We start from the raw sequence: 55,270 nt of genomic DNA, 5'->3' as shown, positions 1-55,270 counted from the left end.
CCAGGTTCTTGCCGTCCAGGCGCTGCGCCATCACCAGCTTGGAGCCCGGCGTTGGCGTGGTGAAATCGACCCAGGCTTGCTGCGGATCCGCCGGTGGAACGGGGGTAATCGTGCAGGCACTGAGGAACAAAGCGGCGACGGGAAACAAGAGCTGACGCATGGCAGGCACTCGACGGAAGGAGAGAATGGAGCCCGGCGCCGACGGCAGCAGGCTCCCTATGAGTATAAACACGTCATGCCATGGAAAAATTCCGCACAGGCACGATAGTCTGGCGAGCAAATTACCCAGGAGTGGTCGGTGCATGGTCAGGCGTTTTCTTCCAGGGTTGATGGTTGTGCTGCTCAGCGGCTGCTCCAGTGTCAGTTACTACGGTCAATTGGCCAGCGGTCAGTGGCAGTTGCTGCGGGCCAGGGAGCCGGTGGCTCAGGTGATTGCCGACCCCTCCCGCCCTGCCTTATTGCGCGAGCACCTGGTGCAATCGCAAAAGGCGCGCACGTTCGCCAGTGAACACCTGCACCTGCCTGACAACCAGAGTTACAGGTTGTACGCCGACATCGGCCGGCCCTATGTGGTCTGGAACGTATTTGCCACGCAGGAATTTTCCCTGTCCCCCGAAACCCATTGCTTCCCCATCGCCGGCTGTGTGGCCTATCGCGGCTACTACAACCAGGGCGCGGCGCGTGGCGAGGCTGCGTTGTTGAAGCAGCAGGGCATGGACGTCTCGATAGGCGGCGTCGAGGCGTATTCCACCTTGGGTTGGTTCAACGACCCGATCATGAATTCAATGATGAACTGGGGCGATGAACGCCTGGCCACGCTGATCTTCCATGAGCTGGCGCACCAGCGTTTCTATGTGAAGGACGACACCGAGTTCAATGAGTCGTTTGCCAATTTCGTCGAGCAGGAAGGTACACGCCAATGGCGCGCTGCACGGGGGCTGGCGCCTGATAGCTTGTCCACGTCCAAACAGCGTGACCAGTTTATCCAGTTGGTCCTCGATACCCGTCAACGCTTGCAAAAACTCTACGCCCAACCCTTGGCTGAGGATGCGATGCGTCAAGCCAAGGCGGCGCAATTCGAGCGTTTGCGCAGCGATTACCGGCGACTGCGCGATAGCCAATGGGGCGGCGATAAACGTTATGACGCCTGGATCAGCCAGCCCATGAACAATGCGCGGCTGTTGCCATTTGGGCTGTACGACCAGTGGGTGCCGGCGTTTGCGGCGTTGTTTGCGCGGGAAGGTGGGGATTGGGTGGGGTTTTATAAGGCGGTGGAGCGATTGGGAGGGTTGTCGGTGGAGCAGCGCAAGGCGGCGTTGAGGCAGTTGGAGGGTGTTGGTCGTTAGGGACCTATCGCCAGCAAGCCGGCTCCTACAGGATTTCGCGATCTTTGTAGGAGCCGGCTTGCCGGCGATAGCAGTCTCAAGGCCGCTGCAAAAACGCCTGGTGCATCTCATCCAACGTCTCAAAATGCCAGGTCGGCGCCTCGGCATTCAATTCTTCAAAGCTGCCAAACCCATACCCCACCGCTGCCGAATCCAGCCCATTGCTGCGCGCACCGATCAGGTCGTGCTTGCGGTCACCAATCATCAGGGTGGTGGCCGGGTCCAGATGTTCTTCGCTGATCAAATGGGCAATCAGCTCGACCTTATTGGTGCGTGTGCCATCCAATTCGCTGCCGTAGATCACCTTGAAGTGCTTGGCGAAATCGAAATGCCGGGCGATCTCGCGGGCAAATACCCACGGCTTGGACGTCGCCACGTACAGCTGGCGACCTTGGCCGCCCAGGTCTTCCAACAGCGGCATCACGCCGTCGAACACACGGTTTTCATACAGGCCGGTGACCTTGAAACGCTCGCGATAGAAATTCACCGCTTCCCAGGCCTTGGCCTCGTCAAAGCCGTAGAACTGCATGAAGGCTTGCAGCAAGGGTGGGCCGATGAAGTGTTCCAGCTTGGTCAGGTCCGGCTCATCAATGCCGAGTTTGCCGAGGGCGTACTGGATCGAGCGGGTGATGCCTTCGCGCGGGTCGGTGAGGGTGCCATCCAGGTCGAACAGCACGGTTTGGTAGTGCAGGGTCATCGGTCAAATCCTTCAGCCAGGTGCAGGTCTTTGAGCTTCACGTAGTTCGCGGCGCTGTAGGTGAAAAAGGCGCGTTCCTTGTCAGTCAGCGGGCGGATTTGTTTAACCGGGCTGCCCACGTACAAAAAGCCGCTTTCGAGTTTCTTGCCTGGCGGCACCAGGCTGCCAGCGCCGATGATCACGTCGTCTTCCACCACCGCGCCGTCCATCACGATGCTGCCCATGCCGATCAGGATGCGGTTGCCCACCGTGCAGCCATGCAGCATGACTTTGTGGGCGATGGTCACATCGTCGCCAATCAACAGCGGGAAGCCGTCCGGGTTAAAGGGACCGGCGTGGGTGATGTGCAGCACGCAGCCGTCCTGCACGCTGGTGCGCACACCGATGCGGATGCGGTGCATGTCGCCGCGGATCACGGTCAGCGGCCAGACCGAGCTGTCGGCGCCGATTTCAACATCGCCGATCACCACCGCCGAAATATCGACAAAAGCCCCGGCGCCCAGGGCTGGCGTGTGGTTCTGATAGGTGCGAAGGGTCACGATAGCCTCTCTCTCTTCTGCTGATAGCTGCGGTGGACGTTGATTGTAATTAAGATGGCCCCATCTTTGTTCTTACATGTTTCTTCAGCCAAGGTGCCAACCGTGAGCGCGAACAACCCTCTTCTGCAGTCCTACGACCTGCCGCCGTTCTCGGCGATCCGTGCCGAGCACGTCCAGCCGGCCATCGAACAGATCCTCGCCGACAACCGTGTCGCCATCGAAGGCATCCTGCAAAGCCAGGGGAAAAATCCGACGTGGGCCGGCCTGGTCCTGGCCATGGACGAACTGAATGACCGCCTCGGTGCTGCCTGGAGCCCGGTCAGCCATCTCAATGCCGTGTGCAACAGCGCCGAACTGCGCGAAGCCTATGAAGGCTGCCTGCCGGCGTTGAGCGCCTACTCCACCGAGATGGGCCAGAACCGCGCCCTGTTCCAAGCCTTCGAAGCCTTGGCCAACAGCCCGGAAGCCGCCGGTTTCGATGTGGCGCAAAAAACTATCCTGGAACACTCGCTGCGTGACTTCCGCCTGTCGGGTATCGATCTGCCGCCGGAGCAGCAGAAACGCTACGCCGAAGTGCAGAGCAAACTGTCCGAGTTGGGCAGCAAATTTTCCAACCAGTTGCTGGACGCCACCCAGGCCTGGACCAAACACGTGACTGATGAGGCCACCCTCGCCGGCCTGACCGACTCGGCCAAGGCGCAGATGGCCGCCGCCGCCCAGGCCAAAGGCCTCGACGGCTGGCTGATCACCCTGGAATTCCCAAGCTACTACGCGGTGATGACCTACGCCCAGGACCGCGCCCTGCGTGAAGAGGTCTACGCGGCCTACTGTACCCGAGCGTCGGACCAAGGCCCGAATGCCGGTCAGAATGATAACGGCCCGGTGATGGAACAGATTCTCGACCTGCGTCAGGAGCTGGCCCAGTTGCTCGGTTACGCGTCGTTCTCCGAACTGAGCCTGGCGACCAAGATGGCCGAGTCCAGTGACCAGGTGCTGAGCTTCCTGCGCGACTTGGCCAAGCGCAGCAAGCCGTTTGCCGCCCAGGACCTGCAACAGCTCAAGGCCTACGCCGCCGAACAAGGCTGCGCCGACCTGCAAAGCTGGGACAGCGGTTTCTACGGCGAAAAACTCCGTGAGCAGCGCTACAGCGTGTCCCAGGAAGCCCTGCGCGCGTACTTCCCGATCGACAAAGTGCTGGGCGGCCTGTTTGCCATCGTGCAACGCCTGTACGGCATAGAAATCGCCGAGCAGAAAGGCTTCGACACCTGGCACCCGGATGTCCGCCTGTTTGAAATCAAGGAAAACGGCCAGCATGTCGGTCGCTTCTTCTTCGACCTCTACGCCCGCGCCAACAAACGTGGCGGAGCCTGGATGGACGGCGCCCGCGACCGTCGCCGCACGATCGACGGTGTACTGCAAAGCCCGGTGGCCAACCTGGTGTGCAACTTCACCCCGGCTGACAGCGGCAAGCCTGCCCTGCTGACCCACGATGAAGTCACCACGCTGTTCCACGAATTCGGCCACGGCCTGCATCACCTGCTGACCCGCGTTGAACACGCCGGGGTGTCCGGCATCAACGGCGTGGCCTGGGATGCGGTGGAGCTGCCGAGCCAGTTCATGGAGAACTGGTGCTGGGAGCCCGAAGGCCTGGCGCTGATCTCCGGTCACTATGAAACCGGCGAGCCATTGCCCCAGGACCTGCTGGAAAAAATGCTCGCGGCCAAAAACTTCCAGTCCGGCCTGATGATGGTGCGCCAGTTGGAGTTCTCGCTGTTCGACTTCGAACTGCACGCAACCCACGGTGATGGCCGTAGCGTGGCGCAAGTGCTGGAAGGCGTGCGCGATGAGGTGTCGGTGATGCGTCCGCCGGCCTACAACCGCTTCCCCAACAGCTTTGCGCACATCTTTGCGGGTGGTTACGCCGCGGGTTACTACAGCTACAAGTGGGCCGAAGTGCTGTCGGCGGATGCCTTTTCCAAGTTTGAGGAAGACGGCGTGCTCAATGCCGAAACCGGCCGCGCCTTCCGCGAAGCCATCCTCGCGCGTGGCGGTTCCCAGGCACCGATGGTGCTGTTCGTCGACTTCCGCGGACGTGCGCCGTCGATTGACGCACTCTTGCGTCACAGCGGCCTGAGTGAGGACGCGGCAGCATGAGTGAAGGGCCTGTGATCACCAAAAAGCAATTTATCGCCGGGGCGGTCTGCCCGGCGTGCAGTGAGCCGGACAAGCTGAAGATGTGGACCGAAGACAACGTGCCACACCGTGAATGCGTAGCCTGCGGCTATACCGATACGCTCAATGACCAGGGACTGTCGGTGCCCAAGGAATTGGGTACGCGGGTGAACACTTCGGCGTTGAAAGCGCCCGCAGACCCCAAGGTGCAGGCGGTGCAGTTCTTTCCTAATCCGAAGCTGAAAAAAGACTGATAAGTTTCATGTTCTTCGCCCTGAAACAATAGTTTCAGGGCGAGGTGCGTTACGCATTTACACCCCTCTCTTCCATGGCGTGCTCCAGGATGACAACTCCCTGTTGTTGTTTCCAAGGAGGCACCATGCCCGATCCCAATCCCCTGTTGCAGGACTATTACCTGCCGCCCTTCTCGGCTATTCGTGCCGAGCATCTCGTGCCTGCTATCAATGTGATCGTGCTGCACAGTCGCACCGAAGTCGTCCGAATTACCTCCAGCCAGCGGCACAACCCCAACTGGGATGATCTGGTGCTTGCGATGGAGGCCGTTACCTCTCGTATCGACGAGGTGTTAGTAGTGATTTCCATCCTTGACGGCGTAAACACCGATCAGGAGTGGATGGACGCCAGCGCGCAAGCCACTTTTCGGGCTGTAGAGTTCGTGAGAGAACTGACGAGTAACCGTGAGCTGTTCGACTGCTACAAAACGTTGGTTGAGAGTTCACCAGCAGCACTGTTCGATGCGTCCCGTCAGCGCTTGCTTAGGCGCACGCTGAGAAAATTTCGGCTGGCTGGTATCGAGTTGGCGCCTGCTACGCAAAAAAGACTAACGACGCTCGACCGTGAAATTGCAGGTCTCCAGCAGTTGTTCCTGGCCCAGTTGGAGGCGGCGAACAGCGCCTGGAGCAAACACATCAACGACGAATCACAGTTGCAAGGGCTCTCTGCGGCACTCAAGGCCCGTATGGCGCACAAGGCCCGTGCGGTTAACCTGCAAGGTTGGCTGATGACACTGAATGAAGAGATTTACCGGGAATGCATGGCTTACGCGCAGAATCGACTATTACGAGAGGAAATTTTCACTGCCTACAACACACGTGCTTCTGACCTGGGCCCGCACGCCGGGCACTTCGACAATGGTCCGTTACTGCAAATGCTGATGGTCCGGCGCAATCAAAAAGCCAAGCTATTGGGTTACGCCAACTTTGTTCAATTGGCACTCGAACTCCAAGTTTTGGATACCGATGCTCAAGTGCTGGCTTTTATTCGTCACCAAAGCAGGGCATTGCGCTCAGACTTTACCCATGACAAGCAAGCGATCACGACATTGGGTCGTGAGCTTGGGCTGACAGACCTGCAACCCTGGGATTGCGCCTTTCTGGCGCAGATCATTCGGCAGAGAACCAGTGGCATTACTGAAGAGGAACTGCGCGTCTATTTTCCCCTCGATACCACCTTACCTCGGCTGTTTGCGCTAGTAGGGCGTCTGTTCGACATTGAAATTATCGAAATACATGGCTTCGACTCTTGGGCGCCCTCGGTTCGCCTCTTTCAGGTACGGGGGCATGGTGAAGTGTTGGGGCAGATCTATTTCGTGCCGTATTGGCAAAATGCAGGAGATTTTCCCTACGCATTATCGTTAAGAAACCGCTGGACCACGGCTGAAAGCCGCAGAGTGCAACCAATGGTCGTGCTTTTTAGCCAGTTTGAAGGGACCCCTGACGAACCTTGTTTGCTCGGGCATCGACAGCTCAAGATCCTTTTTCATGAGTTGGGTCACTGCTTACAGCAAATGATGATGGGCTTAGGTTATCGCACCAAAATGGGCGTCGATGATTTGGGTATGGACAGTGCGGAGTTCTGCGGCCAGTTCTTTGAGCGTTGGTGTTATTCCCCTGAATGTCTTGTCTGGCTGTCCAACCACTACAAAACGGGTGCGCAACTGCCTGAGACGCTGGCTCGGCAGCAAGTGGTGTATGCCAATACCCAAGCTTCCTGGGAGCGCGCTGAGTCATTGACCATGGCGTTGTTTGATATCGAAGTACACCGCACCCAAGGCGATGGCCGCAGTATTGAGCAGGTATTTTCGAGTGCCAACGGTGAGATCGGGCACCTGCCCGCGCTGGACGTTGTGCGTTATGCCAACGGTTTCAGCCATATGGTGTCGGGATACGAGTGCGGATTTTATGCCTACCAATGGTCTGAAGTGCTGGCACGTGCAGCTTTCAAAAGGTTTGAGCAAGAAGGTATCTTCAACCCGGAGACCGGTCGCGCGTTTCGCGAATCAGTGCTCGCTCCCGGTATTTCTCGACCGTTGCTTGAGTTGGTGAATTTATTTTCAGGTGTTCCACCCGGCGACTCGGTCTGAATTCAGGAGCCAGTGTTGGCAGTGTTCATCCAACTCTTCATCGAACACAAGGCGAAGGCACTGGTGCTACATTCTCCATTGAGCAACGCCTTGCGCAACTTGGCGACATCAGCCCTCATCATGTAGCGAACACCGTTCTTGAAGCCATTGCCGTTGCCGAAGCCGCCCAGAGTCATCTCGTTCAGCGCATCCTCCTTGCTCCACCCCTGGATCACCACCCGGTACATCGCCGCCATCAGGCCGGTACGGTCAGAGCCATGCTTGCAATGCATCAGCACCGGGCCGTCGGCTTCGGCGCCGCGGATCGTTCTCAGTGCGGCCAATACGTCGGAATCGTCCACATGATCGGTGCGATAACTCAGCTGAATCTGTCGGATGCCTGGGGATTTGAGCCATTCGTTATCGGGCTCCGGCAGGAAATTAATCACGGTACCAATCTTTAGTTTTTCCAGCAGGCGCCCTGCGTTGCGATCCGGTAACTCGCTGCGATAGAGCGTCGGTGTCATTTGATAAAGGTTGTACTGCTCGCCCACAGGCTGCGCCCATTCGGCAGAACGAATAAACGTGGGCTCGTCAGCCTGTGTGTAGGCGCTGGCGAGCAGCGCTATGAGCGCCAGGCCGAGGACCGACCTCCATTGATTCTTGAGCATCTGTGACATGACCGGGCAGAGGGCTGGAGAGGGTGCTCAGCTTCGTGTGCAGGGGGTCAATGGGGCGTGAGGGGCTCGTCAAAGAATCGTTATTCGTCAGTCTTTAGTCGCTGAATCGATTCTCTACATCCTTAGCCTGCTATCATTTGTAACTATTGATTGCCGCTGCGTTCTATCTCCTTGGGTCGGTTGGATCCAATTCGCTGCTGAAAAAATCAGAAGCCGCTCCCAGAAGCCGCTCCCAGAAGCGGCTGATAAACCCGTGACCACATGATGAGGTGCCACCATGTCTGATCAAGATCAAGACAACCCCCGGCGTGACTTTTTGCGCAAATCCTTGACCTTGATCCCGGTGGTCACGGTTGCCAGCACAGGCCTTGGCGGTTCGATGCTGATGGCTACGCCCGAGCCGGCCCAGGCGGCGCCCGCCAAGCCTGTGGCGAGCGAAAAGGCCTACGAGCCCGCGTATTTCACCGCCGAGGAATGGGCGTTTATCAACGCCGCCGTCGAGCGCTTGATCCCCGCCGATGCCCAAGGCCCGGGTGCCCTGGAAGCGGGTGCGCCGGAATACATCGACCGCCAAATGAACACCCCTTACGCCAGCGGTGCGCTGTGGTTCATGCAGGGCCCGTTCAACGCCGATGCGCCGCCGGAAATGGGCTGGCAAAGCAAACTGGTGCCCAAGGACATCTATCGCCTGGGCATTGCCGCGACGGATGCCTGGTCGAAGGCGTTCAACGGTAAGGTTTTTGCTGCGCAAGACAGCGCTACCCGAGACGATATGTTGCACCGTCTCGAAGCCGGCGGCAGTGAAGTGACCGCGCATTTTGACGCGGTGCCCCCGAAGATTTTCTTCAACCTGTTGCTGCAAAACACCAAGGAAGGGTTCTTCTGCGACCCGATACACGGCGGCAACAAAGGCATGGTCGGCTGGACCATGATCGGCTTCCCCGGCGCCCGCGCCGATTTCATGGACTGGGTGGAACGCAACGAGCAGTACCCCTTCCCGGCCGTTTCAATCCGCGGCGAGAGGGCATAAGCGTGGCGACCATCATGAAGAAAGTGGATGCAGTGATCGTAGGCTTCGGCTGGACCGGCGCGATCATGGCCAAGGAACTGACGGAAGCGGGCCTCAACGTGGTTGCGCTGGAGCGCGGCCCGATGCAGGACACGTACCCGGACGGCAACTATCCCCAGGTCATCGACGAATTGACCTACAGCGTGCGTAAGAAGCTCTTTCAGGACATCTCCAAGGAGACGGTGACCATTCGTCATAGCGTGAATGATGTTGCCCTGCCTAACCGTCAGTTGGGTGCATTCTTGCCGGGTAACGGCGTGGGCGGCGCGGGCCTGCACTGGTCGGGGGTGCATTTCCGTGTCGATCCGATAGAACTGCGTATGCGCAGCCACTACGAGGAACGCTACGGTAAAAACTTCATTCCCAAGGACATGACCATCCAGGACTTCGGCGTGAGCTATGAAGAGCTGGAGCCGTTTTTCGACTATGCGGAAAAAGTCTTCGGTACGTCCGGCCAAGCCTGGACCGTGAAGGGCCAGTTGGTCGGCGAAGGCCGTGGCGGCAACCCTTATGCACCGGATCGCTCCAACCCGTTCCCATTGGAAGCGCAGAAGAACACCGTCTCCGCACAGCTGTTTCAGAAAGCGGCGGCCAGCGTCGGGTATAAGCCTTACAACCTGCCGTCAGCCAATACCTCGGGCCCCTACACCAACCCTTATGGTGCGCAGATGGGCCCGTGCAATTTCTGCGGCTTCTGCAGTGGCTACGTGTGCTACATGTATTCCAAGGCCTCGCCGAACGTGAATATCCTGCCGGCGCTGCGCCAGGTGCCGAACTTTGAGCTGCGGCCCAATTCCCACGTGCTCAAGGTCAACCTCGACAGCACGAAGAGCAAAGCCACCGGTGTGACCTACATCGACGCCCAGGGCCGCGAATGCGAGCAACCGGCGGACTTGGTGATCCTAGGCGCGTTCCAGTTCCATAACGTGCGTTTGATGCTGCTCTCCGGTATCGGCAAGCCGTACGACCCGATTACCAATGAAGGCGTGGTGGGCAGGAACTTCGCCTACCAGAACATGGCAACCATCAAGGCGTTCTTCGACAAGGACACCCACACCAATAACTTCATCGGTGCGGGCGGCAATGGCGTGGCCATCGATGACTTCAACGCTGACAACTTCGACCACGGGCCCCACGGCTTTGTGGGCGGTTCGCCGATGTGGGTCAACCAGGCTGGCAGCCGACCCATTGCCGGCACCTCGAACCCGCCGGGTACTCCGGCCTGGGGCAGCGCCTGGAAGCGCGCCACCGCCGATTACTACACCCACCAAGTGTCGATGGATGCCCATGGCGCCCATCAATCCTACCGGGGCAACTACCTGGATCTGGACCCGGTTTACCGCGACGCCTACGGCCTACCGTTGCTGCGCATGACGTTCGACTGGCAGGAAAACGACATCAAGATGAACCGCTTCATGGTCGAGAAAATGGGCAAGGTCGCCGAGGCGATGAACCCCAAGGCGATTGCGGTGTTGGGCAAAAAGGTCGGTGAGCACTTCAACACGGCGTCCTACCAGACCACCCACCTCAACGGCGGCGCGATCATGGGCACAGACCCGAAAACCAGCGCGCTGAACCGTTATCTGCAGTGCTGGGATGTGCACAACGTGTTTGTCCCAGGCGCATCCGCTTTCCCACAAGGTTTGGGCTATAACCCTACCGGCCTGGTGGCGGCGCTGACCTACTGGTCGGCCCGGGCAATCCGCGAGCAGTACCTGAAAAACCCCGGCCCACTGGTTCAGGCATAAGGAGCGATGACCATGAGAGCACTTGTTATCGCCACCTTCGCCCTTTTCAGCAGTTGCTCAGTGAGCGCCGCAGAAACCGACGTGATCAAGCAAGGCGAATACCTGGCACGCGCCGGTGACTGCGTGGCCTGCCACACTGCCAAGGGTGGCAAGCCCTTCGCCGGTGGCCTGCCAATGGAAACCCCCATTGGCGTGATCTATTCCACCAACATCACGCCGGACAAGACCGGCCTGGGCGACTACAGCTTCGAAGACTTCGACAAGGCCGTGCGCCATGGCGTCGCCAAGAGCGGTAGTACCCTTTACCCAGCGATGCCCTACCCGTCTTATGCTCGCGTCAGCGACAGCGACATGAAGGCGTTGTACGCGTACTTCATGAAGGGCGTTGAGCCCGTTGCCCAGGAGAACAAGGACAGCGATATTCCCTGGCCCTTGAGCATGCGTTGGCCGCTGGCGGCGTGGCGCTGGATGTTCGCGCCGGCTGTCGAGGAGCCCCCGGCGCTAGCCACTGCCGACCCGGTGATCAGCCGCGGCGCCTATTTGGTGGAGGGCCTCGGCCACTGCGGCGCTTGCCATACGCCACGGGCGTTGACCATGCAGGAAAAAGCCCTGAGCGCCACTGACGGCAACGCTTTCCTGTCCGGCAGCGCGCCGCTGGAAGGCTGGATTGCCAAGAGCCTGCGCGGTGACCACAAGGACGGCCTCGGCAGTTGGAGCGAGGAGCAACTGGTGCAATTCCTCAAGACCGGTCGCAGTGATCGCAGCGCGGTGTTTGGCGGCATGAGCGATGTTGTCGTCCATAGCATGCAGTACATGTCGGAAAATGACCTGACGGCTATCGCCCGTTACCTCAAGAGCCTGCCGGCGGCGGACCCCAAGGATCAGCCGCACCAGTACGACAAGCAGGCAGCTGATGCCCTGTGGAAAGGCGACGACAGTCAGCGCGGCGCCTCGGTGTACATCGACAACTGCGCCGCCTGCCACCGTACCGATGGCCATGGTTATACACGTGTGTTCCCGGCGTTGGCGGGCAACCCTGTGCTGCAGACGGCGGATGCCACGTCATTGATCAACATCGTGTTGAACGGCGGCACTTTGCCGGCGACCCACACGGCGCCATCCACCTTCACCATGCCGGCGTTCGCCTGGCGCCTGTCGGATCAGGAAGTGGCCGATGTGGTCAGTTTCATTCGTGGCAGTTGGGGCAACAAGGGCGCGCCAGTCAACGCCAGCGAAGTGGCGGACCTGCGCAAGAACGATATGCGCACCACCTCCGGCGATGACTTGGGGCAGGTGACACAAAAGCACTGATCCTTCCCTGGCCGCCAAACGGCACTGGTCAGAAACCTTGCGCCTCGATACTGTATATAAAAACAGTATCGAGGCGCTTTCATGTCTACTCCGCTGCCACCCCGAGGCCGGGGCACGGCCACCAACCTGCATAACCGCTTTGCGCCCACGGTCAGCGTGGTCGAGGATGACGGCTGGTTCCAGGAAGTGCCGCCGACCCAGGGCACCGAAGTGCGCATAGAGACGGCCAAGACCATCATCACCCGCAACAACTCGCCGGACTTGCCGTTTGATCGCTCGATCAACCCCTACCGTGGCTGCGAGCACGGCTGTATCTACTGCTATGCACGGCCCAGCCATGCTTATTGGGACATGTCGCCGGGGTTGGATTTCGAGACCCGGTTGATCGCCAAGACCAACGCCGCCAATGTGCTGGAACAGCAACTCTCGAAGCCGGGCTACGTGTGTGCGCCGATCAACCTGGGATCCAATACCGACCCGTACCAGCCGATCGAGCGCGAGTACAAGATCACCCGGCAAACCCTGGAAGTCCTGCTGCGCTATCGCCACCCGATAACGATCATTACAAAAGGATCGCTGATTTTGCGCGATCTGGACCTGCTCACCGAACTGGCCCGCCAGCGACTGGTGGCCGTGATGATCAGCCTTACCAGCCTGGACGACGAACTCAAGCGCATCCTGGAGCCACGTACCGCGGCGCCCAAGGCGCGGTTGCGGGCGATCCGGGTGATGCGCGACGCGGGGATCCCGGTGGGTGTGCTGTGTTCGCCGATGATTCCAATGATCAACGACAGTGAGCTGGAGAGCCTGTTGACCGAAGCCCACGCGGCGGGCGCGCAAAGTGCGGCGTACATGATGCTGCGCCTGCCCCTGGAGGTGGCGCCATTGTTCGAGGAGTGGCTGGCGGCCCATTACCCGCAACGCGCGGCCCATGTCATGAGCCTGGTGCGCCAGGTGCGCGGTGGTGAGGTGTATGACAGCCGCTTTGGTGTGCGCATGCGTGGTGAAGGCCCGTTTGCCGATCTGCTCGCCCAGCGCTTCAGCAAGGCGATCAAACGCCTGGGGCTCAACCGGCGAGAAGGCTTCAACCTGGATTGCAGCGCCTTTTGTCCACCCGGCAGACAGATGGCTTTGTTGTAGACTGAACAGGTGGAATGCCCTGTTCTTGTAGGAATAGTCGCGTTTTGACATCACTGAAACCCGCGTCCTAGAGCGGTTCATTCAGTTTGAGTTAAGTTTCGACGGTTACCTTGTTCAGCGAGTGACTGATGAGTCGGCACTCTGGCCCCTGGCGTTTTACAACTTTTCCACTGGCCAAGCGTCGAACTGACCTGAAAACTCCCCTGCATTAATCAAGAGGATGAATCATGAGTGACAAGGATAAACAGCCGTTGGCTGCGTCGGCTTCTGCCTCTCCAGTGGCGGAAACCGCCGATGCAGCGCTAAAGCATATCGTTGACGGCTTTTTGCATTTCCATCACGACGTCTTCCCTCAGCAGGAAGAACTTTTCAAGAAACTCGCCACGGCCCAGAGCCCACGGGCGATGTTCATTACCTGCGCCGACTCGCGCATCGTGCCTGAGCTGATCACCCAAAGCTCGCCGGGCGATCTGTTCGTGACGCGTAACGTCGGCAACGTCGTACCGCCTTATGGGCAGATGAACGGCGGTGTTTCCACGGCCATCGAGTACGCCGTCCTTGCCCTGGGCGTGCAGCACATCATCGTTTGCGGGCACTCCGATTGCGGCGCTATGCGTGCGGTCCTCAACCCCGCCAGCCTGGAGAAGATGCCAACCGTCAGGGCCTGGCTGCGACACGCTGAAGTTGCCAAGTCCATGGTCGAGGACAACTGCGACTGCGCCAATGAAGGCGAGAGCATGAAGGTGCTGACCGAAGAAAACGTCATCGCCCAACTGCAGCATTTGCGGACCCACCCTTCCGTGGCTTCGCGCATGGCCAATGGTCAGCTGTATATCCATGGTTGGATCTACAACATCGAGACCAGCGAAATCCGCGCCTACGATGCCGACCAGTCGGCGTTCCGACCGTTGGGCGGCGACGGGCCGATCCCTTGCGCGACGCCTAAAGCGCGCTTCTAACACACTTCCCTGCCGGGTAAAGCGGTGGCTGCCATGGACGCAGCCAGGCTTTACCGCGCCCGGCGAATGCCTCGGGAGAGTCATCATGCGTGCTGCTCAATTGAAAGCTGTATTGCCACGGGAGCTGCTCGCTTCCGTGGTTGTGTTTCTGGTTGCCCTGCCCTTGTGCATGGGCATCGCGATTGCCTCGGGCATGCCGCCCGCCAAGGGCCTGATCACGGGGATCATCGGCGGCCTTGTGGTGGGTTGGCTGGCGGGCTCGCCCTTGCAGGTCAGTGGTCCGGCGGCCGGTTTGGCTGTGTTGGTATTCGAACTGGTGCGCCAGCACGGCATGCTGATGCTCGGGCCGATCCTGTTGCTGGCGGGCTTTCTGCAGCTGGTAGCCGGGCGCCTGCGCCTGGGCTGCTGGTTTCGCGTCACGGCCCCGGCGGTGGTGTACGGCATGCTGGCAGGGATTGGCGTGCTGATTGTGCTATCCCAGATTCACGTGATGCTCGACGGTGCGCCCAAACCCTCGGGGCTGGACAACCTGGCAGGCTTCCCGGCGGCGTTGGCCGAGGCGATCCCGACCCTGGGCGGTGGCCTGGGGTGGCAGGCGGGATTGCTCGGGTTGTCGACGATGCTGGTGATGTACGCCTGGGATAAATTTCGCCCACAGAAGCTGCGATTTGTACCCGGCGCCTTGTTGGGTGTGGGCCTGACCACCGTGGTCAGCCTGATGCTGGCGTTGCAGGTCAAGCGCGTGGAAGTCCCGGAGAATCTCGCCGATGCCATCGATTGGCTGCGCCCCAGCGATCTGTTGAATCTTGCAGATCCTCAACTGTTGATTGCCGCCTTTGCGGTGGCGTTTATTGCGAGTGCCGAAACCCTGCTCTCCGCTGCGGCGGTCGATCGCATGCACAGCGGTCAGCGTTCTGATTTTGACAAGGAATTGTCTGCTCAAGGTGTAGGCAACATGCTCTGCGGCCTGGTGGGTGCCTTGCCGATGACCGGCGTGATCGTGCGCAGCTCGGCCAACGTACAGGCCGGTGCTACCACGCGCCTGTCGGCGATGTTCCATGGCCTGTGGCTGCTGGCGTTCGTGCTGTTGCTGTCGAGTGTGCTGCAGAGCATCCCGGTGGCGAGCCTGGCGGGCGTGCTGGTGTACACCGGTATCAAGCTGGTGGACGTCAAGGCATTCAAGGCATTGGGACGCTATGGGCGGATGCCGATGTTCACCTATGCGGCCACGGCGCTGGCGATCATCTTTACCGACCTGCTGACCGGCGTGCTGGTGGGCTTCGGCTTGACCTTGGTCAAGCTGGCGTTCAAGGCGTCACGCCTGAAAGTGAGCCTGATCGATTTGCCCCAGGAGGGTGAAATGGAGCTGCGTCTGACGGGCGCGGCTACTTTCCTGAAAGTGCCGGCGCTGACCCAGGTGCTGTCGACGGTGCCTGCGGGGACCACCGTGCATGTGCCGTTGAGCAACTTGAGTTACATCGACCATTCCTGCCTGGAGTTGCTGGAAGAATGGGGGCGAGCCAATGCGGCCAAGGGCTCGACGCTGGTGATCGAGGCGCGTGGGTTGAAGCGAAGGCTGGAAGGTCGGGTCAGGATGACGACGGGGATAGGTTCCGCGCCAGCCTAACCACCAAGCAACCCTGTGGGAGCCGGGCAAACCCGGCTCCCACATTTGATCGTTTGCGACCCAGGAAATTAAGCCGGCTGATCCAACGCCAACTCAACCCCCAGCTGTCGCGACAGGCACGGCCAGCGCTTCCACGCGGCTTCTGTGTCCGGGCTCTTGAGCTGTTCGCGATAGGTCTCGACCGACTCCAGCGCAAAGCTGTCTTCGTTGAGCATTTCATCCACCGCGTGATGCACCGCTTCATCCAGTTGGTTGGCGAAGGTTTCGCCGATCAGCTGGTGGGCGATGACATTGGCCACGGTGGTGTCGGCCGGAATCAACGGCTGGCCAAAATGCTTGATATACAGGTCGTTGACCTCTTCGACTAGGCGATGAGCCAGGTAGGCCTCATCCAGCAGGCCGTCGAGCCCTTCGTGGCCGGCGAGGATGGCAGGCGGTTGCAGGAAGAAGTGCTCGGCAATTTTCAGCACCGGCTTGATCTGGCTTTCGATACCCGCCTCGCGGGCCACGTCGTTGGCGGCGTCCAGCAAGTCCGGGACCAGGTCGATGTAGGCGGTGACAAAGCGAGTCATGACAATGTTGCGATCACCGTCAGCCAGGGAGATGGCCGAATGCAGGTGCGGCAATTGTTTTTCCAGTTGCTGGGCAAGCTGGCCCGTGCTGGCTTCGTGTTGATGGGCACGGGAAATCTGCTCGCGCAATGCGGCGGTGTTCATGAAAGCTCCAGTGATGCAGGCGTAGGAAAAGGGAGAGGATAAGGTAGCTCGTTTATACGAGAGCCTAAGACGCATTTGTCATAATTATTTCATGGTTATGCGCCTGCGTTATATCGAATTGCCATCGTTCGTCGGATAAACGATTCCGCCCCCGGTTTTATTAGCCCCGACCGGTCATTTTTGCTCATTTGCCCCTACACATTGCGGGGTTGCAGAGCCTGTCTATACTCGGATTTGTACGCGATTAGCTGATGACGCCAGACTGCATAAGCAGGCAAGGCTAAGCGGTTGTAAGCAGTATGGAAGCCGCTCCCTTCGACGCAGGTGCAAACCGGCGGGATAACAAGAACGATAAGGGGAACCCGCAATGATGCGACATCCACACGTTTGGATGGGCCTCCTGTTGTGGTCAGTATTCGGCCAGGCACATGCCGCCTGGACAACGAATATGGCGCCAGGGGCGACAGAAGTCAGTCACGCTGTGTTCGACCTCCACATGACCATATTCTGGATCTGTGTGGTGATCGGCATCATCGTGTTTGGCGCGATGTTCTGGTCGATGATCGTTCATCGCCGGTCCACGGGCCAGGTCGCGGCCAAGTTCCACGAGAGCACTACCGTGGAGATCCTCTGGACCGTCGTGCCCTTGCTGATCCTGGTCGCGATGGCCATTCCGGCGACCAAGACCCTGATCAATATCTACGACAGCAGTGAATCGGATATCGATATCCAGGTCACCGGCTACCAGTGGAAGTGGCATTACAAATACCTGGGCCAGGACGTGGAGTTCTTCAGCAACCTGGCCACGCCCGCCGAGCAGATCCACAACCAGGCCACCAAGGGCGAACACTACCTGCTGGAAGTCGACCAGCCACTGGTGTTGCCGGTGGGCGCCAAGGTGCGCTTTTTGGTGACGGCTGCCGACGTGATCCATTCCTGGTGGGTGCCGGCGTTTGCCGTCAAGCGCGACGCCATCCCCGGCTTCGTCAACGAGGCCTGGACCCGTATCGAGAAGCCGGGCATCTACCGTGGGCAGTGCGCCGAACTGTGCGGCAAGGACCACGGTTTCATGCCCATCGTGGTCGAGGTCAAGTCCAAGGCCGACTACGACACTTGGCTCGGCGAGCGTAAGGAAGAGGCCGCCAAGCTCAAGGAACTGACCTCCAAAGAGTGGACGCTGGAAGAGCTGGTGTCCCGTGGCGACAAGGTCTACCACACCACCTGCGTGGCCTGTCACCAGGCTGAGGGCCAGGGCTTGCCGCCGATGTTCCCGGCGCTCAAGGGTTCGAAAATCGCGACAGGGCCAAAAGAAGGCCACCTGAGCCTCGTCTACCACGGCAAGCCGGGCACTGCGATGGCGGCCTTCGGCAAGCAGCTTTCGGAAGTGGATATCGCCGCCGTGGTGACCTACGAGCGCAACGCGTGGGGCAACAACAAAGGTGACATGGTCACGCCTAAAGACGTGCTGGCCATCAAGCAGGCGGAAAGCAAATGACCTACCTCAAGGCGTTTACCTCGACCCGCCCCGCCCACTCGCTTGCAGGAGAACGGCCATGAGCGCTGTGATCGATGACCATGGTCACGCCGACCATGCCCACGGCCCCGCCAAGGGGTTGATGCGCTGGGTGCTGACCACCAACCACAAAGACATCGGCACCCTGTACCTGTGGTTCGCCTTCACCATGTTTTTGCTCGGTGGCTCGTTCGCCATGGTGATCCGCGCCGAGCTGTTCCAGCCCGGCCTGCAGATTGTCGAGCCGGCGTTCTTCAACCAGATGACCACCATGCACGGCCTGATCATGGTGTTCGGCGCGGTGATGCCGGCGTTCGTCGGCCTGGCCAACTGGATGATCCCGCTGATGATCGGTGCGCCGGACATGGCCCTGCCGCGCATGAACAACTTCAGCTTCTGGCTGTTGCCGGCAGCGTTCCTGCTGCTGGTCTCGACCCTGTTCACCCCCGGCGGCGGGCCGAACTTCGGCTGGACCTTCTACGCCCCGCTCTCTACCACCTATGCGCCGGAAAGCGTGACGTTCTTCATCTTCGCCATCCACCTCATGGGCATCAGTTCGATCATGGGCGCGATCAACGTGGTCGCGACCATCCTCAACCTGCGCGCACCCGGCATGACGTTGATGAAAATGCCGTTGTTTGTCTGGACCTGGCTGATCACCGCGTTCCTGCTGATCGCGGTAATGCCGGTGCTGGCCGGTTGCGTGACCATGATGCTGATGGATATCCACTTCGGCACCAGCTTCTTCAGTGCGGCTGGCGGTGGTGACCCGGTGCTGTTCCAGCACGTGTTCTGGTTCTTCGGCCATCCCGAGGTGTACATCATGATCCTGCCGGCCTTCGGCGCCGTCAGCTCAATCATCCCGACCTTCTCGCGCAAGCCGCTGTTCGGCTACACCTCAATGGTCTACGCCACGGCGAGCATCGCGTTCCTGTCGTTCATCGTGTGGGCGCACCACATGTTCGTGGTGGGCATTCCGTTGGTGGGCGAGTTGTTCTTCATGTACGCCACCCTGCTGATCGCCGTGCCCACGGGGGTGAAGGTGTTCAACTGGGTCAGCACCATGTGGCAAGGTTCGCTGACCTTCGAGACGCCGATGCTGTTTGCCGTGGCGTTCGTGATCCTGTTCACCATCGGTGGCTTCTCCGGGCTGATGTTGGCGATTGCGCCGGCGGACTTCCAGTACCACGACACCTACTTCGTGGTAGCGCATTTCCATTACGTACTGGTGCCCGGCGCGATCTTCGGCATCTTCGCCTCGGCCTACTACTGGCTGCCGAAATGGACCGGCCACATGTACGACGAAACCCTGGGCAAGCTGCACTTTTGGCTGTCTTTCGTGGGCATGAACATGGCGTTCTTCCCCATGCACTTCGTCGGGCTGGCGGGCATGCCGCGCCGGGTGCCGGACTACAACCTGCAGTTCGCCGACTTCAACATGGTCTCGTCGATCGGCGCCTTCATGTTTGGCGCCACGCAGATCTTCTTCCTGTTTATCGTGATCAAGTGCATCCGTGGCGGCCCGCCAGCGCCGGCCAAGCCGTGGGATGGCGCCGAAGGGCTGGAATGGAGCATTCCTTCGCCTGCGCCGTACCACACGTTCACGACGCCGCCGGAGGTGAAATGAACACCTTGGTGCAGGCCGACACGGTCTCCTGTGGGAGCTGGCTTGCCTGCGATGAGAGTGTGGCAGTGGGTGGATTCGGTGCCTGGCACACTGCTATCGCAGGCAAGCCAGCTCCCACAGAAAATCAACAGCGGGGTAGTCGCCATGGCTGAGTCCGTGCCTATCAAGCGCCTGGTTACTCGGCTGCTCATCCTGGTGGTGGCGATGTTCGCCTTCGGCTTTGCCCTCGTGCCGATCTACGACGTGATGTGCAAAGCGTTCGGTATTAATGGCAAGACGGCCGGGCAGTACGAGGGTGAACAGGTTGTCGATGCTTCACGCCAGGTGCGGGTGCAGTTCCTGTCTACCAACGCCATCGATATGGTCTGGGATTTCTACGCCAAGGCTGACGAAGTGGTGGTCAACCCGGGCGCAGTGACGGAGATGCTGTTCGTGGCCCACAACCCCACCGACAAACCCATGACCGCCCAGGCCGTACCGAGTATTTCTCCGGCCGAAGCGGCGATGTACTTCCACAAGACCGAATGCTTTTGCTTCACCCAGCAAGTACTGCAGCCGGGCCAGCGCATCGAAATGCCGGTGCGCTTCATTGTCGACCGCGACATGCCCAAGGATGTGAAGCATCTGACCCTGGCGTACACGCTGTTTGATATCACTGCGCGCCAACCGCCCGTCGCTGCTCATACCGGCGGCTAGCTACTGTTTGGGGCTCAATCAGGAGAGCGAATACATGTCGACTCATGATACGTACTACGTACCAGCGCAAAGCAAATGGCCAATAATTGCCACGATTGGCATGCTGGTCACCGTGTACGGCCTGGCCGTGTGGTTCAACGACCTGAAGGCGGCGCGCCCGGAATCCCACGGCCCGTGGATCTTCTTTGTCGGCGGCCTGCTGGTGGCCTACATGCTGTTCGGCTGGTTTGGGGCGGTGATCAAGGAAAGCCGCGCCGGGTTGTACAGCGCGCAGATGGACCGGTCGTTTCGCTGGGGCATGAGCTGGTTCATTTTTTCCGAAGTGATGTTCTTTATCGCGTTCTTCGGAGCACTGTTTTACGTGCGGCACATGTCCGGCCCGTGGCTAGGGGGTGAAGGGCACAAGGGCATTGCGCACATGCTGTGGCCGAACTTCGAGTTTGCCTGGCCGTTGCTCAACAACCCCGACCCCAAGATGTATCCCGCGCCGGAGGGCACCATCAGCCCCTGGGGCCTGCCATTGGTCAACACCATCTTGCTGGTGAGTTCCAGCGTGACCATCACCATCGCCCACCATGCGCTGCGCAAAGGCCATCGCGGTGCGCTGAAGATCTGGCTGGCGATCACGGTGTTGCTGGGCCTGGCATTCCTGGGGTTCCAGGCTGAGGAGTACATCCACGCCTATAAAGAGCTGGGCCTGACCCTGGGCTCGGGCGTGTATGGCGCGACGTTCTTCATGCTCACCGGCTTTCACGGCGCCCACGTCACCATCGGCACGATCATTCTGTTCGTGATGTTGATGCGCATCCTCAAGGGGCATTTCAATGCCGAGCACCAGTTCGGTTTCGAGGCGGCCAGTTGGTATTGGCACTTTGTGGATTTGGTGTGGATCGGGCTGTTTTTCTTCGTCTATGTGCTGTGAGCCGACTTACCACGGCGCATGAGACACCAATTGGCCGCTGAAGAACCCCCAGGTGATCAAACCCAGGGTAATCACGGCCAGTATCACACGCACAGTCAGGGCGTTGACGAGGCGATCGGAGTTGCCCTCGTCCTTGACCAAGAAGAACAAGCCACTGAACAGACTCACAACGGTCGCGATCAGCATCAGGGCAATGGCGGCTTTGAGCATGGTCTGGCTCCAATGGGATGGGCGGGCAATGAAAACAAGTATAGCCAGCGCCGCAAAACGCTTTCGTCCAGGGATCGCACCTACCTTAGTGGTGCTGGTACTGCTGCCGTTGATGGTCGGCCTGGGGCTCTGGCAACTGTCTCGTGGCCATGAAAAGCAGCTGCTGGTGGACAGTTATACCGAGCGGCGCGCGGCGGATCCGATCAGCAGTGTGCAACTCAACGACATGGCTGACCCGGCCTTTCGCCGTGTGCGTTTGCGCGGGCAATTCGATGCCGAACACAGCGTTTTTCTCGACAACCGCATGCGCGACGGCAAGGCCGGCGTTGAGTTGCTGCAACCTTTCCATGACCAGGCGAGCGGCCTGTGGCTGTTGCTCAATCGCGGTTGGTTGCCCTGGCCGGACCGGCGCACGCCACCCGTTTTCAGCACGCCTGAGCAACCCTTGAACCTGGATGCCTGGGTGTATGTCGCCCCCGGCGAAACCTTCCAGTTGCACGCCGACCCGGCGGGTGCGCAATGGCCGCGCTTGCTGACAGCGCTGCACCCTGCCGCGTTGTGGGCAGAGCTGGGGCGCAGCGGGTTTGCCTACGAGCTGCGGGCCGAAGCCGGCCCGGGCACCTACGAAACCACTTGGCCGATCGTGGCCATGGGCCCGGAAAAACATTTGGCGTATGCCGTGCAGTGGCTCGCCATGTCGCTGGCGTTGCTGGCGCTTTATCTCTACCTCGGATGGCACAACAAAAAGGAGAAGCCCCATGGGAGCGGCCATGAATCCACTCAACATGTCTGAGGTGCCTGACCGGCGCAAAGGCCGTTGGCAACTGATTCTGATCCTGATGATGGTGATCGGCCCGATGGCGCTGGCCACCTTCATGTACAAGCTGCAGTTCTGGGTGCCGGAAAGTCGCAGCTATCACGGTGAGATGATCGGCAACGGCCAGACCCGCGCCGACATTGGCGTGCAGGCCGATGAGCAACGTTGGCAACTGCTGGTGACCGCGCCCGCCGCCTGTGCTGCCGATTGCCAGCAACTGGTGTACCTCGCGCGGCAATTGCAGATCGGCCTGGGGCGCGATGCCTCCCGCGCCAGCCATGCCTTGGCCAGTGCGCAGCCGCTGGGCAGCGATTATGACGCCAAGCTCAAGGCTGAATACCCGCAGCTGCAACGCTTCACGCTGGACCTGTCGACCTTCAGCAAAAACGCCGGTGCACTAGGCGATGCACAGCTGTGGATCGTCGACCCCCACGGCAACCTGGTGCTGCGCTATGACGCCAAGGTCAAGGGCAAGGACTTGCTCAACGACCTGCGCCACCTGCTGAAACTGTCCAACATCGGATAAGGGCATCGTCATGGCCAAACCTGGATTTCGCCTCGCGTTGTTTGCCACCTTGCTGGCGTTGATCGTCGTGCTGCTTGGCGCCTATACGCGCCTGACCCACGCCGGCCTCGGCTGCCCGGACTGGCCCGGCTGCTACGGCTTTATCAGTGTGCCCAAGACCGAAGCCCAGTTGGCCCATGCCGAGCTGCACTTCCCCGATACGCCGGTGGAGGCGGATAAAGGTTGGGCGGAGATGACGCATCGCTATTTCGCCGGCACCTTGGGCTTGCTGATCGTGCTGCTGGCCGCGCGTTCGTGGAGCCATCGGCGCGATCCTGGCCAGCCGGTGAAGTTGCCGCTGTTCGTGCTGGCGGTAGTGTTCGCCCAGGCGGCGTTTGGCATGTGGACGGTAACGCTGAAGCTGTGGCCGCAGGTGGTCACGGGGCATTTATTGGGCGGTTTTGCGACCTTGAGCCTGCTGTTCCTGCTGACACTGCGGCTGTCTGGCGTATTGCCCGCGTTGATCGTGCCCAAGCGCCTGCAGTATTGGGCGACGGCGGGGCTGGTACTGGTGATCGGGCAGATTGCGTTGGGTGGCTGGGTCAGTTCGAACTATGCGGCGGTGGCCTGTATCGATTTGCCGACCTGCCATGGCGAATGGTGGCCGGCAGCGGATTTCGCCAATGGCTTCCACCTCACCCAGCACATCGGTCCCAACTACCTGGGCGGGCAGTTGGACAGTGAGGCGCGCACCGCCATCCACCTCACCCACCGCATTGGCGCCGTCATCGTCAGCCTGGTGCTACTCGGCCTGGCCTGGCAGTTGCGTGCCGTCGGCATGACGCGGTTGGCGGGCTTGCTGCTGATTGCCCTGGCGGCGCAACTCTGCCTGGGCTTGAGCAACGTGTATTTCCACTTGCCGCTGCCGGTTGCGGTCGGGCACAACGCTGGCGGTGCGGCCTTGTTGCTGACGCTGGTGTTGGTCAACTATCACGCGCGCACCAGCCTGGTCCGGTTGCGCAATCAACTGCCGTTCGGCTGGCGGTTTATCCCGCGCAAACACGTATCGGGCCTCATTACCCTTAAAGGAGAGATGCCATGGCGACCTTGATCGGCGCGCACCACCGCCAGGCGATCTGGCGTGACTACCTGGAGCTGACCAAGCCGAAGGTGGTGGTGCTGATGCTCATCACCTCGCTGGTTGGGATGTTCCTGGCGACCCGCGCCGGCGTGCCGTGGACGGTGCTGGTGTTTGGCAACCTGGGGATTGCCCTGTGTGCGGGCGGCGCGGCGGCGGTCAACCATGTGGTGGATCGGCGCATCGACGCGGTGATGGCGCGCACACACAAGCGGCCGTTGGCCGAGGGGCGGGTGTCGCCGCTGGCGGCGTTGGCGTTTGCATTGTTTCTGGCTGTTGCAGGATTGGCGCTGTTGCTGGCGTTCACCAACCCGCTGGCGGCGTGGCTGACGCTGGCCTCGCTGCTCGGTTATGCGGTGATCTACACCGGCTTTCTCAAGCGTGCGACGCCGCAAAATATCGTTATCGGAGGCCTGGCCGGCGCTGCGCCGCCACTGTTGGGTTGGGTCGCCGTCACCGGGCACGTCAGCGCCGAACCCCTGCTGCTGGTGCTGATCATCTTCGCCTGGACGCCGCCGCACTTCTGGGCCCTGGCCATCCATCGCAAGGAGGAATACGCCAAGGCGGATATTCCGATGCTGCCGGTCACCCATGGCGAGCACTACACCAAGGTGCACATCCTGCTCTACACCTTCGCCCTGCTGGCAGTGAGCCTGATGCCCTATGTGATCCATATGAGCGGCCTGCTGTACCTTGCGTGTGCACTGGTATTGGGCGGGCGCTTTCTGCAATGGGCCTGGGTGTTGTACCGTGGCGGTCGGCCGCACGCGGCGATCAACACCTTCAAGTACTCTATCTGGTACTTGCTGCTGCTGTTTATCGCCCTGCTCGTAGACCACTACTTACTGTTGAACCTATGACTCGAACTCAAAAAACTGTCTTCATCCTGGTGGCCCTGGTGGCATTGATCATGGGCCTGACCGTCAATAAAGTGCTCTCGGGCAAGGGCCAGGGCGACCCCACCGCCTTGATCGACGCCGGCATCATCCTGCTGCCGCAAAGCCGCCAGCTGCCGCCAGTGAGCATGACCAACCAGGAAGGCCAGCCGGTGGTGGTCAATGAGTTGAAAGGCAAGTGGAGCCTGCTGTTTTTCGGCTACACCTTCTGCCCGGACATCTGCCCGACCACCCTCGCCCAACTGCGCCAGATCAAGAGCGAGCTGCCCAAGGACGCGGTGGATAAGCTGCAGGTGATCCTGGTCAGCGTCGACCCGAACCGCGATACGCCGACTCAGCTCAAGCAGTACCTGGGTTACTTTGATCCGCAGTTTGTCGGGTTGACCGGTGCGAATGTGGCGGAGGTGCAGAAGGTGTCGAATGCGGTGAGCATTCCGTTCATTCCGGCGGATACCAGCAAGCCCAACTATACCGTCGACCACAGCGGCAACCTGGCGCTGATCGGTCCGGACGGGACGCAGCGTGGGTTTATTCGTGCGCCGTTGAATAACCAGAAGCTCGTAGCGCAACTGCCGGTGCTGTTGCAGCGTAAATAAGCCGGACGCCAGCCCGGCCAGCACCACAAAACACATGTGGGAGCTGGCTTGTCTGCGAAAGCGGTGTGCCAGTCAACATCGCCGTCGACTGATACACCGCATTCGCGAGCAAGCCCGCTCCCACATTTTTTGATCTCCAGTGTTTGGGAGATCGAGTCAGGTCAGAACGCCGGCTTGATCGCGCCTTTGTACTTCTCTTCGATGAATTTCTTCACTTCAGGCGTGTGCAGGGCGGCAACCAGCTTCTTCACGGCGTCCGAGTCCTTGTTGTCTTCGCGGGTCACCAGGATGTTCACGTAAGGCGAGTCGCTGCCTTCGATGACCAGTGCGTCCTTGGACGGGTCCAGCTTGGCTTCCAGCGCATAGTTGGTGTTGATCAGCGCCAGGTCGACCTGGGTCAGCACGCGCGGCAGGGTGGCGGCTTCCAGTTCGCGGAATTTCAGGTTTTTGCTGTTACCGGTGATGTCCTTGATGGTCGACAGGATGTTGGTCGGGTCCTTAAGGGTGATCAGGCCGTTCTTGGCCAGCAGCAACAGCGCGCGGCCGCCGTTGGTGGCGTCGTTCGGGATCACCACGTTGGCGCCGCTTGGCAGCTCGTCCAGTTTCTTGTACTTGCTGGAGTAGGCGCCCAGGGGTTCCAGGTGCACGGCGCCAACGCTCACCAGGTGAGTGCCCTTGGCCTTGTTGAACTCATCCAGGTACGGCTGGTGCTGGAAGAAGTTGGCGTCCAGGCGCTTTTCAGCGACTTGAACGTTTGGCTGCACGTAATCGGTGAAGACTTTGACCTGCAGGTCTACGCCTTCTTTGGCGAGGGCAGGTTTCACGAATTCGAGGATTTCCGCATGGGGGACCGGCGAAGCAGCGACCGTGATGGTCTCGGCGTGGGCGGAAAACGCGGCAACGGCGGCGAAAGCAACCAGTAGTTTTTTCATCCAGCAAGCTCCTTGTTCGGGCATGGGCCGGCGGGGGCCGGCCATGGCCGTTATTTTCGAGAAAAGTGCACCACCAGCTTGTCGCCGACGGTTTGCAGAATTTGCACCAGGACCAGCAGCATCACCACGGTGACCACCATCACATCGGTCTGGAAGCGCTGGTAACCGAAGCGGATGGCCAGGTCACCCAGGCCACCGGCACCGACCACACCCGCCATCGCCGTGTAGGACACCAGTGTAATCGCCGTCACCGTAATCGCCGCGAAAATGCCAGGACGGGCTTCGGGCAGCAAGGCGTTGGTAATGATCTGGCGCGTGCTGGCGCCCATGGACTGGGTGGCTTCGATGATGCCGCGGTCCACTTCACGCAGCGCGGTCTCCACCAGGCGCGCAAAGAATGGCGTTGCACCTACGACCAGCGGCGGAATCGCACCCGCCACGCCCAGCGAAGTGCCGGTGATCAGGACGGTGAACGGGATCATCACGATCAGCAGGATGATGAACGGCAGCGAACGCAGGATGTTCACGATCAACGACAGCAGCGCGTACAGGCCTTTCTGTTCGAACAGTTGGCGCGGGCTGGTCAGGAACAGCAGCACGCCCAGCGGCAGGCCCAGTACGACGGTAAAAAACAGCGAACCGAACAGCATGGTCATGGTATCGCCGGTGGCCAGCCAGATTTCGGACCAGTCGATATTAGCGAAGAAACTCAACAGGGCTTCCATTAGCGCAGGACCTCCATGTGAACGTCAGCGGCAGTGAAGCGCGCAAAGGCGGCGTCCATGTCACCGCCGGTGACGGCGAGGGTCAGTTGCCCGTAGGGGATGTCTTTGATGCGGTCGATACGACCGGCGAGGATGCTGTAGTCCACACCGGTTTCGCGGGCGACGGTGCCCAGCAGTGGCGCGTAGGTCGCTTCACCCTGGAACGTCAGGCGCACGATGCGGCCGGGTACATGGGCGAAGTCATCGCGCTGCTCGCCTTCGTCGACTTGCTCGGCTTCTTGCACGAAGCGCTTGGTGGTCGGGTGCTTGGGGTGCAGGAATACGTCGGCCACTGAGCCTTGCTCGACGATCACGCCGGCGTCCATCACGGCCACCTGGTCGCACACGCGGCGGATCACATCCATTTCGTGGGTGATCAGCACGATGGTCAGCTTCAGCTCGCGGTTGATTTCGGCCAGCAGTTGCAGCACCGAAGCGGTGGTTTGCGGGTCGAGGGCGCTGGTGGCTTCGTCGCACAGCAGGATCTTTGGCTTGGTCGCCAGGGCGCGGGCGATGCCGACGCGTTGCTTCTGACCACCGGACAACTGCGCCGGGTACTTCTTGGCGTGGTCCGACAGGCCGACACGGGCGAGCAATTCGGCGACGCGCAGGTCGATTTCCTTGCGCGACAGTTCGCCGGCCAGGGTCAGCGGCAACGCGACGTTGTCGGCGACGGTCTTGGACGCCAGCAGGTTGAAGTGCTGGAAGATCATCCCGACCTGCTGGCGGAAACGGCGCAGGCCGTTGGCGTCAAGGGCGGTGACTTCTTCGCCATCCACCGTGATCTTGCCGCCACTCGGTTCTTCGAGGCGGTTGATCAGGCGCAGCAGTGTACTTTTGCCCGCGCCGGAATGACCGATCAGACCAAACACCTGGCCGTTCTCGACGGTCAGGCTGGTGGGGTGCAGCGCGGGAATATCCCTACCGGCGACGCGGTAGGTTTTATGGACGTTTTGAAACTCGATCACGTAGCGAACCTTGTGGGGCGCATGGAAAAGGGATCAGCGGTTAGCCGGGCGCGCATTTTAGCCTGTCCGTATAGTGTTTCTTAGCATTTATTTCGCATTCAACCAGCGATTTGGCAATAACGCGATCAAAGGTCATAAAAAAGGAACGGCCCAAAACCCCATCAGTCACTACTTAAGCAACTCGATTTCCCAGGTGCCGTGCCTGGGGTTTTGCTCAAACGAGCCGGGGATCGCTCTGGCCACTTTGAATAAGGAGTTTTGTCTGATGAGTACCAAGAAGCCAGCCACCCCGCCGAAGAGTGAACTCGCGGGCACCGATACCCTGGACCGTGGCAACACCAACGCCAAGCTGCAGGCCCTGGAAACATTCCGTTCCGACGCGACCGGCCAGGCCCTGCGTACCAACCAAGGCGTGAAGATTTCCGACAACCAGAACACCTTGAAAGTCGGTTCCCGCGGCCCGTCGCTGCTGGAAGACTTCATCATGCGTGAAAAAATCACGCACTTTGACCATGAGCGCATCCCAGAGCGCATCGTGCATGCCCGTGGCACCGGCGCCCATGGTTATTTCCAGACGTATGAGAACCATTCGGCGCTGACCAAGGCTGGGTTCCTGCGTGACCCTGGGCATAAAACCCCGGTATTCACGCGCTTTTCCACCGTGCAGGGCCCGCGTGGCTCAGGGGATACGGTGCGTGATGTGCGCGGTTTTGCGGTTAAGTTTTTCACCGAAGAAGGCAACTTCGACCTGGTGGGCAACAACATGCCGGTGTTTTTCATTCAGGACGCGATCAAGTTTCCTGACTTCGTGCACGCCGTAAAGCCTGAACCGCACAATGAAATTCCTACCGGCGGATCGGCGCACGATACGTTCTGGGACTTCGTTTCGCTGCAGCCTGAATCCGCTCACATGGTGATCTGGGCAATGTCTGACCGCGCCATTCCAAAAAGCCTGCGCAGCATGCAGGGCTTTGGTGTGCACACCTTTCGCCTGGTGAATGCCGAGGGCAAATCCAACTTCGTCAAATTCCACTGGCGCCCTACGGCGGGTACTTGCTCGCTGGTGTGGGACGAGGCGCAGAAGCTTGCCGGTAAAGATACCGACTACCACCGTCGCGATCTCTGGGAAGCCATTGAGATGGGCGACTACCCCGAGTGGGAATTGGGTGTGCAGGTTATCCCCGAGGATAAGGAGCATGCCTTCGACTTCGACATTCTCGACCCCACCAAGCTGATTCCGGAAGAGCTGGTGCCAATCACCCCGCTGGGCAAGATGGTGCTGAACCGCAACCCGGATAACTTCTTTGCAGAAGTCGAGCAGGTCGCGTTTTGCCCTGGCCATATCGTGCCGGGTATCGACTTCTCCAATGACCCGCTGCTGCAAGGTCGGTTGTTTTCCTACACCGATACACAGATCAGCCGACTGGGCGGCCCGAACTTTCACCAGTTGCCGATCAACCAGCCCGTGACGCCGCTGCACAACAACCAGCGTGATGCCATGCACCGCAGCACCATCGATAAAGGTCGTGCGTCCTACGAGCCAAATTCGATTGATGGCGGCTGGCCTAAAGAAACCCCGCCGGCGGCACAGGATGGTGGCTTCGAGACGTATCCGGAGCGCATCGATGCCCACAAGATCCGTGAGCGCAGCGAGTCATTCGGCGATCACTTCTCCCAGGCGCGCCTGTTCTTCCGCAGCATGAGCAAGCACGAGCAAGAGCACATCATCGCGGCGTATAGCTTTGAGTTGGGCAAGGTAGAGCGTGAGTTCATTCGTGCGCGCCAAGTCAACGAGATCCTGGCCAATATCGACCTGGAACTGGCCAAGCGCGTGGCCCAGAACCTGGGGCTGCCAGCACCGACCCAAGGCACCGTGCCGGAGCGTCAAACCAAGCCGGAGCGCTCGCCAGCGTTGAGCCAGGCGAACCTGCTGCCGGGCGATATCAAGACCCGCAAGGTGGCGATCCTGGCAGCCAATGGCGTGGACGGTGTGGCGATTGCCGCGCTGAAAAAGGCACTGGAAGCAGAAGGGGCGCACGCCAAGCTGCTGGGGCCAACCTCGGCGCCGGTGAAGACGGCCGATGGCAAGAGCCTGCCGGTGGATGCGTCGATGGAAGGCATGCCGTCCATTGCGTTTGATGCGGTGTTCGTCCCTGGCGGGAAGGACTCGGTGAAAGCCTTGAGCGGTGATGGGGTGGCGTTGCACTTCCTGCTAGAGGCGTACAAGCACCTCAAGGCGATTACAGTCGCCAGTGACGCGAAGCCGTTGTTGGACCTGCTGAAACTCGAGGTGGATGCGGGGCTGATCGTGGGATCGGATGCCAAGGCGTTCAAGGCGTTTTTTGCCGCGATCGGCCAGCATCGGGTCTGGGATCGCGAGCCTAAGGCCAAGGCGATTCCAGCTTAAGCAATTGGTTGTCGGTTAGATTGCTATCGCCGGCAAGCCGGCTCCTACAGGTTGATGGGTAGGAGCCGACTTGCCGGCGATGCTTTCTAGTCCGCCTTGCGCGGAATCAGCACGACCTGCGCCGGAATGTTCTTCAGAATCTGCCGGTGAATCTTCAGGTCATACCCCGAATCGATACGCTTCACCCGTTTGGTCAGCAACGTGGCCAGCCACGGGTAATCCTCTGTGCGCGGCGCCTGGATGCTCACGTCGCACTGGTAATTCACCACGTCGGTGGCAATTGCGTCCAACTGGTGGCGCAGTTCTTCGATGTTGGTGAGGTTCAGCGCCACTGTGGTGCTGGGCGCTGCCGGGTCGATGACTTTGGCTGCGGGCTTGGCTTCGGCGGCTTTCAGGGCGGCCTCGGCTTTATCCAGCTCGGCTTTGCGGGCGTGCGTGATGGCGCTGTTTACGCCGCCGGTGAGTGCGGGCGCCTTGGGCATCAGGGCGCGGGCACGGCTCAGGGCGGTGGCGGCGGCGTTTACGTCACCTTTTTGCAACACGATCTGGCTGCGCTGCAGATAGGCTTCGGCCAATTGACGCTGGTAGGTCTCCAGCGCCGGGTCGTTGGGCGATTGGGCCTGTAGCGCGGCCAGTTGGTCTTCGGCGGTAGCCAACTCGCTGCTGGCCAGGTTTTGCTCCAGCTGCGCGATGGCCGCAGCGCGTGCGTCCGGGGCCTCGGGGGCGGCGGGCGGTGTGCTTTGACAGGCGCCCAGCAGCAGGGAAAATGCGGCAAGGAGCAGATAACGGGAGGTGAACAGCTTCATTCCTGCGACTCTCTATTTGCGCAAAAAGCGAGCAAGTCTACACCCCTCGACGGGGCAGGACAAAACTCAGCAGAAACAGGGCGGCGGCCGTGACCACAATCGATGGGCCGGCCGGGGTGTCCTTGAACCAGGACAACGCCAAGCCACCGCACACTGCAAGCATCCCCAACAGGCTCGCGCCGATCGCCATTTGCTCGGGCGAGCGGGCATGGCGCTGGGCAGCGGCTGCGGGAATGATCAACAGCGACGTGATCAACAATACGCCCACTATCTTCATCGCGACAGCAATCACCACGGCGATCAGCAACATCAGGGCCATGCGCAGGCTCGGCACGGGCAAGCCTTCGACCGTGGCCAGCTCTTCATGCACGGTGATTGCCAGCAATGGTCGCCACAGCGCGACCAGCAAGACCAGCACGGCCGCGCTGCCGCCGAGAATCCACGCAAGGTCGGTGGGGCTGATCGCCAGCAGATCACCGAACAGGTAGGCCATCAGGTCGATGCGCACTTCATGCATGAAGCTCAGCACCACCAGGCCCAGGGACAGGGTGCTCGGCGCCAGGATGCCCAGCAAGGTGTCGGAGGCCAGTGGCTGGCGCTGTTGCAGGGTGACAAGCAGCACGGCCAGCAACAGGCAGCCCACGGTCACGGCAATGGTCGGGCTGACATCCAGCAAGAAGCCCATGGCCACGCCCAGTAGCGCAGCATGCGACAGCGTGTCGCCGAAATAAGCCATGCGTCGCCACACCACGAACGAGCCCAATGGGCCCGCCACCAACGCCAAAGCCAAGCCTGCCAGCAGGGCGTAGAGCAGAAAATCAGCCATGCTTGCAGCTATCTCCATGAACGTGGGTGTGAGGCGCGGCGGGGTCGTCGACCACGGCGCCATGCAAATCGTGGGCGTGGTCGTGATGGTGGTGGTAGATCGCCAGGCTCTGGGCGTTCTTGCCGAACAGCTCGACGAACGCCGGGTCGCCGCTGACCTGCTCCGGGTGGCCGGAGCAGCACACGTGACGGTTGAGGCACACCACTTGGTCGGTGGTGCTCATCACCAGGTGCAAATCGTGGGAGACCATCAGCACGCCGCAACCATGACGGTCGCGCAGGCGGGTGATCAGGCTGTACAGCTCGGCCTGGCCGGCGACGTCGACGCCTTGCACGGGCTCATCCAGCACCAGCAGTTCCGGCTCGCGCAACAGGGCGCGGGCCAGTAGCACGCGCTGCATTTCGCCGCCGGAGATGCTTTGCACCGGGCTGTCGATCACCTGTTCGGCGCCGACTTCCTTGAGCGCAGCCTGGGCGCGGGCGCGGTCCACGCCCGGCACCAGGCGCAGGAAGCGCAACACAGAGAGAGGCAATGTCGGATCGACGTGCAGCTTCTGCGGCATATAACCGACGCGCAGCTTGGGTTTGCGCCATACGCTGCCGGTATCGGGCTTAAGCAGGCCGAGTACGGCGCGAACCAGCGTGGTCTTGCCGGCGCCATTGGGGCCGATCAAGGTGACGATCTGCCCAGGCTCCACGCTCAGCGCGATGTTATCCAGCACGTTTTGCCCGGCGAACGTGACCCCGACCTGCTCCAGGCGGATTAACGCGTTGCTCATCAAGCCCCCTGGCAGCCCGAGCACAGGCCGACCACTTCGACCGTTTGCCCTTCGACCCGGAAGCCGACATCGGCAGAGCTTTTGATGATGGCGTCGCTGATGCTTTTTTGTTCAAGCTCGATGGCGGCGTGGCACTCGCGGCAGATCAGGAACTGGCCCTGGTGCGCGTGTTCCGGGTGGCTGCAGCCGACGAAGGCGTTCAACGAGGCGATGCGGTGCACCAGGCCGTTTTCCAGCAGGAAGTCGAGTGCGCGGTACACGGTCGGCGGTGCTGCGCGACGGCCGTCTTGCTCACTGAGCACGCCGAGGATGTCGTAGGCGCCCAGCGGCTTGTGGCTCTGCCACACCAGTTCCAGCACGCGGCGACGCAAGGCGGTCAGGCGCAACCCCTTCTGTGTGCACAGGGTGTCGGCCTCCGACAGCGCGGTATGCACGCAGTGAGAGTGGTCGTGGGGACGGCTGGCAAGCGGTGTTTTAGGCATGAGCGGCGACAGATATTTGATAGAGACGTTATTATGTTACCCGTTCCTACGCCATTGAGTGGTCATCGTGTCCCGACTTTTTCCCGTTTTTGTCGTATTTGTCACCAGTTTGTTCATTACTGGCGCCGCTCAGGCCGAGGTCAAGGTGCTGACCAGCATCAAGCCATTGCAGTTGATTGCCGCTGCTGTGCAGGACGGTGTGGCGGTTCCCGAGGTGTTGTTGCCCCCCGGTGCGTCGCCCCATAACTATGCGTTACGACCATCCGACGTACGGCGCGTGCAGTCGGTGGACCTGCTGTACTGGATCGGCCCGGATATGGAGAGTTTCCTGCCACGCGTGTTGAAAGGTCGTACGGCCGCGACAGTGGCAGTGCAGGATCTGCCAGGCATGAAGCTGCGTCGTTTTGCCGAAGACAGCCACTCACACGCCGATGAAGCCGACGAACACGACCACGATCACCGCCCGGGCAGCCTGGATGCGCACTTGTGGTTGTCGACGGTGAATGCTCGGGTGATTGCTGCGCGCATGGCGGCTGACCTGGCTGCCGCCGATCCGGCCAATGCCGCGCGGTACCAGAGCAACGCTAAGGCCTTCGAAGAGCGCCTCGATGCGCTGGACGCTCGCCTGAAAGCCCGCTTGGCGCCGATCGATGGCAAGCCTTACTTCGTGTTCCACGAAGCTTTCGATTACTTCGAAGACGCTTACGGCCTCAAGCACACTGGTGTGTTCAGCGTTGCCGCCGAGGTACAACCCGGCGCCCAGCATGTGGCGGCGATGCGTACGCGTTTGCAGGAAGTGGGCAAGACCTGCGTGTTCAGCGAGCCGCCGTTGCGTCCGCGCCTGGCTGAAACGCTGGTCGCCGGTTTGCCGGTGAAGCTGGCGGAGTTGGATGCGTTGGGCGGTTATACCCCGGCTACCGCTCAGGGTTATGAGCAGGTGTTGGAGAAGCTTGGTAACGACCTGGCCGGGTGCCTGGAGTCGTTGTAACAGATGGCGCATATCTAATGTGGGAGCTGGCTTGCCTGCGATTGCGGTGGGCCTGCGACGACATTGCTGGCTGACCTGACGCTATCGCAGGCAAGCCAGCTCCCACAATGACCGAGTTGGGCTTTAGAGGGCGAACGGCAGTTGGATCGTGACCTGCTGGCGTTGTGCCAAGCGATGCTCGAACTCCGCCGGGTCATGGATCAACACATCCTGGCCGGCAAACGATTCAGCCGCGATCAGGCGCGACAGCCAGAACCGCACACAAGCTACGCGTAACATCGTCGGCCACAGTTCTGCCTCTTTCGCCGTAAACGGACGCAGCCCTGCGTACGCACCCAGCAATGCCCGAGCGCGTTGCCCATCAATCACGCCATCGGCGTTCGAGCACCAGTCATTCAGGGCGATCGCCACGTCGTACAGCATCGGGCCGGAACAGGCATTGTAGAAGTCGATAAGCCCAGTGAGGTGCGTGCCTTCGAACATCGCGTTATCGCGGAACAGGTCGGCGTGCACGTTGGCGCGCGGCAGGGCGAGGATCTGGGGCTTATGCGCTTCGATCTCTGCCAGGGCGTCTTGCAACAGGCGCTGCTGTGGCTCGTTCAAGTGCGAAATCAGCTGCGCGCCTTCGCTGAGCATCCAGTCCAGCCCGCGATCGGTCTTGCGTTCCAGCACCTTTTCGCCTTGCGTCGCCAGGTGCAGGTGCCCAAGCAGGTCGCCTACTTGGGCACAGTGCTGGGCGTTGGCATCCTTGATGTGCTTGCCGGCCAGGCGCGGTTGCAGCAGCGCCGGTTTGCCTTTCAGTTCGCGCAGGGCCACGCCGTCTGTGGTGCGCAGGGCGTAAGGCACGGGCAGGTCGGCGTCGTGGAGCACATCGAGCAGTTCGATGAAAAACGGCATCTCCGCGACCGGACCGCGCTCAACCAGGGTCAGGACGAACTCGCCCTGCTCCAGGCTGATAAAGAAATTGGTGTTTTCGCTACCGGCGGCAATCCCCTGGAAGTCGATCAGGCGGCCGAGCCCGTAAGGGGCGAGAAAGGTTTCCAGCTCGGGCCGAGCCAGGGGGGTGAACACAGACATGGTTAAAACTGCCAGTACGGGCGCCGCAGTGCGCGGCGCCAATTGAAGTTAAGAAATCATTTCCATTCGAAAATCTTCCATGACGGGATCAGCATATCCGGCTGGTCAGAGCGGATGAAGTTCGCATCGGTTCCGTCCGCGCGCACCAGGAAATACGGAGGCGCGCCCTTCGGCGTTACCTTGATTGCATACAGGAAACCGTTCTGACGGTACTCCTGGATGGTCTTGTCGCCTTCCGTGCGAATGGTCACTTCCGGATCGCCCCCAGGCGCATCGTCTGCCGCCATGGCAGCCATCGGAGCGAGTGCAATCAAGCCAGTCAGCAGCAGGCGATTGAATGTACGCATGATAACCTTGTCCCTTTGTCGTCATTGGTCCGGCTATTCTAGCGCCTGACCCGCCGAAAAGGTTGATTCTGCTCATGAGCCAAGCACCCCTCGTCCTGGTGGACGGTTCTTCTTATCTGTACCGCGCGTTCCATGCGCTGCCACCGCTGACCACCTCCAAAGGCCTGCCCACCGGCGCGGTCAAGGGCGTGTTGAACATGCTCAAAAGCCTGCGCAGGCAATACCCGGACAGTCCGTTCGCGGTGGTGTTCGACGCCAAGGGTGGGACCTTTCGCGATGACATGTACGCCGAATACAAGGCCAACCGCCCGAGCATGCCCGATGACATGCGCCTGCAGATCGAGCCCCTGCACCAGAGCGTGATCGCCCTGGGTTTCCCGCTGTTGTGCGTCGAAGGCGTCGAAGCCGATGACGTGATCGGCACCCTGGCCCGCAGCAGTGCGGCCGCTGACCGCCCGGTGGTGATTTCCACCGGGGACAAGGACATGGCACAGCTGGTCGACGGGCACATTACCTTGGTCAACACCATGACCGGTAGCGCGATGGACATCGAGGGCGTGAAGGAGAAATTCGGTGTCGCTCCGGAGCAGATCATCGACTACCTGGCGCTGATGGGGGATTCGTCCGACAACATTCCAGGCGTTCCGGGCATTGGTCCCAAGACCGCTTCAGGTTTGCTGGTCGGCGTGAACGGTGGCCTCAAAGAGTTGTATGAGCAATTGGATATCGTGCCGACCCTGCCTATCCGGGGTGCGAAGACGCTGCCGGCCAAGCTGGAAGAGCATCGTGAGATGGCATTCCTGTCCTATCAGTTGGCGACGATCAAGGTCGATGTGCCGCTGGACGTGGGCCTGGATGACCTGCACCTGATCGAACCGGACCGTGAAAAACTGCTGGAGCTGTACACGCTGCTGGAGTTCAAGAGCTGGTTTGATGAGATCCAGCGCGATGCCAAGCGAGTGGAGCTCAAGGCGGCTCCTGCGGTTGAAGACGTTGTAGAAGTGGTGGCACCCGTCGAGGCGACTTACACCACCATCCTCGACCAGGCGACGTTCGACATCTGGCTGAAGAAACTCAACGACGCGGAGCTGTTCGCCTTCGACACTGAAACCACCGGGATCGACGCCCAGCGCGCGCAGCTGGTAGGGGTTTCCTTCGCGGTGCAGCCCCATGAAGCCGCGTACATTCCGCTGACCCACTCCTACATCGGCGTGCCGGAGCAGTTGGACCGCGATACCGTGCTGCTGGCCTTGAAGCCGCTGCTGGAAGACCCGACCAAGCTCAAGGTCGGCCAACATGCCAAGTTCGACATGAACATCCTGGCCAACTGCGCCATCGGTGGCGACCCGGCGCACGGCATTACCGTACGCGGCATCGCCTTCGACACCATGCTCGAATCCTATGTGCTCAATTCCACGGCCACCCGCCACGACATGGACAGCCTGGCCAAGAAGTACTTGGACTACGACACTGTCGCTTTCCAGGACATCGCCGGCAAAGGCGCCAAGCAGCTGACGTTCGACCAGATCGCGCTGGAGCAGGCTGGGCCTTATGCGGCGGAAGACGCCGATGTGACCTTGCGCCTGCATCAGGCGCTGTTTGCGCAACTGTCCGCCATCCCAAGCCTGGCGAGTGTGCTCACGGATATCGAAATCCCGTTGGTGCCGGTGCTGGCGCGTATCGAGCGCCAGGGCGCGCTGGTCGACAAGGACCTGCTGGGCATCCAGAGCATCGAGCTGGGCAACAAGATGGTCGAGCTCGAGCGCCAGGCGTTCGAGATCGCCGGCGAAGAGTTCAACCTGGGTTCGCCCAAGCAACTTGGCGCAATCCTGTACGAAAAACTCGGCCTGCCAGTGCTTAAAAAAACCGGCAAGGGCCAGGCCTCGACCGCCGAAGAAGTCCTGGCCAAGCTGGCCGAAGATGATTACCCGCTGCCCAAGGTGCTGATGCAGTACCGCAGCATGAGCAAGCTCAAAAGCACTTACACCGATCGGCTGCCGGAACAGATCAACCCGCGCACCGGGCGTATCCACACCTCCTATCACCAGGCAGTGGCGGCGACCGGGCGGTTGTCTTCCAGTGATCCGAACCTGCAGAACATCCCGGTACGTACCGCCGAAGGGCGGCGGATTCGCCAGGCGTTCATTGCGCCCAAGGGCTACAAACTGCTGGCGGCGGACTATTCGCAGATTGAGCTGCGGATCATGGCCCACCTGTCGAAAGACGAAGGGTTGATGAATGCCTTCCGTCACAACCTCGATGTACACACGGCCACGGCGGCCGAGGTGTTCAAGGTTGAATTGGGCGAGGTCACCTCCGACCAGCGTCGCAGCGCCAAGGCGATCAACTTCGGTTTGATCTATGGCATGGGCGCGCAGAAGCTGGGCAAGGACATTGGCGTCGATACCAAGACAGCCAAGGCGTACATTGATGTGTATTTCGCCCGTTATCCTGGTGTTCGCGAGTACATGGAACGCACCCGTGCCCAGGCGTCCGATCAAGGCTACGTCGAGACCTTCTTCGGTCGTCGCCTCTACCTGCCGGATATCCACTCCAACAAGCCACAGGAACGCGCGGCCGCTGAGCGCACTGCGATCAACGCGCCGATGCAGGGCACGGCGGCAGATATCATCAAGAAAGCCATGGTGTTGGTGGATAACTGGCTGACCGACTCCGGCCTGGATGCCAAGGTGATCCTGCAGGTACACGATGAATTGGTGCTGGAAGTGCGTGAAGACCTGGTCGCGCAAGTCAGCGAGAAAATTCGCGAGCACATGAGTGCGGCTGCTCACTTGGACGTGCCGCTGCTGGTGGAAGTGGGCGTAGGCGATAACTGGGACGAAGCTCACTGATGACGCGGCCTCTGCCATTACCTTGCGTAGTGGCAGAGTGCTTTAGTCCGGAAATCGCCGTCGGTTATTTCAAATAGTTTTTCGAACCTGCCGGAACTTAACCCGTGAACTGCTACTCAGAGTTACTGAATGGGTGGTGAAGCCCTTCAATGCTCCTATGTTGTGTTAAGTGTTGGCAGATATCTGGACCCCGCCCTAGCGGTCCGGAACTTGAACCCCGAACTTCCCCTCCCCATACGAAGTCCGGGGTTTTTTTTGCCTGCAGAAAAGTTACTCCGCGATTTCCGCGCCCTTGTCTGCCAATTCCATCCAGCCGGCCAATACGGTGTAAGCCTCTTCCAAGCCCAGGCGTTTGGGCGCCGAGAACAGCTGGATGGTGATCGTATCGCCCCAGCCCTTACGGATTTCCGATTGCACTTTCAGCAAGGTGTTTTTGGCGGCGCCGTAGGTCAGCTTGTCGGCCTTGGTCAGCAGGATATGCATCGGCATGCCGCTGGCGACAGCCCAATCAAGCATCAACAGGTCGAAGTCTGTCATCGGATGGCGGATGTCCATCATCAGAATCAAACCCTTCAAACTCTCCCGGCCACCCAGGTAAGCCTCCAGGTGACGCTGCCAGTGCAGCTTCAGCGGGATGGGTACTTTTGCATAACCGTAGCCCGGCAGGTCGACCAGACGCCGATCATCGTCTAGCTTGAAGAAATTGAGGAGTTGCGTACGGCCCGGGGTTTTCGAGGTGCGTGCCAGGCTGGCATGAGTCAGGGTGTTCAGCGCGCTGGACTTGCCGGCGTTGGAACGACCGGCAAAGGCGACTTCAAAGCCTTCGTCATCGGGGCATTGGTCAACTTTGGCGGCGCTGAGCATGAACGTGGACTGTTGGCACAGGCCGAGGATGGGATTCTTGAGTTGCATGAGTTTTCCGATGTGGGCGGTGCCGAGAAAGGGTGCGGCAAGCGGTGTCGTTTCCGTTTCAGTAGCGCCAGTATATAATGCCGCAGATTTTGTGTGTGCTTTGTCCCAGCGAAGGATGAAGTTCACGGGAGCGATAGACCTTTATTGCGCATTAGAACGCAAAACGCTCTCAAACCCTGAAATGGTCGACGTATGACCAAGTGGTTGCTCGCTATCGGTGTCCTGCTCCCGCTTTACGGCGCTCAGGCTACACAGGATCCGGAAGCGGTGTACAACCGAGTTTGCGTGGCTTGCCATGCCGGCCAGTTGCCCAACGCCCCCGTAAGGGGTGACGAGGCAGCCTGGGCGCCGAGACTGGCGCAAGGCATGGACACGCTGGTGCAACACGTGACCCAGGGTTTCAAGGCAATGCCGCCGCGTGGTTTGTGCATGGACTGCAGTACTGAGGATTACCAGGCCGTCATTGAATTGATGGTGAGTAAACCCGGTAGATAACTCTTAAACCCCTTAGCCGTAGTTGGATTAGCTGATGAACAAACTGATCGTGAGTCTGCTGTTGACCTTGGGCATCACAGGCGTTGCCGTCGCTGCAGAGGGCCCCCTGAAAGGTGATGCCACTGCCGGTCAAGCGAAAGCCGCCGTATGTGGTGCCTGCCATGGACCGGATGGTAACAGCCCGGCGCCGAACTTCCCCAAACTGGCCGGCCAGGGTGAACGTTACCTGACCAAGCAACTGCACGACATCAAGGATGGCAAGCGCACGGTCCTGGAAATGACCGGTTTGCTGACCAACCTCAGCGATCAGGACCTGGCAGACCTCGCGGCGTATTTTGCCAGCCAGAAAGGCAGTGTGGGAGCTGCTGATCCGAAACTGGTGGCCCGTGGTGAGAAACTGTTCCGCGGCGGCGACCTGGAAAAAGGCCTGCCAGCCTGCACCGGCTGCCATTCGCCCAATGGCGCGGGCATAGCCGCCGCCGGCTTCCCGCATCTGAGTGGTCAGCATGCGACCTACATCGCCAAACAGTTGACCGATTTCCGCAAGGAAGAGGCCGGGCGTGCCAACGATGGCGACGCGGCAATCATGCGCACCATTGCTCGCAAGCTGAGTGATGAAGACATCGCGGCGGTCTCCAGCTACATCCAGGGCCTGCACTGAGGTGCACACAACGTTAACGCTCGATTAATCCATCGATGCAAGCATAAAAAGGGTGGCTTAGGCTGCCCTTTTTTGTGGCCGCTACCGTTACACTAACGAACTCATGCCCGCGTAGACCTGTCACAACAAAGGTCGCGTGAGGCGACTTTATTTGTCCAGGAGTAAAGCATGCGTAATCTGATCCTCAGCGCCGCTCTCGTCACTGCCAGCCTCTTCGGCATGACCGCACAAGCTGCCGACGTGCCGCTTGAAGCCGGTAAAACCTACGTTGAATTGGCTAACCCGGTTCCGGTCTCGGAGCCAGGCAAGATCGAAGTGGTGGAGCTGTTCTGGTATGGCTGCCCGCATTGCTACGCTTTTGAGCCGACCATCAACCCATGGGTCGAGAAACTGCCTAAAGACGTGAACTTCAAGCGTATCCCCGCCATGTTCGGCGGCCCATGGGATGCCCACGGCCAGCTGTTCCTGACCCTGGAAGCCATGGGTGTGGAGCATAAGGTTCACAACGCGGTATTCGACGCGATCCAGAAGCAAGGCAAGCGCCTCACCAAGCCAGACGAGATGGCTGACTTCGTGGCCACCCAAGGTGTCGACAAGGACAAGTTCCTGGCCACCTTCAACTCCTTCGCCATCCAGGGCCAGATCAAACAGGCTAAAGAGCTGGCGCAGAAGTACGGCGTGCAAGGCGTTCCGACCATGATCGTCAACGGCAAGTACCGTTTCGACCTGGGCACCTCCGGTGGTCCTGAGCAAACCCTCAATGTTGCCGACCAGCTGATCGCCAAAGAGCGCGCAGCCAAGTAAGGGGCCCGTCATGCGCCGCTGGGGTACCGAACGTGTGGTTGGCTTGCATGATCCGCAGGTCAACGAACATCACCTGGAATCCACAGGCCTGCCGGCAGACAGCCGCCTGCGCCTGCTGAGCTTCAATATCCAGGTGGGCATCAGTACCGAGAAGTACCGGCACTACCTCACCCGTGGCTGGCAGCACTTGCTGCCCCACAACGGTCGAGCTGGCAACCTGCAGAAGATCGGCAACCTGTTGAGCGACTTCGACCTGGTTGCCTTGCAGGAAGCCGATGGCGGCAGCATGCGCTCCGGTTACATAAACCAGGTGGAGCACTTGGCCCAGCTCGGGGCTTTCCCCTACTGGTACCAGCAACTCAATCGCAACCTCGGGCGCCTGGCACAGCACAGCAATGGCGTGCTCAGCCGCTTGAAGCCCTCCGCCATCGAAGACCACCCGCTGCCAGGCCCCAAGGGCCGGGGTGCGATCCTTGTGCGCTTTGGCGAAGGCCCAGAGGCCTTGGTGGTGGTGATGATGCACCTGGCGTTGGGGGCTCGCACCCGCACCATGCAGTTGGCCTACATCCGCGAGCTTATTGGCAATTACAAACACCAGGTGCTGATGGGGGACATGAACACCCACGCCAGCGACCTGCTGCAGAATTCTCCGTTGCGCGACCTCGGGCTCCTGGCGCCGCAAGCCGAAGCCACGTTCCCCAGCTGGCGTCCGCAACGCTGTCTAGACCATATCCTGCTCAGTCCTACCCTCACACTTGAGAGTGTGCAGGTGCTGGCGCAGCCCATCTCCGATCACCTGCCGGTCGCGGTAGAGATTCGTCTGCCGGGTTCGCTCACGGCTGATGCATTACCCGCGTTGAGCCCCGGCCCTCGCGGACCCCTTGCATGAGCGACGACGCCCAGCGCTGGAAAGAGAAATACCTTAAAAGCATCGAGCAACAAGATAAGCTCGAACGCCGTTGGGCTGCCCGCCTCGACCTGCTGCGCCGTGGGCTGGTGCGCAGCACGCTGGCTGCTGAGGGCACCGACCGCGCGGTCGACCAGTGTATGAAGGAAATGCGCGACGTTGTCCGTACCGATGATATGGACGCCGCCCTCGCTGCCTTGCTGCCGCGCCTGGAAAAAGCCGTGCTGGATTCGGAGCAGCGCCGCGAAACCCGGGTCGACCAGATCAGTACTGCGTTGACCTCCCTGGTCAGCCAACTGCAAAAACTGCCATTACCCCGTGAAGTGGCCCGCCCGCTGAAGACGTTCGCCAAGCAGCTGGATGGCCGCGTCAGCCAGGCACGTGAGATCCCCTTGCTGCTCAGCGAATTGAGCAGCCTGCAGGGCCAGGCGCTGAACAATCTGGAGCCGGACGGTGAAGTCGCGCGGCCTGGGCCTGGGCTTTTGCAGCGACTGTTTGGTTCCAAAGAGGTCGAGAACGAGGCGGTGCCAAGCGATCCAGCACCCGGCCCTGCACCCCGGCCCGCAGCGGCCAAGCCTGTTGCCGAATCTGAACCGCCCGAGCCTGAGCAGTCGGAGGAACTGACGCAAGCCTTGCGCGCCTTTGCGCCGCAGCCTCAAGCATTGGTTGCCCCTGCAGTAGAGCCGGCCACACCTGCCAAGGCTGCCGAAGCCGTCAGCGAAACGTTTGTCTACGAGGCCCCGGTTCAAACTGCTCCCGTTGAAGTGCCCGCATCGCGTGTAGAGCCCGAACCTCAGGCCGAAGCAGTTGCACCGGAAAGCGCCCTCGCCGCATTCATCGAAACGCCTGACGTTCAGGTCGACACCCCGGACGAGACCGTCATCGGCAGCCTGTCGCTGCCGCCGGTGCTGGAGGCCGAGGAGCCCGATCCTGACGAGTTGCAAGCGGACGGCACCTATTCTCTACCCGATTCGCCGGAGCCGTCCTACAGCTCCGTGGCCAAACACATCGAAGATACCCTGCTCGGGCTTCTGGAGGAGTTGTCGCTGCCCGAGCGCCATCGTCCCCAGGCAGAAGCCATGCGCGAGCGCCTGGCCCACGGCTTGAACTGGTACGAACTGTTGCCGATCCTCGACGATCTGGCGGTGTTGATGCTGGCAATTACCGACAGCGGTCAGCATGAGTTCGAGGCTTACCTCAAGCAGCTCAACGAGCGCCTCGAAGCGTTCCAGGGGCATTTGCAGGTTGCCAGCGACGGCCATGCCGATAGCCGCTCCGCCGCCCGGGAGCTGGATACACAGATCCGCGAACAGGTCGATGGCCTGCAAAGCAGCGTGCAGGAGGCCGCCGACCTGGACAGCCTCAAGCACGTATTGGAAAGTCACCTCGAAGGCCTGCTCGGCACCATGGACGAGCACCAGCAGCAGCGTGACTTGCGCGAGCAGGAAACCGCGGCGCGCCTGAAAGGCTTGGCTGAGCGGGTCGCCAACATGGAGCAGGAAGCCCAGGGCTATCGCGAGCACCTGGAGGTACAACGCCAGAAAGCCTTGATCGATCCGCTCACCGGCCTGCCCAACCGTGCCGCCTGGAGTGAGCGTCTGGATCAGGAGGTCAACGACTGGCATCAACGTGGCAACAGCCTGTCGCTCGCGATGCTGGACTTGGACCACTTCAAGCGCATCAACGACGGCTACGGCCACCTGGCTGGCGACAAAGTACTGAAAATAATCGCTAGCGTGCTGCGTAAACGCCTGCGCCCTAGCGACTTTATCGCGCGTTTCGGCGGTGAGGAGTTTGTACTGCTGATGCCGGACTCATCCCTGGCGGATGCCCTGGCTGCGGGCGAGGTGTTACGTGCAGCGATTGAAGCCTGCCCGTTTCACTTCAAGGGTGAGCCGGTGACGATCACCGTGTCCATGGGCGTGGCGCAGTTCCAGCCGGGAGAGCGCAGCGACCTGGCACTCAAGCGTGCCGATGCAGCCTTGTATCGGGCCAAGGCCGCCGGGCGGAACCAAGTGCAGGCCGCCTAAAAGATGTTCCATTTTGTAATTTGACGGTTGGGTCACAAACGGTACGTTACACTGTTGCATTATCGTCTTTAGCGTAACGTCTTCCGCCATGAAATCCTTGTATATCGCCTTTGTGTTTCTCCTTCTCGCGGGCTGCGCCAGCGGCCCTCGCCTGGACACCACCCACCCCTCGGTGAACTACGACAACCGCGTGCAGTTCGTTGTCGTGCATTACACCTCCACCAACCTTGAACGCTCCCTGGCATTGCTCACCCACGGCCAGGTCAGCAGCCATTACCTGATCGGCGACGATGCGTCGGGCACCGTCTACAAGCTGGTGGATGAGAGCAAGCGTGCCTGGCATGCCGGCGAAAGCGAGTGGATGGGCCGCACCTGGCTCAACTCCAGCTCCATTGGTATCGAGATCGTGAACCCTGGCTACAAAGACACGCCGACAGGCCGCCTGTGGTATCCGTACTCCGAGGCGCAAGTGCAGTCCCTGGTGGTGTTGCTCAAGGACATCAGCAAACGCAACGGCATCGACCCCAAGAACATCATTGGCCACAGTGACATTGCGCCGCTGCGTAAGCTCGACCCGGGCCCTCTGTTCCCCTGGAAGCGCCTGGCAGATGAGGGGCTGGGTGTCTGGCCGGATGCCCAGGCCGTCGCGCGGTTCCAGATGCAGTACGCCACGGAGCTGCCGAGTATTACCTGGTTCCAGGAAGAATTGGCTCATCTGGGCTATCAGACACCCCAGACCGGCGAGCTGGATGTGGCCACGCGTCATGTGATCGCGGCGTTCCAGATGCATTTCCGGCCGTCGCTGTTTGATGGCACGCCAGATGCGGAAAGTGCCGCGATCCTGCGCGCGTTGAACCGCCGCTAGAGCGGTAACGCCATATAGAACTGAGTGCCCTGCCCCGGCCGCGAATACACGCCCATGCGGCCGCCGTGCAGTTGCACGATTTCCTTGCACAGCGCCAAGCCCAGGCCTGCGCCGCCTTTCTTGCGGCCCACCTGGACGAAGGGTTCGAAGATCCGGCCCTGCTGCCCATAGGCGATGCCTTCGCCGTTATCCTCGACGCTGATGATCACTCGCTCGCCATGGCGTCGCGCCTGCAGGCGAATCTGCCCGCCCGCAGTGGTATGGCGCAGGGCGTTGCCCAGCAGGTTGTCCAACACGCGCTCAAGCTGTGCCTGGTCCGCGTACAACCGAGGCAGATCGGATTGGGCTTCTACCAGCAGTTCGATATCTTGCGCCTTGGCTGGCTCGGCGAAACGCACACGGGCGTGTTCCAGCAGGTCGGTCACATCGCACGGCCCCAGGGTGAGTTTCTGCAGGCCGTTCTGGTAGCGCGAGAAGTTGAGCAGGTCGTTGATCAACTGCATCAAGCGCTGCATTTCTTCGTTGACCGTGTCCAGCAGGTCCGCTTCACGGGACTCTGCCGGAAACTTCGCGCGTTCGCGGAACAGTCCGAACGCCATGTGCATGCCGGTCACCGGCGTGCGCAGCTCATGGGAGGCGCGCAGGACGAACTCGCTGCGCACCCGTTCGAAGGCGCGTTGTTCGGTGACGTCATGCAGCACCATCACCGCGCCGAGGATGTGTCCTTGGGTATGGCTGACAGGGGTCAGGCTGTAGGTCAGCAGACGCAACTCGCCTTCGACCTCCACTTCCAGATCGTCCGGCGCGCGTTCCAGGTTGCCACCGCGCAATACCAGTTGTAGCTGCTCGTCCAGTTCCGGGCGCACCAGTGCTTCGCCAAGACCTTGGCCCAGGCGCTCCTCGTCCCAGCCCAACTGGCGCTGGGCCACCGGGTTGAGGTGTTCCAGGCGGCCTTGGCGGTCAATCATCAGGAGGCCATCGTCGATGCTGTCGAGCACCGCCTGTAGGCGCTGTTGACCGGCCAGCAGCTCATCGACGTTGGTCGCCTGATGCTGGCGCAACGCCTCGGCCATGATGCCGAAACGTCGGGTCAATTGATTCATTTCCGCCGCAGACGAGATCGGCAGCGTCACTTCGAAATCGCCTTGCCCGATCTTGTCCGCTGCCTTGGCCAGCGCTTCGATAGGCCCGCCAAAGCGCCGGGCAATGCCATGTGCCGTCACAAACCCGATGATCAGCACCGCAAGCCCCACCAACCCCAGCAACCCGGCGATCAGCAGCGCGCGCTCACGAGATTTGTGTTCGCTGTTGCTGATATTTTCCAGCGCCTGTTTGTGTTCGTTGATGAGGCCATTGCGCAGTGTATTGAAGGTGTCGGTGAGTCTTTCCTTGGTGCCGGGAGGGGGCGTCGGTTGCTGGGACTCGTCGAAGGCTTCCAGCAGTTCCTGATACTGGCCGCGGGCCTCGCTGAAGCCCGTCCCGTGCCCGTCGCGCTGTTCATGGGCGATGCCCTGGTCCAGCAGGTCGAAGTAGCGCTGCTTGGAGGCTTGGAGCGCCTCGGGGTCGGGGCGCTCCTCCAGCATCATGATCAACTGATCACCCAGGCTTTGGCGCAGCTTTAGGCCCAGGTCCAGGGTGATGAAGTTGCTGCGAATCAGGGACTCCTGGGTCTTGGCCATTTGCATGACGCTCACCAGGCCCAGGATCAAGCCCAACAGGGCAACGGTGATCAGCGCTGAGATGCTCAGGAATAACCGAGTGCGCAGCTTCATCGCTAACTTCATAGGGTACAGCTCACAGGTTGTACTGTTTGCGTTTGCGGTACAGGGTCGACGCGTCGATACCCAGGGTGCGAGCCGCCTGGTCCAGTGTGTCGCTGGTGGCGAGCACGGCGCCGATGTGGGCTTTCTCCAGTTCGTCCAGGCTCAATGCCGCACCGATACGCGGGGCATTGTTGGTTGGCTGTTCGGCCATCCCCAGGTGGCTGATTTCCACCTTCTCCTGTGGGCAGATGATACTGGCACGCTCCACGACGTTACGCAGCTCACGGATATTCCCCGGCCAGCGGTAGTTGAGCAGTGCTTCGCGCGCTTCATCGCTGAAACCCCGTGCCGGTCGGGCATATTCCTTGACGAAACGCGCCAGGAACCGATCGGCCAGGGTCAGAATATCTTCACTGCGCTCGCGCAGTGGCGGCAGGTGCAAGGTGATCACGTTGAGGCGGTACAGCAAATCCTCCCGGAAGCGGCCGTCGCGCACCATGTCTTCCAGGTTCAAGTTGGTGGCGGCGAGGATGCGTACATCGGCACGGCGGGTGACCGGGTCGCCCACACGCTCGTATTCCTTGTCCTGGATAAAACGCAGCAATTTTGGTTGCAACGTCAGTGGAAAATCGCCGATCTCATCGAGAAACAACGTGCCGCCATCCGCCTGGTTGACGCGACCCAACGTGCTCTCGCTGGCACCGGTAAAGGCGCCACGGCTATGGCCGAACAATTCGCTTTCCATCAGCTCTGCCGTCAGCGACGGGCAGTTGATGGTCACGCAGGATTTCTTCGAGCGTTTGCTCCAACCGTGAATGGCGCGGGCCAGCTCACCTTTACCGGTACCGGATTCACCCAGGATCAGAATGTTGGCGTCGGTGCCGGCCACTTGCCGCGCAGTCTCCAGCACGACCATCATCGATGGGCTGTGAGAGTCGAGGCCGTCTTTCGGCTGGCGTACTTCGCCTTCGAGCGCTTCCAGGCGTGCGGAGAGTTGGCGCACTTCCAGTTGCTTGGCAGTGGCGAGGCGCAATTGGTCAGGACTGCAGGGCTTTACCAGGTAGTCGGCGGCACCGGCCTGGATCGCATCCACTGCGGTATCGACTGCCGAATGCGCGGTGACAATCACCACGCGCATCCACGGCGCCTGGATGCGCATCTGGGCCAGCACGTCCAGGCCATTGTCTTCGCCCAGGCGCAGGTCGAGGAAGCACAGGTCGAACACTTGGCGCTGCATCAGCGTATCGGCCTGGGCAGCGCTGTTGGCGGTGGCTACGGTGTAGCCTTCATCTTCCAGGCAATAACGGAAGGTGCGGAGGATCGCGGATTCGTCATCCACTAAAAGAATGCGGCCTTGAAGTTCCTTGGCTGATTCCATCTGTCCCGCGCTCCTTAAACTATGAATGATGGTGTTTAGTCCCGGAATAATCGGGCAAGTTGCATGGTTTATTCTGATCGATAAATAGCATCGTCGTGCAGGTATCTGCACCGCTTCCTACAAAGCCCCGCCTGATGGCGTTTTCATGCCGTCTTGCCACTTCGGCAACGCGCCCTGTGTGTTCTATCCCTTGATCCGACCGCTGGCCATCGTGCATTTCGCACGGCCCGCGAGGGGGTATCGTGCAGGATGCTGGGCACGTGTTGGATTAATAATATTTAACTCATTGATTTAATTGAGTTTTATTTTGTAAAAAAGCTGGCATGCGCTCTGCAATAGCTCTCCCAACGAATAATCAAAATGCGGGAGAACAGCAGCATGACTCGCCAAAGCCTCAGCCAATTGCGTGTGTCGCCACTGCGCTTGCAACAAGGTCTGTTTGCCAGCCTGGCCTTGATGGTCACGCTGATTGGCGGCCAACAGTTGCAACATTGGCAGCAGAGTCAGCAGCAGATTCCCCAGTTCGAACGTCCCGCCATGACCCAAACCCATTTCCGTTCCGTTGGCAGCGTAGCTGCCGACGCAACAGCCCCGCAATTGCGGATGGTTGACCAGGAATCTTCCCTGAGTGAACTGCCATCCCAGGAGCGTTGGGTGTTCTAGGCACCAAAAATGCCGCTCGTGTTGAGTGGCCGCACGGCACTACCGCTGTTACCTCTTAAAGAAGCATAAGGAGAATCACCATGTTGAGTTGGGCAATCACATTTCTGATCATCGCCATTGTGGCTGCAGTCCTGGGCTTCGGTGGTATCGCGGGCACCGCCACGGGTATCGCAAAAATTCTGTTTGTGGTCTTCCTGGTGATGTTCATCGCTTCCTTCTTCTTTGGTCGTCGCGGCCGAGGCTGAACATGACCACTTTGTCCTTCAAAGCCATTACTGCCGCCCTGCTTCTGGGCGGCAGCGGCTTGGCAATGGCCGCCAATGACGGTCAGTCCCGAGCCAACGAATTGCTCAGCGCGGACCCGCAATACCGCGAGACCTGGCAAGGCGTGGTGAAGAAAGAAGAGCGTCTGCCGGAATGGGTCATGAACCTGTCAGGCACCGCCGAGCAAATGAATGCCGTGGAAGAAGATGGCGACAAGTACTTGGTCGGGCCGCTCTGCGAAACCGCAGACACCTGCTTGAACAAGCGACTGATCGTTGCCTTCAGCCTCGACAAGGAAGATGCCTACGCCATGTTGGTGGAAGTCCCGGCCGGTCTGCCGGCGGACAAGTCCCCGACGCGGCACGCCGATTACCGTTTTATCGGTAAGCCGGATGAGGGCATGCAAAAGCTGCTGATGGAGCAGCTGAAGAAAGATCCTAATTGGTACTAGGTTCCGTCTGACGACCTTGTCGTCTACGGGGCCAGCGTCCATAGAAAGAAGCCCCCTCGCTTCTTTCTGTCTGCGCCACTCGAAAAGGGCGGTGCATGACCAAGGGGCCGGGTTGCTCTGATCAATTGCGATCGGCGTGACCTACGGGTACAGGGAGTGCCTGCGCAAGGGCCGGGTCAGGCGAAAAGCTGCGACGCAGGTTCACAAGCCGATGGCTTGCTGGACCTGCGGCGGGCTTGTCAGGCTCGCTCAGCTTCCTATGCCCTCCATAGCCGCAAATTTCCTTTCTGCTCTTTCCCAACCATTACTTCGTGTGTCGGGCTGACCATCTATCGATAAAATTTGGCCTGGTCCATAGGACATTTCCGACGCTAAACGACGGTATTCCCAGGCATTTCTGCCAAGGCGCCAAAGACGTCCTGATTCTCTGAGCGAGCCGGGTTTGGCAGGTTCACGGCATGTTTGCCGGACAAAATGTCACATTTGAACTGACCGTTCGGACAGTTATTATTAAAAAAAGCCATGCCGATTCGGCATAGGGTAGGCGTTTACGGCATTAGACGTCGCTCCCTTGCATGGGAATAGTTGCGCCTTTTTTCGCCTGCCAGTAAGCCATTTCGGCCACGCTGCGGTGACCTTCCATGGAGGCAGATGCACACACTTTTTCGCTTTCGAGCGTTGCGGCTGGCGCATTTGCCTTAAGTTCACTTGAAGTAAGGGTAATGACATGAAGAAGGCAAAGCTAAGCCTCGCCTGGCAGATCCTCATCGGTTTGGTGCTAGGGATCGCAATCGGTGCAGTGCTCAACCATTTCAGTGCTGAAAAGGCCTGGTGGATCAGCAATGTGTTGCAGCCAGCGGGCGATATCTTTATCCGCCTGATCAAGATGATCGTGATCCCGATTGTGATCTCCTCACTAATCGTCGGCATTGCCGGTGTTGGTGACGCGAAGAAACTCGGGCGTATCGGCGTCAAAACCATCCTTTACTTCGAAATTGTCACCACGATCGCCATCGTGGTCGGCCTGTTGCTCGCCAACCTTTTCCACCCGGGCGCTGGCATCGACATGAGTACCTTGGGTACCGTCGACATCTCCAAGTACACCGCCACTGCCGCCGAAGTGCAGCATGAGCATGCGTTCATCGAGACCATCCTCAACCTGATTCCATCGAACATCTTCGCTGCTGTTGCCCGTGGCGAAATGCTGCCGATCATCTTCTTCTCCGTGCTGTTCGGCCTCGGCTTGTCGAGCCTCAAGCCTGAGCTGCGCGAGCCGCTGGTGACCATGTTCCAGGGCGTGTCCGAGAGCATGTTCAAAGTCACTCACATGATCATGAAGTACGCCCCGATCGGCGTATTTGCACTGATCGCAGTGACCGTTGCCAACTTTGGCTTCGCCTCTTTGCTGCCGTTGGCCAAGCTGGTGATCCTGGTTTACGTCGCCATCCTGTTCTTCGCCTTTGTGATCCTCGGCCTGATCGCCCGCCTGTTCGGCTTCTCGGTGATCAAGCTGATGCGCATCTTCAAGGATGAGCTGGTGCTGGCCTACTCCACCGCCAGCTCCGAAACCGTGCTGCCGCGCGTGATCGAGAAGATGGAAGCCTACGGCGCGCCGAAGGCGATCTGCAGCTTCGTGGTGCCAACCGGTTACTCGTTCAACCTCGACGGTTCGACCCTGTACCAGAGCATTGCCGCGATCTTTATTGCGCAGCTGTACGGCATCGACCTGTCGATCGGCCAGCAACTGATGCTGGTGCTGACGCTGATGGTCACCTCCAAAGGCATTGCCGGCGTACCGGGCGTGTCCTTTGTGGTGCTGCTGGCGACCCTGGGCAGCGTGGGTATTCCGCTGGAAGGCCTGGCGTTTATCGCCGGTGTCGACCGCATCATGGACATGGCGCGTACCGCCCTGAACGTGATCGGCAACGCCCTGGCCGTGCTGGTGATCTCCCGTTGGGAAGGCATGTACGACGACGCCAAGGGCGAGCGCTACTGGAACTCGCTGCCGCACTGGCGCAGCAAGGAAGCCTCGCCCGCCGCCCAGGCCACCCGCAGCTGATAGCCTGACGGCTCGAAGACAAACCCCGGAAAATTCCGGGGTTTGTCGTTTCTGCCAGCCCCGCTATCATTCGCTGCATTCTTCAAGGGGTTTAACTGATGCTCAATGGCCTGTGGCTTGGCTTCTTTGTCGTGGCAATGGTGTCGGCACTGGCGCAATGGCTGGTCGGCGGTAACGCCGGAATATTCGCGGCAATGGTCGAAAGCATTTTCGCCATGGCCAAACTGTCGGTGGAAGTGATGGTGCTGCTGTTCGGCACCCTGACGCTGTGGCTGGGCTTTTTGCGCATTGCCGAAAAAGCCGGGATCGTCGATTGGCTGGCCAAGGCCCTCGGCCCGCTGTTTCGCCGCCTGATGCCGGAAGTCCCTGCCGGCCACCCGGCCATCGGTTTGATCACCCTGAACTTCGCCGCCAACGGCCTGGGCCTGGATAACGCCGCCACGCCCATCGGTTTGAAAGCGATGAAGGCGCTGCAGGAACTCAACCCTATCCCCAACACGGCGAGTAACGCGCAGATCCTGTTCCTGGTGCTCAACGCGTCTTCGCTGACGCTGTTGCCGGTGACGATCTTCATGTACCGCGCCCAGCAAGGCGCGGCGGACCCGACGCTGGTGTTCCTGCCGATCCTGCTGGCGACCAGCGCCTCGACCCTGGTCGGCCTGCTCTCGGTGGCGATCATGCAGCGTCTACGGCTGTGGGACCCGGTGGTGCTGGCCTATCTGATTCCCGGTGCACTGGTGTTGGGTGGCTTCATGGCATTGCTGGCGACCCTTTCTGCGACGGCGCTGGCCGGGCTGTCGTCGATCCTCGGCAACCTCACACTGTTCGGGTTGATCATGCTGTTTCTTGTGATCGGCGCGTTGCGCAAGGTCAAGGTCTACGAGGCATTTGTCGAAGGCGCAAAAGAAGGCTTCGACGTGGCCAAGAACCTGCTGCCGTACCTGGTGGCGATGCTGTGTGCCGTGGGTGTGTTGCGCGCTTCGGGCGCCCTGGATTTCGGCCTGGAAGGCATTCGCCATGTGGTCGCCTGGACCGGTATGGACACACGCTTTGTCGATGCTTTGCCGACTGCGATGGTCAAGCCGTTTTCCGGCAGCGCTGCGCGGGCGATGTTGATTGAGACCATGCAGACCCAAGGTGTGGACAGCTTCCCGGCGCTGGTGGCGGCGACGATTCAGGGCAGTACCGAGACCACCTTCTATGTGTTGGCGGTGTACTTTGGGTCGGTAGGGATCCAGCGGGCCAGGCATGCCGTGGGGTGTGCGTTGCTGGCGGAGTTGGCCGGTGTCGTGGCGGCTATTGCGGTGTGCTACTGGTTCTTTGGGTAAGGCTTGAATCGCTATCGCCGGCAAGCCGGCCCCTACAGGTGGATGCGTTCTCTGTAGGCGTCGGCTTGCCAGCGATAGCGCCCTCAGCGTTTCGCAGTGGCAGTGCCCTGCGCCACCACCCAATCCACCACCTGCTTATTCAACTGATCCCCCGCCTGCCCAAACCCGGCCACTACCGCCGGTACCTTGGTGTCGCTCACCGGCTGCCTCACCTCAAACCGTCTGCTGGCAACAATTCGCTGGTCACTGCCGCGCACCAGGCGCGCATCCAGGCGAATCACCACCTCCACCGCACTGCCGTGGTATTCACTCTGGAATGCCTGCAACTGCCCGCCCAGCTCATAGTCGGACTGCAGATTGGTATCGTCGGTGCTCAGCAGCGTCACCCGGCCATCGCGCTGGAAGCCGTCCATGAAGCGGTTGCGCAGCAGCACGGGCGACGGGTCGCTCCAGCGCGAGTTGGCATAGCTGCTGATCAGGTCACCATTGGGCACCACGGCAATACGCGGGCTGTCGAGAAACTCGCTGGTCTGCGGCTTGTTCACGCGCAGTGACCAACTCACCGGCGCGGCCTGGCGGGTGGCCTGGGCCGAGGCCAGGCGATACACGTCCGAAGGGTCGGCCTTGGGCAGGATCGAACACGCGCTCACCAGCGCCAAAGCGACAGGGGCGATCATTTGGTAAGCACGCTTCATGGTGTGAACTCCTTGTTCTTGTCGCTGCCCAGCAGGTAACCGCTCGGGTTGGCTTCCAGGCGGCGGGAGATGGCGCGCAGCGAGCCGAGGGTTTCGCGCAGCTCGCGCACGGCCGGCGCCAGTTCGTTGAGGCCTTGCATGCCGCTGTTCACCGAGTCCTTGTTGTCTGTCAGCAAGGTGTTGATGGTCGCGGTGCTTTGTTCAAGGGACTTCATGGCCTGTTCGGCACTGCCGAAGGCCTGCTTGCCTTGTTCGTTGAGCAAGCCGTTGGCGTTGCGCATCAGCACAGTGGTCTGCTCCAGGGCAGCGCTCGCCTGTTTGCTCACCTGCATCAGTTGCTGCATCACCACCTTGATATCGCCGCGCTGGTCGGCGATGGCGCCGGTGGTTTGTTGCAGGTTGTCCAGGGTGTTGCTCAGGCGCTCAACGTTCTCGCGGGAGAACATGTGGTTGGCGTTGTGCAGCAGCAGGTTGATGCTGGTCATCAGGTCGTTGCTGTTGTTCAGCAGGCGCGCGATGGGCGATGGTGAGGCGATGATCTGTGGCAGGTTACCGTCCTTGCCCTTGAGTTCGGGACTCTGCGGGGTGCCGCCACTGAGCTGGATGATCGAGGTACCCGTGATGCCGGTCAGGGCCAGCTTCGCCTGGGTGTCTTCCTTGACCGGCGTCTGCCCGGCCAGGCGGATACGTGCCAGGACGCGGCGCGGATCCTTGGGGTCCAGGCTCAGGCTGATGACATCGCCCACCTTGATCCCGCTGTACTGCACCGAACTGCCCTGGGACAGGCCACTGACGGCCTCATTGAAGATCACTTCGTAGTCCTGGAAGGCGCTGTCGACGCTGGACTTGGCCAGCCACAGGCCGAACAGCATCGCGCCGACCACCACGATCACGCTGAACAGACCGATCATCACATGATGGGCTCGGGTTTCCATGTCATACCTCGTTAAGCGATTGAGCGGCATCCAATGCCGCGCGGCCACGGGGGCCGTGGAAATATTCGTGGATCCAGGCGTCGTCCGTTTCCGAGACAACATCGATGGCATCGGCCACCAGCACTTTCTTCTGTGCCAGCACCGCCACGCGGTCGGTGATGGTGTACAGCGTGTCCAAGTCATGGGTGACCAGGAACACACTCAGGCCCAGCGCGTCACGCAGGGTCAGGATCAGTTGGTCGAACTGCGCCGCGCCGATCGGGTCGAGGCCGGCGGTGGGTTCGTCGAGGAACAGGATGTCCGGGTCCAACGCCAGCGCGCGGGCCAGGGCGGCGCGCTTGATCATGCCGCCGGACAGTGACGCCGGGTACTTGTCGGCCGCCGACAATGGCAACCCGGCCAGGGCGAGTTTCACCGCGGCCAAGTGCTCGGCGTCGCGGCGGCTGAGGCCGGCGTGTTCGATCAACGGCAGCGCGACGTTTTCGGTCACGGTCAGCGAAGAAAACAG

At 60.4% G+C, this 55,270-nt stretch carries 54 protein-coding genes (2 of these 54 cut by a window edge); 33 read left to right on the top strand and 21 right to left on the bottom strand.

What is annotated here, in order from left to right:
• Positions 1–160: the start of a PA0061/PA0062 family lipoprotein gene (locus AC0IYN_RS10200; protein ID WP_457247982.1), read on the bottom strand. It extends 263 nt beyond the left edge of the window; only the first 160 of its 423 coding nucleotides appear in the window; its start codon is at positions 158–160; its stop codon lies off the left edge, out of view.
• A gap of 142 nt (positions 161–302) precedes the next feature.
• Between AC0IYN_RS10200 and AC0IYN_RS10195 the strand changes: the two genes are divergently transcribed.
• Positions 303–1,346 carry an aminopeptidase gene (locus AC0IYN_RS10195; RefSeq protein WP_406596170.1) on the top strand — a complete coding sequence of 348 codons (1,044 nt, stop codon included), beginning with the start codon at positions 303–305 and terminating at the stop codon, positions 1,344–1,346.
• A 76-nt stretch (positions 1,347–1,422) separates the two neighbouring features.
• On the opposite strand, the gene AC0IYN_RS10190 is transcribed toward AC0IYN_RS10195, so the two are convergent.
• Together AC0IYN_RS10190 and AC0IYN_RS10185 are read right to left on the bottom strand one after the other, a co-directional pair.
• Complete coding sequence (locus AC0IYN_RS10190; protein WP_471841302.1) at positions 1,423–2,082, bottom strand: HAD family hydrolase; 660 nt, start codon at positions 2,080–2,082, stop codon at positions 1,423–1,425.
• Positions 2,079–2,621 (bottom strand): gamma carbonic anhydrase family protein, encoded by a 543-nt coding sequence (locus AC0IYN_RS10185; protein ID WP_471841299.1) that lies wholly within the window; start codon positions 2,619–2,621, stop codon positions 2,079–2,081. Before AC0IYN_RS10185 ends, AC0IYN_RS10190 begins: the two co-directional genes overlap by 4 nt.
• Before the next feature lie 102 nt (positions 2,622–2,723).
• Between AC0IYN_RS10185 and prlC the strand changes: the two genes are divergently transcribed.
• The 3 genes from prlC (at position 2,724) to AC0IYN_RS10170 (ending at position 7,176) form a co-directional block, all read left to right on the top strand.
• Complete coding sequence (gene prlC, locus AC0IYN_RS10180) at positions 2,724–4,775, top strand: oligopeptidase A (protein WP_406596167.1); 2,052 nt, start codon at positions 2,724–2,726, stop codon at positions 4,773–4,775.
• A complete protein-coding gene (locus AC0IYN_RS10175) occupies positions 4,772–5,047 on the top strand; it encodes a YheV family putative zinc ribbon protein (protein WP_010207776.1) in 276 nt (91 codons plus the stop codon). The genes prlC and AC0IYN_RS10175 overlap by 4 nt, the downstream gene beginning before the upstream one ends.
• Positions 5,048–5,172: 125 nt before the next feature.
• Entirely contained in the window at positions 5,173–7,176 is a 2,004-nt protein-coding gene (locus AC0IYN_RS10170; RefSeq protein WP_471841294.1) for a M3 family metallopeptidase, read from the top strand.
• A 2-nt stretch (positions 7,177–7,178) separates the two neighbouring features.
• On the opposite strand, the gene AC0IYN_RS10165 is transcribed toward AC0IYN_RS10170, so the two are convergent.
• Positions 7,179–7,826: a phosphatase domain-containing protein gene (locus AC0IYN_RS10165; RefSeq protein ID WP_457247979.1), complete on the bottom strand. Its 648-nt coding sequence runs from the start codon at positions 7,824–7,826 to the stop codon at positions 7,179–7,181.
• A 286-nt stretch (positions 7,827–8,112) separates the two neighbouring features.
• Here AC0IYN_RS10165 and AC0IYN_RS10160 point away from each other — a divergent pair, with 286 nt between their 5' ends.
• From AC0IYN_RS10160 to AC0IYN_RS10135, 6 genes are all read left to right on the top strand, one after another.
• Entirely contained in the window at positions 8,113–8,865 is a 753-nt protein-coding gene (locus AC0IYN_RS10160) for a gluconate 2-dehydrogenase subunit 3 family protein (RefSeq protein WP_406596164.1), read from the top strand.
• 2 nt (positions 8,866–8,867) lie between these two features.
• Complete coding sequence (locus AC0IYN_RS10155; protein ID WP_406596163.1) at positions 8,868–10,652, top strand: GMC family oxidoreductase; 1,785 nt, start codon at positions 8,868–8,870, stop codon at positions 10,650–10,652.
• Between the two features lie 12 nt (positions 10,653–10,664).
• On the top strand, positions 10,665–11,963 hold the full coding sequence (locus AC0IYN_RS10150; RefSeq protein ID WP_471841289.1) for a c-type cytochrome: 1,299 nt from the start codon (positions 10,665–10,667) through the stop codon (positions 11,961–11,963).
• 81 nt (positions 11,964–12,044) lie between these two features.
• Positions 12,045–13,103 (top strand): PA0069 family radical SAM protein, encoded by a 1,059-nt coding sequence (locus AC0IYN_RS10145; protein ID WP_471841287.1) that lies wholly within the window; start codon positions 12,045–12,047, stop codon positions 13,101–13,103.
• Positions 13,104–13,330: 227 nt separating this feature from the next.
• Positions 13,331–14,062 (top strand): carbonic anhydrase, encoded by a 732-nt coding sequence (locus AC0IYN_RS10140; RefSeq protein WP_078046236.1) that lies wholly within the window; start codon positions 13,331–13,333, stop codon positions 14,060–14,062.
• An 85-nt stretch (positions 14,063–14,147) separates the two neighbouring features.
• A complete protein-coding gene (locus AC0IYN_RS10135) occupies positions 14,148–15,689 on the top strand; it encodes a SulP family inorganic anion transporter (RefSeq protein WP_457266838.1) in 1,542 nt (513 codons plus the stop codon).
• A gap of 68 nt (positions 15,690–15,757) precedes the next feature.
• Here AC0IYN_RS10135 and AC0IYN_RS10130 read toward each other — a convergent pair whose 3' ends face one another.
• Positions 15,758–16,405, bottom strand: a complete 648-nt coding sequence (locus AC0IYN_RS10130) for a hypothetical protein (protein ID WP_099493310.1) — start codon at positions 16,403–16,405, stop codon at positions 15,758–15,760.
• Positions 16,406–16,772: 367 nt separating this feature from the next.
• Here AC0IYN_RS10130 and coxB point away from each other — a divergent pair, with 367 nt between their 5' ends.
• The 4 genes from coxB to AC0IYN_RS10110 all read left to right on the top strand — a co-directional run bounded on the left by coxB (position 16,773) and on the right by AC0IYN_RS10110 (position 21,163).
• Positions 16,773–17,900: a cytochrome c oxidase subunit II gene (gene coxB / locus AC0IYN_RS10125; RefSeq protein ID WP_471841283.1), complete on the top strand. Its 1,128-nt coding sequence runs from the start codon at positions 16,773–16,775 to the stop codon at positions 17,898–17,900.
• A 58-nt stretch (positions 17,901–17,958) separates the two neighbouring features.
• A complete protein-coding gene (gene ctaD / locus AC0IYN_RS10120) occupies positions 17,959–19,545 on the top strand; it encodes a cytochrome c oxidase subunit I (protein ID WP_078046240.1) in 1,587 nt (528 codons plus the stop codon).
• Positions 19,546–19,689: 144 nt separating this feature from the next.
• The gene (locus AC0IYN_RS10115) at positions 19,690–20,241 is read left to right on the top strand and encodes a cytochrome c oxidase assembly protein (RefSeq protein WP_406596157.1); all 552 of its coding nucleotides are present in this window, start codon (positions 19,690–19,692) and stop codon (positions 20,239–20,241) included.
• A gap of 34 nt (positions 20,242–20,275) precedes the next feature.
• Positions 20,276–21,163 carry a cytochrome c oxidase subunit 3 gene (locus tag AC0IYN_RS10110; protein WP_471841280.1) on the top strand — a complete coding sequence of 296 codons (888 nt, stop codon included), beginning with the start codon at positions 20,276–20,278 and terminating at the stop codon, positions 21,161–21,163.
• A gap of 6 nt (positions 21,164–21,169) precedes the next feature.
• On the opposite strand, the gene AC0IYN_RS10105 is transcribed toward AC0IYN_RS10110, so the two are convergent.
• Positions 21,170–21,373 (bottom strand): twin transmembrane helix small protein, encoded by a 204-nt coding sequence (locus tag AC0IYN_RS10105; protein WP_457266837.1) that lies wholly within the window; start codon positions 21,371–21,373, stop codon positions 21,170–21,172.
• Between the two features lie 28 nt (positions 21,374–21,401).
• On the opposite strand from AC0IYN_RS10105, the gene AC0IYN_RS10100 reads away from it, so the two are divergent.
• From AC0IYN_RS10100 to AC0IYN_RS10080, 5 genes are read left to right on the top strand one after another with little or no spacing between them, the layout of a single operon-like run.
• Positions 21,402–22,166 (top strand): SURF1 family protein, encoded by a 765-nt coding sequence (locus AC0IYN_RS10100; protein ID WP_471841277.1) that lies wholly within the window; start codon positions 21,402–21,404, stop codon positions 22,164–22,166.
• Positions 22,132–22,716: a hypothetical protein gene (locus AC0IYN_RS10095; protein WP_457266835.1), complete on the top strand. Its 585-nt coding sequence runs from the start codon at positions 22,132–22,134 to the stop codon at positions 22,714–22,716. The genes AC0IYN_RS10100 and AC0IYN_RS10095 overlap by 35 nt, the downstream gene beginning before the upstream one ends.
• A gap of 10 nt (positions 22,717–22,726) precedes the next feature.
• Positions 22,727–23,806, top strand: coding sequence for a COX15/CtaA family protein (locus tag AC0IYN_RS10090; RefSeq protein WP_471841274.1), 1,080 nt, complete (start codon positions 22,727–22,729; stop codon positions 23,804–23,806).
• Positions 23,794–24,693: a heme o synthase gene (gene cyoE, locus AC0IYN_RS10085; protein WP_406596152.1), complete on the top strand. Its 900-nt coding sequence runs from the start codon at positions 23,794–23,796 to the stop codon at positions 24,691–24,693. Before AC0IYN_RS10090 ends, cyoE begins: the two co-directional genes overlap by 13 nt.
• Positions 24,690–25,325 (top strand): SCO family protein, encoded by a 636-nt coding sequence (locus AC0IYN_RS10080; RefSeq protein ID WP_406596151.1) that lies wholly within the window; start codon positions 24,690–24,692, stop codon positions 25,323–25,325. Before cyoE ends, AC0IYN_RS10080 begins: the two co-directional genes overlap by 4 nt.
• Positions 25,326–25,486: 161 nt before the next feature.
• Here AC0IYN_RS10080 and AC0IYN_RS10075 read toward each other — a convergent pair whose 3' ends face one another.
• The 3 genes from AC0IYN_RS10075 to AC0IYN_RS10065 are packed head-to-tail and all read right to left on the bottom strand — an operon-like array spanning position 25,487 to position 27,989.
• Positions 25,487–26,257: a MetQ/NlpA family ABC transporter substrate-binding protein gene (locus AC0IYN_RS10075; RefSeq protein ID WP_028618642.1), complete on the bottom strand. Its 771-nt coding sequence runs from the start codon at positions 26,255–26,257 to the stop codon at positions 25,487–25,489.
• Between the two features lie 50 nt (positions 26,258–26,307).
• Positions 26,308–26,982 carry a methionine ABC transporter permease gene (locus AC0IYN_RS10070; protein ID WP_406596150.1) on the bottom strand — a complete coding sequence of 225 codons (675 nt, stop codon included), beginning with the start codon at positions 26,980–26,982 and terminating at the stop codon, positions 26,308–26,310.
• Positions 26,982–27,989 (bottom strand): methionine ABC transporter ATP-binding protein, encoded by a 1,008-nt coding sequence (locus AC0IYN_RS10065; RefSeq protein WP_078046246.1) that lies wholly within the window; start codon positions 27,987–27,989, stop codon positions 26,982–26,984. Before AC0IYN_RS10065 ends, AC0IYN_RS10070 begins: the two co-directional genes overlap by 1 nt.
• A 73-nt stretch (positions 27,990–28,062) precedes the next feature.
• Here AC0IYN_RS10065 and katE point away from each other — a divergent pair, with 73 nt between their 5' ends.
• Positions 28,063–30,396 carry a catalase HPII gene (katE, locus tag AC0IYN_RS10060; RefSeq protein ID WP_352152397.1) on the top strand — a complete coding sequence of 778 codons (2,334 nt, stop codon included), beginning with the start codon at positions 28,063–28,065 and terminating at the stop codon, positions 30,394–30,396.
• An 86-nt stretch (positions 30,397–30,482) separates the two neighbouring features.
• Here katE and AC0IYN_RS10055 read toward each other — a convergent pair whose 3' ends face one another.
• From AC0IYN_RS10055 to AC0IYN_RS10040, 4 genes are read right to left on the bottom strand one after another with little or no spacing between them, the layout of a single operon-like run.
• Complete coding sequence (locus AC0IYN_RS10055; RefSeq protein ID WP_078046247.1) at positions 30,483–31,202, bottom strand: PA5502 family lipoprotein; 720 nt, start codon at positions 31,200–31,202, stop codon at positions 30,483–30,485.
• Positions 31,203–31,239: 37 nt separating this feature from the next.
• Entirely contained in the window at positions 31,240–32,028 is a 789-nt protein-coding gene (gene znuB / locus AC0IYN_RS10050) for a zinc ABC transporter permease subunit ZnuB (protein ID WP_012721518.1), read from the bottom strand.
• Complete coding sequence (gene znuC, locus AC0IYN_RS10045; protein WP_159953512.1) at positions 32,021–32,806, bottom strand: zinc ABC transporter ATP-binding protein ZnuC; 786 nt, start codon at positions 32,804–32,806, stop codon at positions 32,021–32,023. The genes znuB and znuC overlap by 8 nt, the downstream gene beginning before the upstream one ends.
• On the bottom strand, positions 32,806–33,288 hold the full coding sequence (locus AC0IYN_RS10040; protein WP_012721520.1) for a Fur family transcriptional regulator: 483 nt from the start codon (positions 33,286–33,288) through the stop codon (positions 32,806–32,808). The genes znuC and AC0IYN_RS10040 overlap by 1 nt, the downstream gene beginning before the upstream one ends.
• 58 nt (positions 33,289–33,346) lie before the next feature.
• On the opposite strand from AC0IYN_RS10040, the gene AC0IYN_RS10035 reads away from it, so the two are divergent.
• On the top strand, positions 33,347–34,276 hold the full coding sequence (locus tag AC0IYN_RS10035) for a zinc ABC transporter substrate-binding protein (RefSeq protein ID WP_214497095.1): 930 nt from the start codon (positions 33,347–33,349) through the stop codon (positions 34,274–34,276).
• Between the two features lie 123 nt (positions 34,277–34,399).
• Here the strand turns inward: AC0IYN_RS10035 and AC0IYN_RS10030 are convergent, their stop codons facing one another.
• Together AC0IYN_RS10030 and AC0IYN_RS10025 are read right to left on the bottom strand one after the other, a co-directional pair.
• Entirely contained in the window at positions 34,400–35,353 is a 954-nt protein-coding gene (locus AC0IYN_RS10030) for a homoserine kinase (RefSeq protein WP_471841264.1), read from the bottom strand.
• A 56-nt stretch (positions 35,354–35,409) separates the two neighbouring features.
• Positions 35,410–35,700: a DUF2782 domain-containing protein gene (locus AC0IYN_RS10025; RefSeq protein ID WP_012721523.1), complete on the bottom strand. Its 291-nt coding sequence runs from the start codon at positions 35,698–35,700 to the stop codon at positions 35,410–35,412.
• A 74-nt stretch (positions 35,701–35,774) separates the two neighbouring features.
• Between AC0IYN_RS10025 and polA the strand changes: the two genes are divergently transcribed.
• Positions 35,775–38,552 (top strand): DNA polymerase I, encoded by a 2,778-nt coding sequence (polA, locus tag AC0IYN_RS10020; protein ID WP_471841261.1) that lies wholly within the window; start codon positions 35,775–35,777, stop codon positions 38,550–38,552.
• Positions 38,553–38,822: 270 nt separating this feature from the next.
• Here polA and yihA read toward each other — a convergent pair whose 3' ends face one another.
• Positions 38,823–39,464, bottom strand: a complete 642-nt coding sequence (gene yihA, locus AC0IYN_RS10015) for a ribosome biogenesis GTP-binding protein YihA/YsxC (RefSeq protein WP_078046252.1) — start codon at positions 39,462–39,464, stop codon at positions 38,823–38,825.
• Between the two features lie 192 nt (positions 39,465–39,656).
• Here yihA and AC0IYN_RS10010 point away from each other — a divergent pair, with 192 nt between their 5' ends.
• The 6 genes from AC0IYN_RS10010 (at position 39,657) to AC0IYN_RS09985 (ending at position 45,226) form a co-directional block, all read left to right on the top strand.
• Complete coding sequence (locus AC0IYN_RS10010; RefSeq protein ID WP_406596147.1) at positions 39,657–39,959, top strand: c-type cytochrome; 303 nt, start codon at positions 39,657–39,659, stop codon at positions 39,957–39,959.
• A gap of 34 nt (positions 39,960–39,993) precedes the next feature.
• A complete protein-coding gene (locus tag AC0IYN_RS10005; protein WP_034110627.1) occupies positions 39,994–40,620 on the top strand; it encodes a c-type cytochrome in 627 nt (208 codons plus the stop codon).
• A 168-nt stretch (positions 40,621–40,788) separates the two neighbouring features.
• Complete coding sequence (dsbA, locus tag AC0IYN_RS10000) at positions 40,789–41,424, top strand: thiol:disulfide interchange protein DsbA (protein ID WP_033899253.1); 636 nt, start codon at positions 40,789–40,791, stop codon at positions 41,422–41,424.
• Between the two features lie 10 nt (positions 41,425–41,434).
• The gene (locus tag AC0IYN_RS09995) at positions 41,435–42,313 is read left to right on the top strand and encodes an endonuclease/exonuclease/phosphatase family protein (RefSeq protein WP_406596146.1); all 879 of its coding nucleotides are present in this window, start codon (positions 41,435–41,437) and stop codon (positions 42,311–42,313) included.
• Positions 42,310–44,361 carry a GGDEF domain-containing protein gene (locus AC0IYN_RS09990; protein ID WP_457238807.1) on the top strand — a complete coding sequence of 684 codons (2,052 nt, stop codon included), beginning with the start codon at positions 42,310–42,312 and terminating at the stop codon, positions 44,359–44,361. Before AC0IYN_RS09995 ends, AC0IYN_RS09990 begins: the two co-directional genes overlap by 4 nt.
• A gap of 88 nt (positions 44,362–44,449) precedes the next feature.
• Positions 44,450–45,226 (top strand): N-acetylmuramoyl-L-alanine amidase, encoded by a 777-nt coding sequence (locus AC0IYN_RS09985; RefSeq protein WP_406596144.1) that lies wholly within the window; start codon positions 44,450–44,452, stop codon positions 45,224–45,226.
• Here the strand turns inward: AC0IYN_RS09985 and AC0IYN_RS09980 are convergent.
• Entirely contained in the window at positions 45,223–47,010 is a 1,788-nt protein-coding gene (locus AC0IYN_RS09980) for a KinB sensor domain-containing domain (RefSeq protein ID WP_457247969.1), read from the bottom strand. The two genes, AC0IYN_RS09985 and AC0IYN_RS09980, sit on opposite strands and share 4 nt — an antisense overlap.
• A gap of 10 nt (positions 47,011–47,020) precedes the next feature.
• A complete protein-coding gene (gene algB / locus AC0IYN_RS09975) occupies positions 47,021–48,367 on the bottom strand; it encodes a sigma-54-dependent response regulator transcription factor AlgB (protein WP_025854310.1) in 1,347 nt (448 codons plus the stop codon).
• A 378-nt stretch (positions 48,368–48,745) separates the two neighbouring features.
• Between algB and AC0IYN_RS09970 the strand changes: the two genes are divergently transcribed.
• The 5 genes from AC0IYN_RS09970 (at position 48,746) to AC0IYN_RS09950 (ending at position 53,132) form a co-directional block, all read left to right on the top strand.
• Positions 48,746–49,030: a hypothetical protein gene (locus tag AC0IYN_RS09970; RefSeq protein ID WP_406596142.1), complete on the top strand. Its 285-nt coding sequence runs from the start codon at positions 48,746–48,748 to the stop codon at positions 49,028–49,030.
• Between the two features lie 80 nt (positions 49,031–49,110).
• Positions 49,111–49,275, top strand: a complete 165-nt coding sequence (locus tag AC0IYN_RS09965; protein WP_003170804.1) for a DUF1328 domain-containing protein — start codon at positions 49,111–49,113, stop codon at positions 49,273–49,275.
• Between the two features lie 2 nt (positions 49,276–49,277).
• Positions 49,278–49,745 carry an inhibitor of vertebrate lysozyme family protein gene (locus tag AC0IYN_RS09960; protein WP_010207846.1) on the top strand — a complete coding sequence of 156 codons (468 nt, stop codon included), beginning with the start codon at positions 49,278–49,280 and terminating at the stop codon, positions 49,743–49,745.
• Between the two features lie 727 nt (positions 49,746–50,472).
• Entirely contained in the window at positions 50,473–51,804 is a 1,332-nt protein-coding gene (gene gltP / locus AC0IYN_RS09955; protein ID WP_078046259.1) for a glutamate/aspartate:proton symporter GltP, read from the top strand.
• A 98-nt stretch (positions 51,805–51,902) separates the two neighbouring features.
• Positions 51,903–53,132, top strand: a complete 1,230-nt coding sequence (locus AC0IYN_RS09950) for a nucleoside recognition domain-containing protein (protein ID WP_016978801.1) — start codon at positions 51,903–51,905, stop codon at positions 53,130–53,132.
• Positions 53,133–53,215: 83 nt separating this feature from the next.
• Here the strand turns inward: AC0IYN_RS09950 and AC0IYN_RS09945 are convergent, their stop codons facing one another.
• The 3 genes in view from AC0IYN_RS09945 to AC0IYN_RS09935 are tightly spaced (at most 1 nt apart) and all read right to left on the bottom strand, a layout consistent with a single transcriptional unit that may run on beyond the window.
• Positions 53,216–53,827: an ABC-type transport auxiliary lipoprotein family protein gene (locus AC0IYN_RS09945; protein ID WP_457238804.1), complete on the bottom strand. Its 612-nt coding sequence runs from the start codon at positions 53,825–53,827 to the stop codon at positions 53,216–53,218.
• Positions 53,824–54,762: an MlaD family protein gene (locus AC0IYN_RS09940; RefSeq protein WP_123478344.1), complete on the bottom strand. Its 939-nt coding sequence runs from the start codon at positions 54,760–54,762 to the stop codon at positions 53,824–53,826. The genes AC0IYN_RS09945 and AC0IYN_RS09940 overlap by 4 nt, the downstream gene beginning before the upstream one ends.
• A gap of 1 nt (position 54,763) precedes the next feature.
• Positions 54,764–55,270, bottom strand: the 3' portion of a protein-coding gene (locus AC0IYN_RS09935; protein ID WP_177004904.1) for an ABC transporter ATP-binding protein. Its footprint extends 297 nt past the window's final position; only the last 507 of its 804 coding nucleotides appear in the window; its start codon lies beyond the right edge, outside the window; the stop codon is at positions 54,764–54,766.

The sequence above is a fragment of the Pseudomonas sp. AC112 genome, from assembly GCF_979253545.1.
This window is presented reverse-complemented; position numbering and strand designations above follow the sequence as displayed.

Excerpts from the sequence above, each read along its gene's own strand:
- AC0IYN_RS10195 (WP_406596170.1), top strand. The coding sequence starts at position 303 with ATGGTCAGGCGTTTTCTTCCAGGGTTGATGGTTGTGCTGCTCAGCGGC.
- AC0IYN_RS10190 (WP_471841302.1), bottom strand. The coding sequence starts at position 2,082 with ATGACCCTGCACTACCAAACCGTGCTGTTCGACCTGGATGGCACCCTC.
- AC0IYN_RS10175 (WP_010207776.1), top strand. The coding sequence starts at position 4,772 with ATGAGTGAAGGGCCTGTGATCACCAAAAAGCAATTTATCGCCGGGGCG.
- AC0IYN_RS10170 (WP_471841294.1), top strand. The coding sequence starts at position 5,173 with ATGCCCGATCCCAATCCCCTGTTGCAGGACTATTACCTGCCGCCCTTC.
- AC0IYN_RS10165 (WP_457247979.1), bottom strand. The coding sequence starts at position 7,826 with ATGCTCAAGAATCAATGGAGGTCGGTCCTCGGCCTGGCGCTCATAGCG.
- AC0IYN_RS10160 (WP_406596164.1), top strand. The coding sequence starts at position 8,113 with ATGTCTGATCAAGATCAAGACAACCCCCGGCGTGACTTTTTGCGCAAA.
- AC0IYN_RS10150 (WP_471841289.1), top strand. The coding sequence starts at position 10,665 with ATGAGAGCACTTGTTATCGCCACCTTCGCCCTTTTCAGCAGTTGCTCA.
- AC0IYN_RS10145 (WP_471841287.1), top strand. The coding sequence starts at position 12,045 with ATGTCTACTCCGCTGCCACCCCGAGGCCGGGGCACGGCCACCAACCTG.
- AC0IYN_RS10140 (WP_078046236.1), top strand. The coding sequence starts at position 13,331 with ATGAGTGACAAGGATAAACAGCCGTTGGCTGCGTCGGCTTCTGCCTCT.
- AC0IYN_RS10135 (WP_457266838.1), top strand. The coding sequence starts at position 14,148 with ATGCGTGCTGCTCAATTGAAAGCTGTATTGCCACGGGAGCTGCTCGCT.
- AC0IYN_RS10130 (WP_099493310.1), bottom strand. The coding sequence starts at position 16,405 with ATGAACACCGCCGCATTGCGCGAGCAGATTTCCCGTGCCCATCAACAC.
- coxB (WP_471841283.1), top strand. The coding sequence starts at position 16,773 with ATGATGCGACATCCACACGTTTGGATGGGCCTCCTGTTGTGGTCAGTA.
- ctaD (WP_078046240.1), top strand. The coding sequence starts at position 17,959 with ATGAGCGCTGTGATCGATGACCATGGTCACGCCGACCATGCCCACGGC.
- AC0IYN_RS10115 (WP_406596157.1), top strand. The coding sequence starts at position 19,690 with ATGGCTGAGTCCGTGCCTATCAAGCGCCTGGTTACTCGGCTGCTCATC.
- AC0IYN_RS10110 (WP_471841280.1), top strand. The coding sequence starts at position 20,276 with ATGTCGACTCATGATACGTACTACGTACCAGCGCAAAGCAAATGGCCA.
- AC0IYN_RS10105 (WP_457266837.1), bottom strand. The coding sequence starts at position 21,373 with ATGCTCAAAGCCGCCATTGCCCTGATGCTGATCGCGACCGTTGTGAGT.
- AC0IYN_RS10100 (WP_471841277.1), top strand. The coding sequence starts at position 21,402 with ATGAAAACAAGTATAGCCAGCGCCGCAAAACGCTTTCGTCCAGGGATC.
- AC0IYN_RS10095 (WP_457266835.1), top strand. The coding sequence starts at position 22,132 with ATGGGAGCGGCCATGAATCCACTCAACATGTCTGAGGTGCCTGACCGG.
- AC0IYN_RS10090 (WP_471841274.1), top strand. The coding sequence starts at position 22,727 with ATGGCCAAACCTGGATTTCGCCTCGCGTTGTTTGCCACCTTGCTGGCG.
- cyoE (WP_406596152.1), top strand. The coding sequence starts at position 23,794 with ATGGCGACCTTGATCGGCGCGCACCACCGCCAGGCGATCTGGCGTGAC.
- AC0IYN_RS10080 (WP_406596151.1), top strand. The coding sequence starts at position 24,690 with ATGACTCGAACTCAAAAAACTGTCTTCATCCTGGTGGCCCTGGTGGCA.
- AC0IYN_RS10075 (WP_028618642.1), bottom strand. The coding sequence starts at position 26,257 with ATGAAAAAACTACTGGTTGCTTTCGCCGCCGTTGCCGCGTTTTCCGCC.
- AC0IYN_RS10070 (WP_406596150.1), bottom strand. The coding sequence starts at position 26,982 with ATGGAAGCCCTGTTGAGTTTCTTCGCTAATATCGACTGGTCCGAAATC.
- AC0IYN_RS10055 (WP_078046247.1), bottom strand. The coding sequence starts at position 31,202 with ATGAAGCTGTTCACCTCCCGTTATCTGCTCCTTGCCGCATTTTCCCTG.
- znuB (WP_012721518.1), bottom strand. The coding sequence starts at position 32,028 with ATGGCTGATTTTCTGCTCTACGCCCTGCTGGCAGGCTTGGCTTTGGCG.
- znuC (WP_159953512.1), bottom strand. The coding sequence starts at position 32,806 with ATGAGCAACGCGTTAATCCGCCTGGAGCAGGTCGGGGTCACGTTCGCC.
- AC0IYN_RS10040 (WP_012721520.1), bottom strand. The coding sequence starts at position 33,288 with ATGCCTAAAACACCGCTTGCCAGCCGTCCCCACGACCACTCTCACTGC.
- AC0IYN_RS10030 (WP_471841264.1), bottom strand. The coding sequence starts at position 35,353 with ATGTCTGTGTTCACCCCCCTGGCTCGGCCCGAGCTGGAAACCTTTCTC.
- AC0IYN_RS10025 (WP_012721523.1), bottom strand. The coding sequence starts at position 35,700 with ATGCGTACATTCAATCGCCTGCTGCTGACTGGCTTGATTGCACTCGCT.
- polA (WP_471841261.1), top strand. The coding sequence starts at position 35,775 with ATGAGCCAAGCACCCCTCGTCCTGGTGGACGGTTCTTCTTATCTGTAC.
- yihA (WP_078046252.1), bottom strand. The coding sequence starts at position 39,464 with ATGCAACTCAAGAATCCCATCCTCGGCCTGTGCCAACAGTCCACGTTC.
- AC0IYN_RS10010 (WP_406596147.1), top strand. The coding sequence starts at position 39,657 with ATGACCAAGTGGTTGCTCGCTATCGGTGTCCTGCTCCCGCTTTACGGC.
- AC0IYN_RS10005 (WP_034110627.1), top strand. The coding sequence starts at position 39,994 with ATGAACAAACTGATCGTGAGTCTGCTGTTGACCTTGGGCATCACAGGC.
- dsbA (WP_033899253.1), top strand. The coding sequence starts at position 40,789 with ATGCGTAATCTGATCCTCAGCGCCGCTCTCGTCACTGCCAGCCTCTTC.
- AC0IYN_RS09995 (WP_406596146.1), top strand. The coding sequence starts at position 41,435 with ATGCGCCGCTGGGGTACCGAACGTGTGGTTGGCTTGCATGATCCGCAG.
- AC0IYN_RS09990 (WP_457238807.1), top strand. The coding sequence starts at position 42,310 with ATGAGCGACGACGCCCAGCGCTGGAAAGAGAAATACCTTAAAAGCATC.
- AC0IYN_RS09985 (WP_406596144.1), top strand. The coding sequence starts at position 44,450 with ATGAAATCCTTGTATATCGCCTTTGTGTTTCTCCTTCTCGCGGGCTGC.
- AC0IYN_RS09980 (WP_457247969.1), bottom strand. The coding sequence starts at position 47,010 with ATGAAGTTAGCGATGAAGCTGCGCACTCGGTTATTCCTGAGCATCTCA.
- algB (WP_025854310.1), bottom strand. The coding sequence starts at position 48,367 with ATGGAATCAGCCAAGGAACTTCAAGGCCGCATTCTTTTAGTGGATGAC.
- AC0IYN_RS09970 (WP_406596142.1), top strand. The coding sequence starts at position 48,746 with ATGACTCGCCAAAGCCTCAGCCAATTGCGTGTGTCGCCACTGCGCTTG.
- AC0IYN_RS09965 (WP_003170804.1), top strand. The coding sequence starts at position 49,111 with ATGTTGAGTTGGGCAATCACATTTCTGATCATCGCCATTGTGGCTGCA.
- AC0IYN_RS09960 (WP_010207846.1), top strand. The coding sequence starts at position 49,278 with ATGACCACTTTGTCCTTCAAAGCCATTACTGCCGCCCTGCTTCTGGGC.
- gltP (WP_078046259.1), top strand. The coding sequence starts at position 50,473 with ATGAAGAAGGCAAAGCTAAGCCTCGCCTGGCAGATCCTCATCGGTTTG.
- AC0IYN_RS09950 (WP_016978801.1), top strand. The coding sequence starts at position 51,903 with ATGCTCAATGGCCTGTGGCTTGGCTTCTTTGTCGTGGCAATGGTGTCG.
- AC0IYN_RS09945 (WP_457238804.1), bottom strand. The coding sequence starts at position 53,827 with ATGAAGCGTGCTTACCAAATGATCGCCCCTGTCGCTTTGGCGCTGGTG.
- AC0IYN_RS09940 (WP_123478344.1), bottom strand. The coding sequence starts at position 54,762 with ATGGAAACCCGAGCCCATCATGTGATGATCGGTCTGTTCAGCGTGATC.